This is a genomic window from Anaerosinus sp. (assembly GCF_965318445.1).
The window spans coordinates 1-57,671 of record NZ_CBDNNH010000023.1; the positions used below are offsets into that span (position 1 = coordinate 1).

At 35.9% G+C, this 57,671-nt stretch carries 46 protein-coding genes and 1 other annotated feature; of the genes, 20 read left to right on the top strand and 26 right to left on the bottom strand.

The features are described from left to right. Positions 1-271: 271 nt before the first annotated feature. The gene (locus ACWZFG_RS11065) at positions 272-460 is read left to right on the top strand and encodes a hypothetical protein (protein WP_455577637.1); all 189 of its coding nucleotides are present in this window, start codon (positions 272-274) and stop codon (positions 458-460) included. Here ACWZFG_RS11065 and nagB read toward each other — a convergent pair. From nagB to pheA, 3 genes are all read right to left on the bottom strand, one after another. After that, the gene (gene nagB / locus ACWZFG_RS11070; RefSeq protein ID WP_455577638.1) at positions 457-1,191 is read right to left on the bottom strand and encodes a glucosamine-6-phosphate deaminase; all 735 of its coding nucleotides are present in this window, start codon (positions 1,189-1,191) and stop codon (positions 457-459) included. The two genes, ACWZFG_RS11065 and nagB, sit on opposite strands and share 4 nt — an antisense overlap. A 421-nt stretch (positions 1,192-1,612) precedes the next feature. After that, positions 1,613-2,629: a 3-deoxy-7-phosphoheptulonate synthase gene (aroF, locus tag ACWZFG_RS11075; protein ID WP_177504783.1), complete on the bottom strand. Its 1,017-nt coding sequence runs from the start codon at positions 2,627-2,629 to the stop codon at positions 1,613-1,615. Between the two features lie 17 nt (positions 2,630-2,646). Continuing rightward, positions 2,647-3,507 (bottom strand): prephenate dehydratase, encoded by an 861-nt coding sequence (gene pheA / locus ACWZFG_RS11080; protein WP_455577639.1) that lies wholly within the window; start codon positions 3,505-3,507, stop codon positions 2,647-2,649. 49 nt (positions 3,508-3,556) lie between these two features. Beyond that, positions 3,557-3,808 (bottom strand) — a binding site (T-box leader). A 239-nt stretch (positions 3,809-4,047) separates the two neighbouring features. On the opposite strand from pheA, the gene ACWZFG_RS11085 reads away from it, so the two are divergent. Together ACWZFG_RS11085 and ACWZFG_RS11090 are read left to right on the top strand one after the other, a co-directional pair. Further along, positions 4,048-5,604 (top strand): ABC-F family ATP-binding cassette domain-containing protein, encoded by a 1,557-nt coding sequence (locus tag ACWZFG_RS11085; RefSeq protein ID WP_455577640.1) that lies wholly within the window; start codon positions 4,048-4,050, stop codon positions 5,602-5,604. Positions 5,605-5,772: 168 nt separating this feature from the next. Further along, entirely contained in the window at positions 5,773-6,993 is a 1,221-nt protein-coding gene (locus ACWZFG_RS11090; protein WP_177504780.1) for a fibronectin type III domain-containing protein, read from the top strand. A gap of 20 nt (positions 6,994-7,013) precedes the next feature. Here the strand turns inward: ACWZFG_RS11090 and ACWZFG_RS11095 are convergent, their stop codons facing one another. Both ACWZFG_RS11095 and phnX read right to left on the bottom strand, forming a co-directional pair. Next, entirely contained in the window at positions 7,014-8,144 is a 1,131-nt protein-coding gene (locus ACWZFG_RS11095) for a phosphonoacetaldehyde reductase (protein WP_455577641.1), read from the bottom strand. Then, the gene (gene phnX / locus ACWZFG_RS11100) at positions 8,144-8,929 is read right to left on the bottom strand and encodes a phosphonoacetaldehyde hydrolase (protein ID WP_418627083.1); all 786 of its coding nucleotides are present in this window, start codon (positions 8,927-8,929) and stop codon (positions 8,144-8,146) included. Before phnX ends, ACWZFG_RS11095 begins: the two co-directional genes overlap by 1 nt. Positions 8,930-9,109: 180 nt before the next feature. Here phnX and ACWZFG_RS11105 point away from each other — a divergent pair, with 180 nt between their 5' ends. Continuing rightward, positions 9,110-9,880, top strand: coding sequence for a DeoR/GlpR family DNA-binding transcription regulator (locus ACWZFG_RS11105; protein WP_455577642.1), 771 nt, complete (start codon positions 9,110-9,112; stop codon positions 9,878-9,880). Between the two features lie 91 nt (positions 9,881-9,971). Here ACWZFG_RS11105 and ACWZFG_RS11110 read toward each other — a convergent pair whose 3' ends face one another. After that, on the bottom strand, positions 9,972-10,856 hold the full coding sequence (locus ACWZFG_RS11110; RefSeq protein ID WP_418627105.1) for a YitT family protein: 885 nt from the start codon (positions 10,854-10,856) through the stop codon (positions 9,972-9,974). Positions 10,857-11,037: 181 nt separating this feature from the next. On the opposite strand from ACWZFG_RS11110, the gene ACWZFG_RS11115 reads away from it, so the two are divergent. From ACWZFG_RS11115 to ACWZFG_RS11125, 3 genes are read left to right on the top strand one after another with little or no spacing between them, the layout of a single operon-like run. Then, on the top strand, positions 11,038-11,403 hold the full coding sequence (locus ACWZFG_RS11115) for a PadR family transcriptional regulator (protein ID WP_455577643.1): 366 nt from the start codon (positions 11,038-11,040) through the stop codon (positions 11,401-11,403). Next, complete coding sequence (locus tag ACWZFG_RS11120) at positions 11,400-12,419, top strand: HlyD family secretion protein (protein WP_177504774.1); 1,020 nt, start codon at positions 11,400-11,402, stop codon at positions 12,417-12,419. Before ACWZFG_RS11115 ends, ACWZFG_RS11120 begins: the two co-directional genes overlap by 4 nt. A gap of 21 nt (positions 12,420-12,440) precedes the next feature. After that, positions 12,441-13,991, top strand: coding sequence for a DHA2 family efflux MFS transporter permease subunit (locus tag ACWZFG_RS11125; RefSeq protein WP_455577644.1), 1,551 nt, complete (start codon positions 12,441-12,443; stop codon positions 13,989-13,991). A 45-nt stretch (positions 13,992-14,036) separates the two neighbouring features. Here ACWZFG_RS11125 and ACWZFG_RS11130 read toward each other — a convergent pair whose 3' ends face one another. Both ACWZFG_RS11130 and ACWZFG_RS11135 read right to left on the bottom strand, forming a co-directional pair. Then, positions 14,037-17,114, bottom strand: coding sequence for an efflux RND transporter permease subunit (locus ACWZFG_RS11130; RefSeq protein WP_455577645.1), 3,078 nt, complete (start codon positions 17,112-17,114; stop codon positions 14,037-14,039). After that, positions 17,111-18,241, bottom strand: a complete 1,131-nt coding sequence (locus ACWZFG_RS11135; protein ID WP_177504773.1) for an efflux RND transporter periplasmic adaptor subunit — start codon at positions 18,239-18,241, stop codon at positions 17,111-17,113. The genes ACWZFG_RS11130 and ACWZFG_RS11135 overlap by 4 nt, the downstream gene beginning before the upstream one ends. A 257-nt stretch (positions 18,242-18,498) precedes the next feature. Between ACWZFG_RS11135 and ACWZFG_RS11140 the strand changes: the two genes are divergently transcribed. The 3 genes from ACWZFG_RS11140 to ACWZFG_RS11150 all read left to right on the top strand — a co-directional run bounded on the left by ACWZFG_RS11140 (position 18,499) and on the right by ACWZFG_RS11150 (position 22,123). Continuing rightward, positions 18,499-19,269 carry a DeoR/GlpR family DNA-binding transcription regulator gene (locus ACWZFG_RS11140; protein ID WP_177504772.1) on the top strand — a complete coding sequence of 257 codons (771 nt, stop codon included), beginning with the start codon at positions 18,499-18,501 and terminating at the stop codon, positions 19,267-19,269. Beyond that, positions 19,247-20,149 (top strand): 1-phosphofructokinase, encoded by a 903-nt coding sequence (pfkB, locus tag ACWZFG_RS11145; RefSeq protein WP_455577646.1) that lies wholly within the window; start codon positions 19,247-19,249, stop codon positions 20,147-20,149. The genes ACWZFG_RS11140 and pfkB overlap by 23 nt, the downstream gene beginning before the upstream one ends. Positions 20,150-20,251: 102 nt before the next feature. Further along, positions 20,252-22,123, top strand: a complete 1,872-nt coding sequence (locus ACWZFG_RS11150) for a PTS fructose transporter subunit IIABC (protein ID WP_418627091.1) — start codon at positions 20,252-20,254, stop codon at positions 22,121-22,123. A gap of 59 nt (positions 22,124-22,182) precedes the next feature. Here ACWZFG_RS11150 and ACWZFG_RS11155 read toward each other — a convergent pair whose 3' ends face one another. Beyond that, positions 22,183-22,839, bottom strand: a complete 657-nt coding sequence (locus tag ACWZFG_RS11155; RefSeq protein WP_418627092.1) for an MgtC/SapB family protein — start codon at positions 22,837-22,839, stop codon at positions 22,183-22,185. Positions 22,840-22,859: 20 nt separating this feature from the next. Then, positions 22,860-23,780: a GGDEF domain-containing response regulator gene (locus ACWZFG_RS11160; RefSeq protein WP_177504769.1), complete on the bottom strand. Its 921-nt coding sequence runs from the start codon at positions 23,778-23,780 to the stop codon at positions 22,860-22,862. A gap of 365 nt (positions 23,781-24,145) precedes the next feature. Here ACWZFG_RS11160 and ACWZFG_RS11165 point away from each other — a divergent pair, with 365 nt between their 5' ends. Beyond that, positions 24,146-24,376, top strand: coding sequence for a FeoA family protein (locus tag ACWZFG_RS11165; RefSeq protein ID WP_147669285.1), 231 nt, complete (start codon positions 24,146-24,148; stop codon positions 24,374-24,376). 13 nt (positions 24,377-24,389) lie between these two features. Beyond that, on the top strand, positions 24,390-25,490 hold the full coding sequence (locus ACWZFG_RS11170; protein WP_455577647.1) for a FeoB small GTPase domain-containing protein: 1,101 nt from the start codon (positions 24,390-24,392) through the stop codon (positions 25,488-25,490). A gap of 156 nt (positions 25,491-25,646) precedes the next feature. Here the strand turns inward: ACWZFG_RS11170 and ACWZFG_RS11175 are convergent, their stop codons facing one another. Beyond that, a complete protein-coding gene (locus ACWZFG_RS11175) occupies positions 25,647-25,781 on the bottom strand; it encodes a hypothetical protein (protein WP_418627093.1) in 135 nt (44 codons plus the stop codon). A 196-nt stretch (positions 25,782-25,977) separates the two neighbouring features. On the opposite strand from ACWZFG_RS11175, the gene ACWZFG_RS11180 reads away from it, so the two are divergent. Beyond that, the gene (locus tag ACWZFG_RS11180; protein WP_455577648.1) at positions 25,978-26,427 is read left to right on the top strand and encodes an Hsp20/alpha crystallin family protein; all 450 of its coding nucleotides are present in this window, start codon (positions 25,978-25,980) and stop codon (positions 26,425-26,427) included. Positions 26,428-26,589: 162 nt separating this feature from the next. Here ACWZFG_RS11180 and ACWZFG_RS11185 read toward each other — a convergent pair whose 3' ends face one another. The 3 genes from ACWZFG_RS11185 to ACWZFG_RS11195 all read right to left on the bottom strand — a co-directional run bounded on the left by ACWZFG_RS11185 (position 26,590) and on the right by ACWZFG_RS11195 (position 28,833). Further along, positions 26,590-26,946 (bottom strand): arsenate reductase family protein, encoded by a 357-nt coding sequence (locus ACWZFG_RS11185; protein ID WP_455577649.1) that lies wholly within the window; start codon positions 26,944-26,946, stop codon positions 26,590-26,592. A 106-nt stretch (positions 26,947-27,052) separates the two neighbouring features. Next, positions 27,053-28,687, bottom strand: coding sequence for a recombinase family protein (locus ACWZFG_RS11190; RefSeq protein ID WP_455577650.1), 1,635 nt, complete (start codon positions 28,685-28,687; stop codon positions 27,053-27,055). Beyond that, positions 28,687-28,833, bottom strand: coding sequence for a hypothetical protein (locus ACWZFG_RS11195; RefSeq protein ID WP_309320510.1), 147 nt, complete (start codon positions 28,831-28,833; stop codon positions 28,687-28,689). The genes ACWZFG_RS11190 and ACWZFG_RS11195 overlap by 1 nt, the downstream gene beginning before the upstream one ends. A 75-nt stretch (positions 28,834-28,908) precedes the next feature. Between ACWZFG_RS11195 and ACWZFG_RS11200 the strand changes: the two genes are divergently transcribed. Beyond that, positions 28,909-29,763, top strand: coding sequence for a nucleoside recognition domain-containing protein (locus ACWZFG_RS11200; protein WP_455577651.1), 855 nt, complete (start codon positions 28,909-28,911; stop codon positions 29,761-29,763). A gap of 164 nt (positions 29,764-29,927) precedes the next feature. Here the strand turns inward: ACWZFG_RS11200 and ACWZFG_RS11205 are convergent, their stop codons facing one another. After that, the gene (locus ACWZFG_RS11205) at positions 29,928-31,832 is read right to left on the bottom strand and encodes a DEAD/DEAH box helicase family protein (RefSeq protein WP_455577652.1); all 1,905 of its coding nucleotides are present in this window, start codon (positions 31,830-31,832) and stop codon (positions 29,928-29,930) included. Between the two features lie 256 nt (positions 31,833-32,088). Here ACWZFG_RS11205 and ACWZFG_RS11210 point away from each other — a divergent pair, with 256 nt between their 5' ends. After that, positions 32,089-33,984, top strand: coding sequence for a fructose-1,6-bisphosphatase (locus ACWZFG_RS11210; protein ID WP_455577653.1), 1,896 nt, complete (start codon positions 32,089-32,091; stop codon positions 33,982-33,984). A gap of 41 nt (positions 33,985-34,025) precedes the next feature. On the opposite strand, the gene ACWZFG_RS11215 is transcribed toward ACWZFG_RS11210, so the two are convergent. The 4 genes from ACWZFG_RS11215 to ACWZFG_RS11230 form a co-directional block, all read right to left on the bottom strand. Continuing rightward, on the bottom strand, positions 34,026-37,253 hold the full coding sequence (locus ACWZFG_RS11215; protein WP_455577654.1) for a PAS domain-containing hybrid sensor histidine kinase/response regulator: 3,228 nt from the start codon (positions 37,251-37,253) through the stop codon (positions 34,026-34,028). A 29-nt stretch (positions 37,254-37,282) separates the two neighbouring features. Beyond that, positions 37,283-38,965: a putative bifunctional diguanylate cyclase/phosphodiesterase gene (locus tag ACWZFG_RS11220; protein ID WP_455577655.1), complete on the bottom strand. Its 1,683-nt coding sequence runs from the start codon at positions 38,963-38,965 to the stop codon at positions 37,283-37,285. A gap of 211 nt (positions 38,966-39,176) precedes the next feature. Beyond that, a complete protein-coding gene (locus tag ACWZFG_RS11225) occupies positions 39,177-39,554 on the bottom strand; it encodes a hypothetical protein (protein ID WP_177504754.1) in 378 nt (125 codons plus the stop codon). Positions 39,555-39,698: 144 nt separating this feature from the next. Continuing rightward, positions 39,699-40,031 (bottom strand): NirD/YgiW/YdeI family stress tolerance protein, encoded by a 333-nt coding sequence (locus ACWZFG_RS11230; protein WP_177504753.1) that lies wholly within the window; start codon positions 40,029-40,031, stop codon positions 39,699-39,701. 217 nt (positions 40,032-40,248) lie between these two features. On the opposite strand from ACWZFG_RS11230, the gene ACWZFG_RS11235 reads away from it, so the two are divergent. After that, a complete protein-coding gene (locus tag ACWZFG_RS11235; protein ID WP_147669309.1) occupies positions 40,249-40,653 on the top strand; it encodes a desulfoferrodoxin family protein in 405 nt (134 codons plus the stop codon). 45 nt (positions 40,654-40,698) lie between these two features. Here the strand turns inward: ACWZFG_RS11235 and ACWZFG_RS11240 are convergent, their stop codons facing one another. Beyond that, positions 40,699-43,488 (bottom strand): ATP-binding protein, encoded by a 2,790-nt coding sequence (locus ACWZFG_RS11240; RefSeq protein WP_177504752.1) that lies wholly within the window; start codon positions 43,486-43,488, stop codon positions 40,699-40,701. A gap of 389 nt (positions 43,489-43,877) precedes the next feature. On the opposite strand from ACWZFG_RS11240, the gene ACWZFG_RS11245 reads away from it, so the two are divergent. Genes ACWZFG_RS11245 through ACWZFG_RS11255 form a run of 3 tightly spaced genes read left to right on the top strand, consistent with a single transcriptional unit; the run spans position 43,878 to position 45,618 of the window. Then, positions 43,878-44,303 (top strand): thioesterase family protein, encoded by a 426-nt coding sequence (locus ACWZFG_RS11245; protein ID WP_177504751.1) that lies wholly within the window; start codon positions 43,878-43,880, stop codon positions 44,301-44,303. 13 nt (positions 44,304-44,316) lie between these two features. Next, positions 44,317-44,460: a hypothetical protein gene (locus tag ACWZFG_RS11250; protein WP_177504750.1), complete on the top strand. Its 144-nt coding sequence runs from the start codon at positions 44,317-44,319 to the stop codon at positions 44,458-44,460. A gap of 27 nt (positions 44,461-44,487) precedes the next feature. Beyond that, the gene (locus ACWZFG_RS11255; RefSeq protein WP_455577682.1) at positions 44,488-45,618 is read left to right on the top strand and encodes a sodium ion-translocating decarboxylase subunit beta; all 1,131 of its coding nucleotides are present in this window, start codon (positions 44,488-44,490) and stop codon (positions 45,616-45,618) included. Positions 45,619-45,683: 65 nt separating this feature from the next. Here the strand turns inward: ACWZFG_RS11255 and ACWZFG_RS11260 are convergent, their stop codons facing one another. The 5 genes from ACWZFG_RS11260 to ACWZFG_RS11280 all read right to left on the bottom strand — a co-directional run bounded on the left by ACWZFG_RS11260 (position 45,684) and on the right by ACWZFG_RS11280 (position 54,061). Continuing rightward, complete coding sequence (locus tag ACWZFG_RS11260) at positions 45,684-46,019, bottom strand: NirD/YgiW/YdeI family stress tolerance protein (protein WP_177504749.1); 336 nt, start codon at positions 46,017-46,019, stop codon at positions 45,684-45,686. 259 nt (positions 46,020-46,278) lie between these two features. Continuing rightward, positions 46,279-49,659 carry an ATP-binding protein gene (locus ACWZFG_RS11265; protein ID WP_455577656.1) on the bottom strand — a complete coding sequence of 1,127 codons (3,381 nt, stop codon included), beginning with the start codon at positions 49,657-49,659 and terminating at the stop codon, positions 46,279-46,281. Next, complete coding sequence (locus ACWZFG_RS11270) at positions 49,646-50,251, bottom strand: DUF4194 domain-containing protein (RefSeq protein ID WP_455577657.1); 606 nt, start codon at positions 50,249-50,251, stop codon at positions 49,646-49,648. The genes ACWZFG_RS11265 and ACWZFG_RS11270 overlap by 14 nt, the downstream gene beginning before the upstream one ends. Next, positions 50,248-51,717 (bottom strand): DUF3375 domain-containing protein, encoded by a 1,470-nt coding sequence (locus ACWZFG_RS11275; RefSeq protein WP_455577658.1) that lies wholly within the window; start codon positions 51,715-51,717, stop codon positions 50,248-50,250. Before ACWZFG_RS11275 ends, ACWZFG_RS11270 begins: the two co-directional genes overlap by 4 nt. 292 nt (positions 51,718-52,009) lie before the next feature. Then, positions 52,010-54,061, bottom strand: a complete 2,052-nt coding sequence (locus ACWZFG_RS11280) for a diguanylate cyclase domain-containing protein (protein WP_455577659.1) — start codon at positions 54,059-54,061, stop codon at positions 52,010-52,012. A gap of 199 nt (positions 54,062-54,260) precedes the next feature. Here ACWZFG_RS11280 and ACWZFG_RS11285 point away from each other — a divergent pair, with 199 nt between their 5' ends. After that, complete coding sequence (locus tag ACWZFG_RS11285; protein ID WP_455577683.1) at positions 54,261-54,590, top strand: methyl-accepting chemotaxis protein; 330 nt, start codon at positions 54,261-54,263, stop codon at positions 54,588-54,590. A 205-nt stretch (positions 54,591-54,795) separates the two neighbouring features. Here the strand turns inward: ACWZFG_RS11285 and gyrA are convergent, their stop codons facing one another. After that, complete coding sequence (gyrA, locus tag ACWZFG_RS11290; RefSeq protein WP_177504744.1) at positions 54,796-57,231, bottom strand: DNA gyrase subunit A; 2,436 nt, start codon at positions 57,229-57,231, stop codon at positions 54,796-54,798. Positions 57,232-57,671 lie beyond the last annotated feature (440 nt).

The following is a 57,671-nucleotide window of genomic DNA, read 5'->3' on the forward strand; positions in this document are numbered from 1 at the left end:
TTTCTTTAAAAGAAATTGTTGTTACTTTATTGTAACATTTGTTTTGTGTTTCGTTTAAAACGAAACCCGCACATCTGGCATAATTGAATCAAGTAATACATTACTTAATATCTACATTGTTTAGTTTTCAAGGAACACTTGGTTGCCGGCGAACCAGCTCATTTATATTAACACAATCAAGGATTGTTGTCAACATATTTTTTTTGAAATTCTTTTTGGTGAATTTCTTTTTAGTTAGTGCCGTAAGCGTTTCCCGCTGACGACTTTTATTATGATATCAGAAGAAATGTGCCTTGTCAATACTTTTTTTGCTACAATGGCAACTCTATGCCCATTAACCTTAAAAAATGTTTTATCACTTCATCATATATCAATCTCACTGCCAGCTGAAAGAATTTATGCTAAAGCGGCTTTATTTTTACCCCATCCAAACTTTATCTTTCCTTCAACTATAGTTTAAACTCTCCCCAGCAAGCTTGCTGCCGATTTATCAACAATAACCGTAACATCTTGATGTAACTGCAAAATAGATGCTGGTGCATCAGGACGTACCCCACCATAAATTGCTTTTTGTATAGCTTGCGCCTTATTTTCCCCATTTGCTAATAAAATTACTTTTTTCGCATGCATAATCGTTTTGATCCCCATGCTAATTGCATATCTTGGTACTTCATCAATCGTTTTAAAAAATCTCGCATTTGCATTTACAGTCTCTTCATCGAGTTTCACTTTATGTGTTGTAGCCTCAAACTTTATATCAGGCTCATTAAACCCAATATGCGCATTTTTCCCAATACCCAAAACTTGCAAGTCGATACCGCCCTTTTCATCTATCAATGCATCATATCGCTTGCACTCTTTCTCAATATCTTTTGCACTCCCATTTGGGATATAGATATTTTTAGGCTTTATATTAATATATTTGAAAAAGTTTTCGTGCATAAAATAATGATAACTATTACGATCTTCCTTCTTTAATCCCAGATATTCGTCAAGATTAAAAGTAATAACCTCCGAAAAATCCAACCCTATTTCTTTATGTACACGTATCAAATTTTGATACATCAATAAAGGTGTACTTCCTGTTGCCAAGCCAAGCACACTATCAGGTTTTAAATAAAGTTGTCCTGCTACCATTTTTGCCGCTGTTGCACTCATTTTTTCATATGAATTTGTTACAATTACACGCATTTTCATCTCTCCCCATATGCAATTTTTCCTTTTACCAGCATCATTATAATCTTTATATCTTTCTTAAAATTCTGCTGCCCTTTATTTTTTACTTCTATATTATAGGTAAACATAAATTAATTCTAATGAAAAAGCTGACTTTTTCGTCAACCATTTATTCGCAATCAGCATTTAAGCTTTTACCTTCTGGGTAAATATTATAATCACATATTTAAATAGAAATTCCTTTCCTATGATAGATAAATCTTCAAAAATAAATTTAATGTTTGTAAATATTTCCCATTATTTTAAAAAACAATTTAAATTTATCGCATTCCCTCTCCAGCGACAATAATGGACATTAGCTATTATAAAAATCTAGAAATAAAAAGAATGACAACTTTCTAGTCCGTTGCCATTCTTTACTATAAATACGCTCAACTTATAAATTTTCTGCTTTAATGAACTCTGCCAACTTAAAAACACTATTCATTGTTTTGTAGTAGTTTTCAGGGCACAAGGACTGTGTTCCATCAGAAAGTGCTTTTTCAGGATTTGGATGCACTTCTATCATTAATCCATCTGCTCCGGCAGCAACAGCCGCCATTGCCATTGGTTTTACCTGGCGCCATTTTCCCGTACCATGACTTGGGTCAACGATAATCGGCAAGTGACTTAAATGATTTATAATTCCTACTGCACTTAAATCCAATGTATTTCTTGTATATTCTTCATACGTTCTAATTCCACGTTCACAAAGAACAACATTTTGATTGCCTTCACTTAAAATGTATTCTGCCGCATGCAACCATTCATTAATCGTCGCTGCCAAACCGCGCTTTAAGAGAACAGGCTTGTTTGAACGCCCTACTTCACGAAGCAAACCAAAGTTTTGCATATTGCGAGCCCCAATTTGTAACATATCCGCATATTTTGCAACAGTCTCTATCGCTTGCACCTCAGTTACTTCTGTAACAATCTTCAATCCAGTGCGTTCTCTAGCTTCCGCTAAATATTTTAACCCTTCTGTTTCTAGCCCTTGGAATGCATAAGGAGATGTGCGTGGCTTATAGGCCCCGCCTCTTAAAAATTGCGCACCGCCTGCTTTTACGATATCAGCAGCTTCAAATAATTGTTCCCTGCTTTCCACCGCACATGGCCCTGCCATAACAATCAAATTTCCTCCACCGATTTTCACACCAGCTACATCTACAATACTGTCCATTGGGTGAAATTCTCTACTTACCAATTTATAACTTGACGATACTTCCACGCTTTTATCAACACCACTCATTGCATCTATTGTCAATCTTGCCATAATGCTTTTATCGCCGATTACACCAATAATCGTCTTTTTCTCTCCTTCTACAATATGCGTTTTTAAGCCAACGGAGTGAACCCGTTCAACTACCGCCTTAATTTCTTCACTTTTTGCATCACTATTCATAATAATTACCATAATTATCTTCCTCCATATTAATTATTAATTATTTGATCTATTTTTATGCCTTTAAAAGAACCTAAATTCTTCATCCATAAACTCTTTTTTCGCACCTCAGCCAATGCACCTTGGACATTTTTATCTTGACCAGAACCTTCCATATCCAAAAAGAAAATATATTCTCCTAACCCAGTTCGCGCTGGACGCGATTCAATCCTTGTTAAATTGACTTCATATTTTGCGAAAGCCAACAAAACTTCACAAAGGCTTCCTGATTTAGCTCCATTTATTTGACAGATAATTGATGTCTTTGCGCCTCCACTAATCAGATTGTTCTGTCGTTTTTTCAATAAAATAAAGCGAGTACAATTTGTATTATTATCCTGGATTTCTGTTGCTATTGTCGTCAAGTGATAAATATCACCAGCCCTTTTCGGACAAATCGCAGCATATCCTCTCACTCCACTGGCTACGATTTCTGCAGCCCGTGCAGTACTCGATACTTGTCTAATTTCAGCATCTTGATAATGCTCTTTTATATAAGTTCTGCATTGAGCTAATGGTTGAGCATGTGAAATTATTGTCGTGATTTTTTCATTTGGATCTTTTGCCATCAATTGATTATGCACCATCCAGGCAATTTCTCGTTCTATTTGTAAATCAACATCATGCGCTAATGTATCAAGAGTAATATTGATTGCCCCTTCAATAGAATTTTCTACGGGAACAATCACTTTGTCAACCTCATGATTATCTACAGCGCAAATCGCGTCGTAAATGCTTTGAAACGGTTTGAGTTTCCATGTAATTTGTGGAGACTCTTTCTGCAAAAACAAAGCAACTTCTTCGCTGTGCGTCCCTTGCGGTCCAAGAAAACCTAATTTGCACTCTTTCAAATGTACTCCCCCTTCTCTGAAAACTAAAAATAAAAATCCCCCGTCCTACATAAAGGACGAGGGCTCAAATCGCGGTACCACCTTAATTATTTGTCAATGACAAATCACTCTATAAAGTACGGGCATAAAGCCGATACTTCCCTTTTCTGATAACGGTAAAGGTTCCGACACCACCTACAACAAAGTTCAGCGGGCAACTCCAAGGCGAACTTCCCCATATCATCTAATATCAGGCTTCCAGCAAAATCCCGACTCTCTGTAATCATCAGCTATGGCTACTTTTCCTTTTCATCATCTTTTTCTCAAATGAAATTATGCTTATTTTAGCACAATAAAAAACCATACGCAAGCATTTTTAAAAAATTTGTACATTCAGTACATTCTTAATGTACAAGTGTATTTTAATTTTATTGTTAACCTTCTTATTTTCGTTAAAATGCGAAAAACATTTGATTTAAATTGAGCAATACGATATTCTACTGTGTATAAAAGAAGTATTCTTTCATTTGTTATTAAATAATTACTTAAAAGGAGTCTTTCATGAGTGTATTAAATGTTGAACACGTATCCCATGGATTTGGAGCAAGAACGATATTAGAAGATGCATCTTTCCGCCTGTTAAAGGGAGAGCATGTCGGTTTAATTGGTGCAAATGGTGAAGGTAAATCTACTTTTTTAAATATTATTACCGGGCAATTACAACCGGATCAAGGAAAAGTTTCTTGGTCAAACCGTGTAACGGTCGGCTATTTAGACCAACATTCCGTATTAAAAAAAGGCATGACGATTCGCGAAGCACTTCGTACCGCCTTTGACGATATGTTTAAATTAGAACAAGAAATGATTGCACTTTACGACAAAATGGGGGAAGCTTCCCCTGACGAAGTTGAGAAAATGATGAATGAAACGAGTGAAATTCAAGATATTCTTGACCATAACAGCTTCTATACCATTGATGCAAAAATTGAAGAAATCGCCAACGGGTTAGGTCTGGGATCAATTGGACTTGATAAAGACGTAACTGATTTAAGTGGTGGCCAACGGACAAAAGTCTTATTAACAAAATTATTATTACAAAACCCAACCATTCTTATTTTAGACGAGCCGACAAATTACCTCGATATTGAGCATATTGAGTGGTTGACAAATTACTTGAAAAATTACGAAAATGCCTTTATTCTCGTATCTCATGACATTCCATTTTTAAATAGCGTAATCAACGTTATCTATCACGTAGAAAACGCCACATTAACACGCTATACCGGTGACTATGAGCAATTCCAAGCCATGTATGCAATGCGCAAAAAGCAAGAAAATGCCGCCTTTGAACGCCAACAACAAGAGATTGACCGCTTGGAAGATTTCATCGCTAGAAATAAAGCGCGCGTAGCAACACGCGGTATGGCAAACAGTCGCCAAAAACGGTTAGATAAAATGGAAATCTTAGAAAAACCTAAAGAAAAACCTAAACCACATTTCCACTTTAAAGAAGCCCGAACACCAAGTCGCTTCGTCATTGAGGCAAAGCATCTCGTGTTAGGCTACGATGAACCATTGACGAAACCAGTAAATATTACCTTAGAACGCGGACAAAAAGTTGCGATTCGTGGCGTAAATGGCTTAGGAAAAACAACTTTATTAAAAACTTTATTAGGCATTATCCCATCAATTTCCGGCAATGTGGAATTAGGCGATTTTGTCATGCCTGGCTATTTCGAACAAGAATCCAGCCGCGACAATGACAATACTGCTTTAGAAGAAGTGTGGCAAGAATATCCTGGCATGAGCAATTTCGAAGTTCGTGCCGCACTGGCAAACTGTGGATTGACGAATGAACATATCACCAGCAAGATGATGGTACTCAGTGGTGGTGAAGCTGCCAAAGTACGACTCTGTAAAGTAATGCAGAAAAAAATCAATCTTCTTGTCCTAGACGAGCCGACAAACCATTTAGACGTAGAAGCAAAAGATGAATTAAAGCGCGCCTTAAAAGAATACAAGGGAACGATTCTTCTCGTATCCCATGAACCTGAATTCTATGAAGATTGGGTAACTGACGTTTGGAACGTTGAGGGATGGACAACAAAAATCGTATAAAATAATAAAAATAGACTAGCTTTCTTTTATGAGGCTAGTCTATTTTTATTTCATATAAAATAGGCTCTGATTTTATTTGAATTTTAACTCCCTCTAAATTCTAGTCATCGAATAAATTAAGCTGATTTTGTTAAACTAAATCTACAACATTTGCTAGGGGGGTGCATTTTGAAAAAGTGGTACTTTGTTTTGATTATTTTATGCCTTAGCCTTGGAACAATTTATGCGTTTCCTTTTTTAGAGAATGCAATTACTTCACCAGCACCAAAATACGTCCGTCAAGTGATTACTGCTGATAGTACATCAAGCCGCACCATTAGTTGGCAGACCGACCCCACCGATGCCCCTCAGTTTATCGAATACAAACCATTAAATAGCGAAACCATGATAAAAAAGCAAGCCATAACAAAAATATTAACTACCGACCTCGGCAATTTTCAACTACATTCTTTAACTTTGACCGAACTTATTCCAAATACAACTTATCGCTATCGCGTCGGCAGCGATGGTGCATATTCAGACTGGTATACACTATCTACTGCCGCAAAAGAATCAAATTTTTCTGCGCTTATTTTTCCTGATTCGCAATGCTCCGATTATACAGTTTGGGGAGATACGGTAAACAGTGCAATCACTGCACATCCAACTACGCAGTTTTTTATTAATATGGGCGACCTCGTTGATAATGGTGCTAGCTTTTATCAATGGCAAGCTTGGCTCGAGGGCGCCAAACCTTTATTACCACTAATACCGATAGCCCCAATCGAAGGAAATCACGAAGCTTACTCTTTGGAATGGGAATTTACTTTACCGACACTCTATCTTGCCTTATTTGACTTGCCTCAAAATGGCGCGAAAGACTTACTTGGGCAAACGTATTCTTTTGATTATGGCGATGTACATTTCGTCGTTTTAGATAGTCAAGAAAAAGAACTTGACGCTTATCAGCCTGATTTAACTGCTAAACAAATTCCTTGGCTTAATCAAGATTTAGCCGCCACAACAAAGAAATGGAAAATTATATTGATTCACCGTGGATTGTTCAGCCACCCAGATACCGCCAATCTAAACAATCTCGGCAAAGCATTTATCCCTATTTTTGACCAGCATCACGTAGACATTGTCTTTAGCGCACATATTCATTCCTATGGAAGAACTAAACCGCTTTATCAGGGCGTTCCCGCCGAAAATGGAACCATTTATATTTCTACAGGACGCAGTGGTGATAAAACTTGGGAAAGTTCACTTGCCAAACCTTACGAAGTCATTTTTGACCGCGCCCTTGATCAGCCCAATTATTTAATTTTAAATGTTACTTCTAATACTTTAACAGTAACCGCCCAAAAACAAGACTCCACAATCATTGATACATTCGAAATAAAAAAATAAACCAAACCGCAATTACAAAATCAATATATGTTTTTTAATACAGTCAATACAGTGTCTTCCGTTACAACTACTGGATTATTATCCGCTCTCCCCTTTGTAAAGGCATGATGCAAAATTTGCGGGAAATCTTTTAATTTAATACCATAATTTTTCAGTTGATGTCCATATCCACCAAGCTGCATCATCCGATGTATCCAGTTCCCGACTTCAGCAACGTTTTCACAGTTGAACGCAGCCAAAAGTTCCTGCTTATTCTTAATTTCCCCCTCGTTAAACTTCATAAATGCAGCGAGTGATAAAGCTGCTGCAATTCCATGTGGAATACCAAACTGTGAAGTAAGCGGATAGGATAAGGAATGACAAATCGTCGTTTTCGTATTACTAAATGCTATTCCTGCATACAAACTTCCCTTGCCAATATCTTCACGCAAAGATAAATCCTCAGGATTTTGCAGCAGCAACTCTAGACTTTCTCTTATCCTTCGTATTGCTGCAAGGGCAAACGTCTGTGATACCTCGTTTGTCCGCTTTGCCCAATAAGCCTCAGTTGCATGACATACTGCATCAAGCGCTGATGATACGGTAAGTCCAACTGGCAATGCGCTTGTTAATATTGGATCAACAACTGCAATACGAGCAAAGTTTTTCGGATTGCTTAGCGATAGTTTTCCACCTAATTCCTTATCCCAGATAGTCGCCCAAGGCGTTACTTCTGAACCCGTACCGGAAGTGGTCGGAATTCCTATCCAAGGGATGACAGCCTCAGCATAGCTTCCTTTTCCTATACATTCTCTAAGCATTGCAACATCAGCAATCTCCATTCGGTAAAGCGTTGCAATACTTTTCCCCATATCGAGCACACTGCCTCCGCCAACTGCAATGACAAAATTAAAGTCAACTCTCTCTAGCTCTTTTAATAATTGAAAAAGTTCACTAATATCAGGATTGCTTACATCAAAGGCGATTTCATGAACCTCATATTCATTTAAAGCAGCCCTTATTTGTTGATATCCTGCTGATAACTGAAAATCTCCGCCACGCGTAATCAGTAATATTTTATTGATCTGAAAATGCAGTTTTTCGATTGATTTATCTAAAGAAGACAATGTCCCTTGTCCTGCAACGATATGTACGGGATTAAAAAATTCCATTAAGCATTCCCCTTTTCAATGCGTGATAAAAGTTCCGGTAATTGTCCAAAGTTCTCAATCGTATAATCCGCCCCTGCTGCTTGATAAACTTTTTGTACCGCTTGACGTTTTTGCTTTTTCTCATTCTCTAGTAAGCTTTCAAAATCCGCTTGCTTCATTCCCATAATCGAGCTGCCATCAATTACTCCAATCGTCGTTACTCCGGCATTTTTTCCTTCTGCTATATCGGATACGGTATCGCCAATCTTTACTACGTTACGTACACTGGAAATCCCCATATATTCTAAATTGCGAAAAATCATATACGGATATGGACGCCCCTTAGCATTCGTCATATCCGGCGTCACCCAATAATCAACTTTATAGCCTTGGTCTGCAGCTTTTTTCGTCACAATTTCCATCATTGCATTCGTATAGCCTGTCGTTGAACCTATTTTTATTTTTCGCTCGCGTAAAATTTGCACCGTTTCTACTACCTGTGGTTTTAGCGTAGAATACTCCTCAAGCACTTGAAAAACCTCATCTTGGAAGACTTTATACAACTCCAAAACATCTGTCTCGGTTGGCTTGCATTTATACTTTTCCCGCCATAATGCTGTCAATCGCTCCATTTTAAGCATCGTCCGAATATGGTCAATTTTAAGCATTCCCATCGGTTCGCGTATTTCCTCAATCGTAGGTGTTATCCCATAAGTCTGAAATGTCTTTTCAAATGCGTAAATTGGCGAAAACGAACCATAATCCACCGTTGTCCCTGCCCAATCCAAAATTACTGCTTCTATCATATCCAAACCTCTCTTTTTCATTTAACATATTGCAATATATTGCAATATGTTGCAAAACACTGCAACATATCTTGATTATAACAACTTTTATTTGCAAAAACAATTAAAATATGCTTTCTTTTTCTTGGTTGCCAAAGTGACGAGACACAAGATATAATATATTCAATCTAAAAGAAAGTGATGCGATTATCTATGCTTTATGATGAACGTAAAGATAAAATTCTACAACAACTTAATATCTCTCCCATTGTAAAATTATCTGATTTAGCTCAAATTCTATGCGTATCTATTGATACGATAAGGCGAGATTTAAAAACAATGGAAACTGAAGGGCTTTTAGAATGCATTCGCGGTGGTGCTCGCCTACCTAGCCAAATGCTACAATTCTCAGATTTTAAAGGGCGTGAAATTATTAATACGCCACAAAAACTCCAACTCGTTGAAAAAGCTTTATCCTTTATTCATAAAGATGATGTTATCATGCTCAACTCAGGAACAACTACTGCACTTCTTGCAAAAGAAATTTCTAAAAAGTCTATTTCTTGTACAATTATTACGAATAATATTGCTGCTGTTTCTATCTTGATGAAAACACCCTCTCTTAAAATAATCGTAGTTGGTGGCGAATTAAACGCTAAAGAGCAATCACTTTATGGACCCCAATGTGAAACAGAGTTGAAAAAATATTATCCAGATCTTTGTTTTTTATCAATTAATGCCGTTCATCCCGAAAATGGATTTACCGACTTCCGATTTCAAGAAATACCAATTATGCAGACCATGAAAAAAAACTCTAAGCGAACGATTGCTGTGATGGATTCCAGCAAGTTGAATCGAATTTCAAAAAAAATGTTGTTTACTTCTGAGCAATTAGATACTATTGTCATGGATGATTATGTTTCTGACGACTTAAAAAAACTCTATGCATCAAGCGGAATACATATCTTGTAAACATGCTGTTTCAAGAAAATCTTTAGCCTGCGTTAGCCATCGAATAATACTAAAGGGCGTGCCGAAAAAATTCGGTACGCCCTTTGATTTCTTAATGGATTGCTTTCTTTTTAAACCTGCCGCCCATAATATCATGTACTTGATTAATTGTCACAAATGCAGATTCATCTTTTTCCGTAACAATTGCTTTTAATTTATCAACTTCTAGCCGTGTTACTACGCAGTATAGTACTTTTTTGGGATCGCCAGTATAACCGCCCTCACCGTGGAGAATTGTTACGCCACGCCCCAAACGCGCCATTAATGCTTCAGCAATTTCATCAGGATTCGATGTAATGATCATCACTCCATTAGATTCATCCAGCCCTTTAATTACAATATCAATCACTTTCGCAATAATGAAATATGCCACTAAAGAGTACATTGCTCTGTCCCAGCCAAAAATCAAGCCAGCACTACTTAAGATAAACAAATTCATAAACATAACGATCTCACCAACGGAAAATCCGCTTCGCTTGTCCATAATAATGGCGACAATTTCCGTACCGTCTAAAGATCCCCCATTACGAATGATAATCCCTACACCCAAACCTGTAATAATCCCACCAAATATTGCAGCTAAAAATAAATCATGCGTAATCTCTGCCACAGGATGAAAATACGATGTCCAAATAGACAGCGAAATAATAGAAAAAGACGTAGCAAACGCAAATGTTTTCCCAATCTGTTTATAGCCCAAATATAAAAACGGAATATTTAATAATACCAAAAATAACCCCAGTGGTTGCCCAGTAAGAGCACTAGCCATAATGGAAATTCCGACAATCCCACCGTCAATTACGTTATTTGGTACTAAAAATATTTCCAGCCCAATTGCCGTAATAATCGAACCTAGAAACAAAAATAAATACTTTTTTATGAAAAATCTCATTTTCTTTCTATGCTTCTCTTTTTTCTTCTGTTCCTCAATCATCATTGCATCTGCAGTATTGTTTTCTGTCATAAAATACTCCTTTCTATTTGAAAACCTTCCTATTTATATTATACACATCTAGACGCTTATCGCAAATCTAGCTTTTTTATGCCATTCTATTGACTAATCTTATTAAAAATAATAAGATTAGTTTTAATAAGATTAGTTTTAAGGAGATATAACCATGGCAAGAAGAACATTCCGCCCTTGGGTTGAATTGCTGTTAGAGTTTTACATATTTAAAATCTTAATGACTTCACCTACCTATGGAAATAGAATTTCAGAAGAATTGAAAAAACATACGAAAGGTGTTGCCTGCCCGAATCCAAATTTATTATATCCACTTCTACGAAAAATAGAAAACGAAGGTTATATTATCGGCAATTGGGATTCTCCCGATAAGCGCAATCGCCGAATTTACCATATTACGCAACTAGGTTTAGATTATTTTCCTGAATTAGAACAAAAAGCAAAAGAACATTTTATCCAGATGGAGAAAAATATTGCAATTTTACGGTCTTGTTTATTTGAAAGTGAGGAAAACGCATGAACGACGTTAGTAAAAAAATTACGAACAAAAAAATTATCGCATTAGCGATTTTTTTTGTTCTATTATTTATCGGTGCTTCCCTGTGGTGGTGGCATTACAGCAACCGGATTGTATCAACAAATGATGCCAGAGTAAAAGGAACAATGACGACTGTGAGTGCAAAGATATCAGGAAGAATTGAACAAATACTCGTTGAAGAAGGCTCCGTTGTTGAAGCCGGACAGCCAATTGCTATGCTTGAGCAAAAAGAATATGAAAATAAGGTCACTACAGCAAAAGCAAATCTCGAAATGGCAAAAGCAAAACTTGCCGAAGTAGTCTCCGGCAATCGCCCTCAAGAAATTTCTCAGGCCAATGCAATCGTATTACAAAAAAAATCACTCTATGAAAACAGCCGCAAAAATTATGAACGGAATCAAGCATTATTTCAACAAAATGCAATTTCCGAACAACAGCTTGATGCTGCAGAAACAGAAATGGCGAGTGCACTCGCCAATTATCAAAGTGCACAAGAATCCCTTAGTTTAAGCAAGGAAGGCTCACGTCAAGAGGATGTCGACTTGAATAATGCTGCCGTTTTACAAGCAAAAGCAGAATTAGCTAACGCACAAATTCAGTTAGAAGATACAATTATCAAAGCACCGTCCAGAGGAATCATCGGTAAAAAATCCATTGAACTCGGTGAATATATCTCTGTAGGTAAACCTCTATTTAACATTACCAATTTAGACGACGTATGGATCAATGCCAATATTGAAGAAACGTATTTTGGTAAAATTGCTTTAGGTAATCCAGTAGAATTTATGATAGATGCATATCCCGGGATGAAATTTACCGGCGAAGTTTATGAAACTAGTCCTGCCACAGGTGCACAGTATTCCGTTTTACCAACCGAAAATGCTTCTGGTAACTTCACAAAGATAACACAGCGAATTCCAATTAAAATTCGTCCTGCTGCTTCAAGTTATTCATTAAAACCGGGAATGTCAGCAGTTGTGACCATTCACGTAAAATAGAATATAAAAGGACTGGTTATTTTGGAAAGATATCTTACCTTACTTGCTGTCTGTCTTGGCACAGTCATTAGTGCTTACCTGAGCAGCTGTATCAATATTGCGCTGCCTGATATTATGGCAGAATTAAATTTTGATTCAGATTCCATCGTTTGGGTTTCACTAGGCTACCTTCTTCCTTATGGCTCGATGCTTCCACTGACAGGTAAGCTCGGTGATAAATACGGAGCAAAAAAAATGTACCTAATCGGCATTATTTGCTTTAGCATAGGCTCTGTACTTTGTGGTACAGCAACTGGCGGGACTTCCATGCTTATCTATCGCGTAATTCAGGGAGTTGGCGGAGGCACTTTACTGCCAAACGCAATGACGATTGTAGCAGTAACCTTTACAGGTGCTGAGCGTGCTACAGCCCTGGGGCTCTGGAGTGCAATGGCAGCAATTGGCACAGCAATAGGACCAACGATTGGCGGTTATCTTATTGAGCTTTTTCAATGGCGCTCTATTTTCTTTTCTGTTATTCCTTTCTGTATATTGGGCATTTTATTAGCTTTTATTTTTATTCCAAAAATAAAAGCAACAACCGATACCCCAATCGATATCTTAGGGGGAATTCTCCTCTTTATCAGTATTGCTGCCTTGCTTATTGCCTTAAACCAGGGAGAAAAAGAAGGCTGGTTTGACTCTTATTACATCAATTCGTTACTATACTTATTCTTCTCTGTTTTTTGTCTATTCATTCTCGTTGAACTTCGCACCCCAAGTCCTATTTTTGACTTTCGACTATTCACCTCACAAAATTTTCTTCTGGCAAATCTCATTGCAGGCACAACATTTTTTACAATGCAAAGTACAACATATTTACTCCCTTTTTTTCTAAAATCAATTCTCAATTATAATTCAATTCAAGCCGGGATGATGATGCTTCCTCAAACAGTTGCTATGGTACTGTCAGCGGCAATCAGCGGCAAGCTAAGTACTGCTTTCGGCCCCCGTCCTGTCACTTTTTGCGGTATGAGCGCTGCATTGTATGCTTTTTTTCTTCTTAAAGATATCAATGCCAGTTTTGGTGTGTACGACTTTTTTGTGCCTCTTGCTATCTATGGGTTTGGCTTAGGTCTTACCATGTCGCCGACAACAACGTGTGCAATGGCGACATTAAAACGCGATCAACTTGGTGTAGGCTCAGGAATTTTAAACTTTTCCAAGCTCTTAAATGCTAGTATTGGCGTCGTTATCATGCAGGTCTTATTGACAAGGCGCGAAATTTATCACGCACAAATATTAACAACAACGCTCGATGTTTCCCATGATTCTTTTTCTCTCTATCAACTCATCGCCGCTTTGCAAATGCAAAATTTTTTTGGCGGAAGTTTCGATGTTGCTTTAGGCAGCCAGCTTTGGTTTAATGGAATGAATATCTTGCCGGAAAAATATGCGAGCTTTATGCAATATTTAAACCAGATTATCTCTTCACAGTCCGCGATTCTTGCATTTCAAGATGATTTTTTTGTTTTATTTTGCTGCAGTATTATAGGTGTGCTCATTACTTTATTTCTAAAAAATACACATTGAGTATAAAAAAGAGGTAAGCAGTTTAAACTGCTTACCTCTTTTGCTTTATTCTACCTTTTTAAATTGTAATTTTTGCTCATATTTATCAAATAAGAGATAAATAATCGGTACAACGACTAATGTCAATAAAGTTGACGTAATTAGTCCACCAATTAACACGACCCCCATAGATTGACGAAGTTCTGCTCCGGCACCAAGACCTAATGCAATCGGAAGTACACCGAAAATCATTGAAGCAGTCGTCATTAAGATTGGACGGAGACGAACTGTACCTGCATTAATCAAGGCTGATTTAATGTCCATTCCCGCCTCGCGCATCTGGTTCGCATGGTCAACAAGCAGAATTGCATTCTTTGTTACCAAACCCATCAACATGATAAAACCAATCATACTCATCATATTGAGTGTCTGATTTGCAATGAGTAAACCAACAATCGCACCACTGACAGCAAACGGCAAGGAAAGCATAATCGTAAATGGATGGACAAAACTTCCATACTGAGCTGCAAGAATCATGTAAATCAGTACACATCCCATGACAAGTGCAGTAAGCATTTCGCCAAACGTCTCTTGCATAGATTTCGCATCACCGGCAAATCCGTAACTATAGCCAAGTGGCATATGCAAATCCTTTGCAAGCTGTGCTGCCTGATTTGACAATTCACCAGCAGATACACCAATCGCATTCGCATATACAGTAATTTTACGCTGGCGATTTTCACGATTAATTTCTGTAGGTCCAGAAGATAATTCAATACTAGCAATATCGCCTAAACGAATGAACGTATTTTGATTTGTACCAATCAATAGATTTCCCACATCGTGAATATTCATTCTATTCTTTTCAGAAAGCTGAAGACGAATATCGTAGTCATTGTCACCTGCATTGTACTGATTCGGCGTTGATACACCGATGAACGCCATCTGCAAAGTAGAAGATACTTGCGCAGTATCTAAGCCTACATCTTTCATGCGAAGCGCATCTAATCGCACTTGAATTTCCGGCGCAGATTGGTCAATGGACATATCCACATCAGCACTGCCTGGCAAAGCAGAAATTTGCTCTACTAAAGTTTGTGCATAATTTGTAAGCTGATCCAAATCATCACCTTGCAAAGCTAACTGTACAGGTCTAGAGTCGCCTCCCATACCTTGGGACGTCTGAACAATGACTTTTAAATTGCCATTTCCAGCAAACTCAGTTCTAAGTTCATCCATAATCTCATTCATTGAGCGATCTCGTTTATTAGATGGTACTAACTTAACACCAACAGATGCTTTATTCGTTCCATTTTGCCCAATAATCGCATAAGAAATTTCTTTCTCTGGCAAACGCTCTATTGTTTCTTCAATCGGATAAATTAACTCTTTCATTTTTTCCAAAGAAGTTCCCGCTGGAGCCGTTAACACAATCGTAAATTCTCCAGAATCATAAGATGGCTGAAACTCCTTACCTAAAAACGGTAAGAGCAGCGGATTAATAAGCAAGGATAACAACGCAATAACTAATACTTTCTTTGGTTGATCCAGCACCCAAGCAATAATACTGCTATAAGCGTTTTGCCATTTTATATATTGTTTTTCAAACGCTGCTAATGTTTTATCTACCCACTTTTGCCACCATTTTTTCTCGTTGAAATCTATCAGCGTAGGCTTTAAAAAATATGCCGCTAGCATAGGCGTTAGCGTAAAGGCAACAAACGTAGAAAAAACCACAGCGAAAGACACCGTAAGACCAAACTGCTTAAAAAATTGTCCAACGATACCATTCATACTCCCAACGGGTACAAAGACTGCGAGCAACGTTAATGTAGTCGCAATAATTGCCATGCTTAATTGGTTTGTTGCATCACGTGCTGCAGCAAAGGCAGACTTTCCTTCCTCCATATGCCGATAAATATTTTCGACGACAACAATTGCATCATCGATAACAATCCCAACCGCCAAACTAAGTGCCATCAGGGACATCGTATTCAGCGTAAAATCCATTATCTGCATCAAGAAAAAGGTTGCAATCAATGAAGTAGGAATTGTTAATGCACCAATGAGCGTTGCACGTCCATTTTGTAAAAACAGATAGGTAATCAAGACTGCTAATATACTCCCTAAAACCAAGGACATCATAACGTCACTTACACTGTCTTTAATAAAAGTTGATCCGTCTTTTGCAATATTAATTTTTATATCCTCTGGCAATACCTTTTGCATATCCTGCATTCTTGCCTTTACTTTATCGGCAACCGCTACTGTATTCGTTCCCGATTGTTTTTGTACAGCAATTAGTACTCCAGCGGAAGCATTGATATCGGCAGATACGGTTTCCTCTGCCCAACCGTCTTTTACCTCAGCGACATCATAGAGACGAATCATTTTTCCATCTATATTTGCTACAACTAAATTTTTGATATCTTCAATGGATTTATATTTACCAATCGCACGAACGGAAACCTTACGCCCGTTCTCTGTTACACTACCACCCGGGGCATTGATATTCTGATTGTTTACTGCATTCATGATTTGTCCAATAGACAAATTGTATTCAGATAACTTATTCGCATCAATTTCAATGTGTATTTCACGCTCAGAAGCACCATATACATTGACTTCTGCCACTCCATCTAAACGTTGAAGTTCATCTTTGATAATGTCATTGGCGATTTTTCTAATTTCCCCAACACTTCGTTTATCTGAAGTTAAACTATAGATACCGATTGCCTGTGCAGATAAATCGAAACGTTGCACAATCGGCTCATCAATATCATCCGGTAGTTTTTTACGGGCTGCCGCAACTTTTTCACGCACCTCATTCGCAGCTAATTTTGAGTCTGTTCCATACTCAAATTCAATCGTTGTCTGCGATCTACCTTCACGAGAAGTTGATGATAAGGTTTTAATCCCCGATAAAGAGCTCACCGCATCTTCAATTGGCTTTGTTAAGAGCGTCTCAATCTCCTGTGGAGAAGCACCTGTCATCGTTGCAGTGATACTTACTACCGGTAAATCAACGTCCGGATTTAAATCAACGCCAAGCTTCGGAAAGGCTTGCAGACCAAATACGACTAATACCAGTACCAGCATCAGTGTAAAAACTGGGCGTTTTATGAGTGTAGAAATGATATTCACTGTGCGTCACCGCCTGCTCCTACCAAAACTTTCATCCCATCACGCAATTTATGCTGACCACCCGTTACCACTTGCTCTCCTTCATTTAATCCTTCAATAACCTCTGCATATCCTCCACCTGTACCACCAACTTGAATTAAGCGCTGATTAGCTCTGCCGTCTTCATCAATGACAAATACGCTTGGCTGATCCTCACGTAAAATAATTGAATTTTCTGGAACAGCTAAAACCTGACCTTTGGTCGCAACAGGAATTTCTACTTTAGCAAACATTCCACCTTTTAAAATTCCGTCACTGTTATCAATCGTAACATCTGCCGTAAAAGTACGTGCTGGTAATTGTGCCACTGGAGAAATCATGGTAATCATTCCATTTACAGTTTTTCCGCCTAATGCGTCAATTTGCACTTTTACTGATGCTCCAATTTTTAACCCTGCAGCTTGAGATTCTCCGATAGTCGCTTTTGCAAGCAACGTCTCAGTATCTGCTACAGTAATTAACGGCGCGCCACTACGAACAAACGCACCAGCCTGCAAATGGCGTTTTGTAACAACACCATCACGCGGTACAATAATATTTAAATTTTTTTCTTTTTCTTTTACAAGTCCTAAAGAGCCTTTGGCATTTTGTACTTGCCCATATGCCGCGTCGCGCTTCGTACGTGCATTATCTAATACCTGCATCGAAATCGCACCAGCATTCGCCAGTTCACTATAACGATTGTAATCAAGCTGTGCCTGTTCAAAATTAGACTCGGCAGCAAGAAGATTTCCTTCCGCCTGCATCACCTGCCCTGCCAAATCTCCGCCATCTAATGTTGCAACTACGGTACCTGCCTTAACAAGATCACCTTCATTTACATACATCGTTTCAATTCTTCCATCTACCTTTGCTGAGATATCTGTGCTCCAGACAGGTTCAAGCCCTGCGGAAAAAATCATCTGTGGCGTGATATCTCGTCTTCCTACAGGCTCCGTCTGTACCGATGTTATATTACTTTCTGCTAAATTTTTTGCTCTAATTTTATTTTCTGCAATATTATCAACAATTCGATACCCGATAAACGCACCCAATAAAACGATACCTATAATGATAGGCATAAATCGTTTTACCTTGGTGAAATTCATATCGTTCATCCTTCCATTTCACTCTCTAAAATTTATGACTTCTTAGTCATACTGTATTATAACAAACGCCTTTACCCAATGCCTATGGTAATGATAGGTATAGAACAAATACTTTAACAACTTTTGGGATAAATTAACCTATATAATATTTCTTGAGTTAGCAGCAATATAATTAATTTTGATTGAATTTGATTATTTATGATTGACTTTGGCTACTCTTGATTGTAAAATAATACTAACAAAAGGAAGTGATGAAAATGTTAACTGAAGAACGCTATACAACAATTTTAGCAATACTTGCAGAAAGAAAAGCGATTACAGTTCCTGAATTAACAAAATTGCTTAAAACATCAGAATCTACAATTCGACGAGATTTAACCGTTTTACATAGCCGTGGCAAATTACATAAAGTATACGGTGGTGCAACATCAATTGACACAAACTACAGTGCAGATGAAGCTGATGTATTAACTAAAAATGATCTCAATAAAGAATCTAAAATTGCAATTGCCCGACTTGCCGCCAAATTAATAGGCCCAAATGATTTTGTTTATCTTGATGCTGGCACAACAACAGAATGGATGATTGACTTTATTAACGTAAATCATGCAACTTTTGTGACAAATGGGATGGGGCATGCAATGAAACTTGCCTTTAAAGGATATACTACTTATATCGTCAGCGGACGAGTAAAAACAACTACTGCGGCAATTGTAGGCAGCGAAACAATTGAAAACATCAAAAAATATAACTTTACCAAAGGTTTTTTTGGTACAAACTGCATCAGTATTAAAGCTGGCTTCACAACGCCAGATGTCAGCGAGGGGGCAGTTAAAAATGAAGCAATCCTCCGCTGTGAAAAATGTTACGTCCTTGCTGATGCATCAAAATTTAATAAAATTGCTCCGATCACTTTTGCCAACTTGTCTAGTGCAACGATTATTACTGACAAGTTAAAAGATAAAAAATATCGCGACTATACAAATATTATTGAGGTGGAAAATCATGATTTACACGGCAACGTTTAATCCCTCCCTAGATTACATCGTGCAGCTGGATACGTTTACTGCTGGGGCGGTCAATCGAACGAAACATGAGCGTATTTTCGGCGGAGGAAAAGGGATCAACGTATCCATTGTACTGCATAACCTTGGCGTAGATAGCATAACGTTAGGCTTTATTGCTGGCTTTACTGGAGACGAAATTGAGCGCCAAGTAAAGTCCTTCGGCTGTAAAACCGATTTCATTCATTTATCTGATGGATTATCCCGTATCAATGTAAAATTAAAAGCTGACGTGGAAAGTGAGATTAATGGTCAAGGCCCTGAAATCGATAAAACTTCATTAAAAGCTTTTTTCGACAAACTTAATCAAATTCATCATGAGGATGTATTAGTCTTAGCCGGCAGCATTCCAAGTACATTGCCAAGCGACATCTATGAAAAAATCATGGAACATCTTGCAGCTAAATCAATAAAAATCGTCGTAGATGCTACATGTAATTTATTATTAAATGTCTTAAAATACAAACCATTTTTAATTAAGCCTAATCACCATGAACTCGGTGAAATTTTTAATACACAATTAAAAACCAATGAAGAAATTATCTCCTGCGCAAAAAATTTACAAGCGAAAGGTGCCCAAAATGTACTGGTCTCTATGGCAGGAGATGGGGCTATCTTGATTACTTCTGACGGCAAAATCTATAAAAGTCCCGTTCCTAAAGGTACTGTAAAAAATTCCGTTGGCGCTGGTGATTCAATGGTCGCTGGGTTCTTAGCCGGGCTATTAACGACAAACAACATTGAAAAAGCATTTAAAATAAGCGTAGCAACTGGAAGTGCAAGTGCATTCTCTGAAGAGTTGGCAACAAAAGAGGAAGTAATGAAATTATTGCAACAATTATAATGTTTTACCACGAAATAAAGGCATTTAATAATAAGGCTGCTTCAGAAGGCGTTTTAACGCCCACTGAAACAGCCCTTAAACAAATGATTAGGAGGGAAAATTATGAGGATTATTGATTTATTAACCCCAAAAGCAATCGCCTTAGATGCACAAATCACTTCGAAAAGCGAAGCGATTGACACTTTGGTAAATCTAATGGACAGAGCAGGCGTTTTATTAGATACAGAGGTGTATAAAACTGCTGTATTGGAACGCGAAAAAACTGGAACGACCGGTATTGGCGAAGGAATCGCCATTCCTCATGCAAAATCTGGTGCAGTAAAAAAAGCTGCTCTTTCTGCAATGGTGGTTAAGTCTGGCGTAGATTATAACTCTCTTGACGGTCAACCCGCCTATCTTTTCTTTATGATTGCAGCTCCTGATACAGCAAATGATCTACATGTAGAAGTCCTAAGCCGTCTAGCCACATTACTTATGGACAACGACTTTCGTCAATCACTTCTTGATGCAAAATCAACAGAGGAATTTTTGCAACTCATAAACAAAGCAGAAGCCGAAAAATTTGCTGAACAAGCACCGGCGAAAGAAGTATCTACTGGCTATGATGTCCTCGCAGTCACTGCCTGTCCAACCGGAATCGCTCATACTTTTATGGCAGCAGAAAGCCTTGAAATGAAAGCTAAAGAAATGGGTATACGCATTAAAGTAGAAACAAATGGCTCTGGTGGAATAAAGAATTCACTTACCCCCGAAGATATTCATCAGGCAAGTTGCATCATTGTTGCCGCTGATAAAAAAGTGGAAATGACTCGATTTAACGGTAAGCCCTTAATTCAAACAAAAGTTGCTGATGGTATACACAAAGCAAAAGATCTGCTAGAAAAAGCAACTTCGGGAAATGTACCCGTTTTTCAGGCTACTGAACAAGCACCTCGATCAGAGAATGAAAAAGCAGAAAGTTTAGGGCGCCAAATCTACAAACATTTGATGAACGGTGTTTCACATATGCTGCCATTTGTCATCGGTGGAGGAATTTTAATTGCCCTTGCTTTCTTATTTGATGACTATACCATTAATCCAGCCAACTTTGGTTCCAATACTCCATTTGCCGCATTTTTAAAAAATGTTGGCGGGACGGCTTTTGGCTTTATGCTTCCAGTCTTAGCTGGATATATTGCAATGAGTATTGCCGATCGTCCAGGACTTGCAGCCGGATTTGTCGGCGGTATGCTTGCCAATAGCGGTGGATCGGGATTCTTAGGCGCACTACTCGCTGGATTCATCGCTGGTTATTTAGTATTAGGCTTAAAGAAACTATTTAGTTCTCTTCCTCCATCTTTAGAAGGTATCAAACCTGTACTTCTCTATCCTGTTCTTGGAGTATTACTAATCGGTGCTATCATTACCTTTCTTATCAATCCACCTGTATCCGTAATTAATACTTGGATGACAAACACGCTGAATACCATGGGATCCGGCAGTAAAGTCTTCTTAGGTGTTATTCTTGGCGCTATGATGGCAATTGATATGGGCGGTCCTATCAATAAAGCCTCGTATGTCTTTGGTACAGCATCACTTGCTAGCGGGCAGTTTGATATTATGGCGGCTGTAATGGCTGGCGGAATGGTTCCTCCACTCGCAATTGCGCTTTGCAGCACCTTTTTTAAAAATCGTTTTAGTGAAAAAGATCGTAAATCTGGTCTTACCAACTATATCATGGGATTTTCCTTTATCACAGAAGGCGCTATTCCATTTGCCGCTGCTGATCCAACAAGAGTAATTCCAGCTTGCGCTATCGGGGCAGGCGTTGCAGGCGGATTATCCATGCTATTTGGCTGTACACTTCGAGCCCCTCACGGTGGTCTTTTTGTTGTTCCAGTAATCGGCAGCCCATTGAACTATTTAATTGCCCTTGCCGCCGGAGCAATTGTCGGCATGATAATTTTAGCACTCTTAAAAAAACCAATTGAATAACTCTCCCTTACTTATTTATATAAAAAGAAACCTAAGACATTGTCTTAGGTTTCTTTGCTTTATGTATTGATTGTAACGTTAACTACGCCATCAACTTCCTTTAATCGACTAATTATTTTTAATGAATGTTTAATATCACAATTATGTACATCCAGTTGCACTAATATCATTCCATTATTTCGATCTTTAATCGCCACATCACTAAATTCAATTTTTAATTCTTCTAGTACAACACCAATTTGATTAATCAATTCTGATTTATCTATCGCTTCAACAGAAACATCTAAATTTTTATCATACAATTTATCTATACGCGATAAAATCCCTAAAGTGAAAAATACTAATGCCGATGTAAAAAATGCGGCTATATAATACCCGGCGCCAACAGCTAACCCAACGCCAGAAACAACCCAAAGACACGCTGCAGTAGTCAGCCCTTTAACGGTCAATCCCTCTTTCATAATCGTACCAGCGCCTAAAAAACCTATACCGCTAACAACTTGCGCTGCCAGCCTTGCTGGATCAGCGTTTGTTTTTCCTTCTACATGCTGATAAAGCATAATCGATAAAATCATAATCAAACATGAACCTAAGCAAACTAAAGAATTCGTTTTCAAGCCTGCTGATTTATGATGGGCTTGTCTTTCATAGCCCACTAGGCCGCCCAAAAACAAGGCTAAAGTTAAACGAAAAATCAATTCACTTTCTGTAATCATATACTCACCTACATTCACAATCAAGGTAAGAATTCAAAAGATTTATCATACATAATACAGCAATTCTTACCATGTTTTTTCCCATAATAAAGTGCCTTATCAGCCATCGCGATACTTTTTTCCATCTCCACATCAAAATCAACATTTGTAAACCCGAATGTTGTTGTTACAGATATCATTTCACCTTTATGTTCTAAGCAAATTTCATTTATACTCTTCCTCATACATTCAAGTATTTGCCGAGTTGAATCTTCATTTAAGCTAGGAAACAGCATAATAAACTCTTCACCACCCCACCTTGCGGCAATATCTATGGGGCGGCAATTATCTTTTAATGCTTTTGCAACCAGTGTCAAAATCGCATCACCAATAACATGACCGTATGTATCATTAATTCTTTTAAAATTATCAATATCGGCAATTACCAAAACAAATTTATGCTGAATTTCAAAATAACTTTGCAATTCCTGCATAAATATCCTTCGTGTGTACAATTTCGTCAACTCATCATGACGAAGAACTTCCGCCATTTCCCTAATCATACTTTGCAGCTGTAACTTATGCTTTCTACTTTCCAAATGAACTGCTACCCTCGCCATCAATTCAGCTGAAATAAATGGTTTTCGGATATAATCTACCGCACCCACTTCAAAACAACGAGAAATAATTTTTCTTTCACTTTCACTTGTCACAAACATAACAGGAATACTTTCAGTTATTGGATTCGATTTTAACCTGCGACATATTTCGAACCCATCCGTGCTAATCAATACTACGTCGAGTAGAATTAAATCTGGCAGAATCTCTTTTGCAACAGCTACACTCTTATTTGCATCCTGTATTGTTATGATATTTTCATACTTTGTTTTTAAGATATCTTTCACAATTGTACATATTAACATGTTATCGTCTATCACTAAGATAACACTTTTATCTGCCATTCCTTACTACCCTCCATAGTAATTTGATATAACATTCTAATTGTACCATTATTTATTCAAATATACTATTTTTTAATATTCTCTTTTTTCTAATCTTTTGCAAACTACCTGTGAATAATGTGCATAACTATCTGGATAAGTTGAGAAAATTTCAATCGCTGATTTATTACACCAAATTTAATTGAATTGCATATTTTACAGCAAAGGTCTACTCAAAAATAGCAGATCATAGGAAGACCTAAACCCGTTTTCTTTTTTATCCGATGACCAATAAGGTCTAAAAATATTACTTGTCTGATTTCAGTAGAAGGATAATATCTTCTGGAACAGACTTGTTATCAAATTAAAAATAGGAGGCTAATCATATGGCAATACAATCTTTAGCAACTTTGTCAGCCGGACAGTTTTGCTATATAAATACAATTGAACTACAAGGGCTATTTAAAAGGCGAATTCTTGATTTAGGCGTTATTCCGGGGACAGTAGTTCAATGTATTCGTCACAGTCCATCCGGTAGCCCGATTGCTTATAAAATTCGCGGGGCGACAATTGCAATCCGAAAAGAAGATGCTAGTCAAATTAAAGTAACATTGTAGGAGGAGTTAACCAATGCAGGACACCCGAATACATTATACGCTCCAGCGTAAAAAAGAATTCCAAATTGATGCTTCGCCCGATCAATTTGTTATTGCACTCGCTGGAAATCCGAATGTAGGAAAAAGTACAATATTCAATGCATTAACCGGGCTTCGCCAACACACTGGGAATTGGCCAGGAAAAACGGTAGATAATGCCCAGGGGACATTTACGCATGAAAGTCAGGAATTTCTTTTAGTAGATTTGCCTGGCACCTACTCATTAAGCGCACATAGCAGTGAAGAAGAAATCACACGTGATTTTATTTCTCACGGAAATCCCGATGTAACACTTATCGTCGTCGATGCTTCCTGTCTAGAGCGAAACCTTAATTTAGCCTTGCAAATCCTTGAAATAACCCCCAATGTGGTGCTTTGTGTAAATTTACTTGATGAGGCCAGAAGAAAAAACATTACCGTAAATCTAGATGAATTAAGTAAAGAATTATCCATCCCTGTTATCGGGACGACTGCTCGCACCGGACGCGGACTAAATCAATTAAAAGAAGCTATCTTTTCTATTTCTAAGAACAAGAAACCTGACTATCCTCCTGCGCAGACAGAAACAACAACAGATGTGGAAGATAAAATCACTCAAATTTACGCGAAAGCAGAAATGATATGTCGCAAAGTCGTAACAAAACCCGTTGAACAAAAAAAGAATTGGGAATATCGACTTGATGATATCTTGACCTCCAGGTTATTTGGCTACCCTATTATGTTTTTTATGCTTTGTGGCGTTTTCTGGTTGACAATAGAAGGTGCAAATTATCCTTCAGAATTACTCAGTAGCATATTGTTTAGCTTTGAAGACACTTTAACCGATTTATTCATGGCAATGAATGCGCCTGTTTGGCTACATGGAGTTTTAATTTTGGGTATGTATCGCTCACTCGCATGGGTTGTCTCTGTCATGCTCCCACCAATGGCTATCTTTTTTCCACTATTCACTCTCCTCGAAGACCTCGGGTATTTGCCACGTGTCGCCTTTAACCTCGACAGTGCATTCAGAAAATGTCATGCTTCTGGCAAACAGGTACTAACCATGTGCATAAGCATTTTCTGTATGCAATAATTAAGACAAAAAATAAGACAGCCTATTATTCTTTCAATAATAGACTGCCTTATTTAAAACTGACCTCATCTAAACCCATCTAACCCCTCCTATGTATCTATTTTCTTCTTCTTTTGCCTGCATTCTACATTGGACTCATTTCCCTTCTACTTAAGCTTATGTTGCTTCAACTATCGGATACATTGGACTCATCCCTTTACTTCTCAAATTCTCTGCAGCTTCACTATCTTGTACATTGGAATCAACTCTTTCTTTGATTGCTGTATCTTTTGTTTGTCTATATTCTATCATAAATAAACGACAATTTCAATCATATTATTAGAATTTTCTAATAATTCTAATAATTATTTTTGCAAGTCTTGTTCTTTTGACCTATTGACTTTTTGACTTTTATGCGTATAATAAGAATTAAAGAAAGCGTATAAAAATCGATGCAAGAGCATCTATACACTTTCTTAAAAAATAATTAAATAATGGGAGTGAGAGTATGTTTGATTTAGTACCGTTCCGTGGTTCTGGTAATATTGCTAAAAGAGGAGATGCTTTCGACCGTTTATTCACTAAAATGTTTGAACAGCCGTTTGGACTAATGCATCACTTTAACTCATCTTTTAGCAGTTTTAAAGTTGATGTCAAAGATATGGGTGCCACCTATGAATTAACTGCTGAGTTACCAGGCGTAAAAAAAGAGGAAATTACATTAGATTATAACCAAAATTACTTGACGATCAGCGCAAATCGCAATGAAGAAAACGAAACAAAAGAAAATAACTATATTTGCCGCGAACGCCATGTCGGCAACGTCCAAAGAAGCTTCTACATTGATAACATCGATAGGGATAAAATTCAAGCAAAATTCCAAGATGGCATTTTACATGTACAGTTACCAAAACAAAAGGATACACAAAAACCATATCAATCTATTCAGATTGACTGATTGAAAAACCGGAGTATATCCCCCCTCGATATACTCCGGTTTTATTTATTAAAAAACTAGTATAATACTCTCATGAATTAAATATTTTTACATAAATTAAAAAAATTTAATTCTTCGATTATCTTCCCTTCTACTCTTATTCGACTCTTAAGCCTAATTTACTTATCTATGGTCTAGTTTTTCTCCCCACTCTTTTTCTTTAAATCCCACAAGGACAAATTTATCGCTCACTAAAATTGGTCGTTTTACAAGCATTCCATCTGTCGCCAGCAGTTTGAGCTGCTCGATTTCTGTCATATGCGGCAATTTATCCTTAAGCGATAATTCTTTATATTTCAATCCACTCGTATTAAAAAAACGTTTTAACGGTAGTCCACTTGCTTTATACCATGCTTCCAATTCAGCAAAGTTCGGGTTCTCTTCCTTAATATCACGCTTCGTAAACGAAATCTCCTGCCCTTTTAAATAATCTTCTGCCCTTTTACAAGTTGTGCATTTAGGATAGCAAATAAACTTCATCTTTTCCACCTCTTAATTTTATAATTTTCTTATATCATGCAATGTTCAAATCTACTTTATTCTCATTATAGCATAATCAATTCACATCAGAACTCATAAACATTTATTAAAAAGCATCAAACGAAGTGTTTGCTTCAGTTCTTTTTTCAAATTGAAATTGAAGATAAATTTTTTGTTCTTTTCTTCGCTTGCCATTTATTATTTCATAACTGCCCTGACCAATTTCTATAGAATGAATAAAATTTGCAATCATCCTTGGAGATAGCGCCGATAGATGTTTCCATCTTTCTATATACTCCAAAATTTTTTTGTCGACCCTTGTTAGAGCCTCCGCATCTTTAGGAACATTCTCCGCATGTTTTCTTAATTGCAACACATCTTGAATTTCTCTATACTTCATTTCATATTGTATAACCATTTTTCGCAATCGCACCTCGGTTAAAAAACCTCGACTATAGTCTTCGTATAATTTACCAATTAAAGCATCTAGCGCTCTACCGCGCTTTTCCAATCGCTGTACTTGTCTGTCTTCAGAAACACCTTCTATCTTCTTCCTGCATTTTTCTTTTATACGGCTTACTAGGGATGCCCATTCTATTTCATCAAGTATCAATTCTTTGCTTAATGATTGTAAAACAATATCATAAAGTACACGATATTCGATAAAATGGTTGCTGCAAACTTTTATTCCTCCAGCTTTATACGCTCCACAAGCTAAATTTATCGGTGAATCTTTTTTCCGCGAACCTACTGATGACATCCTTCGTCCACACGCTTTGCAAAATGCAACACCCGAGAATAAATTAAAAAAACTGCCCTGTTTATGGCAAGTGCGATTACGCCGCATCTGCATGATGAGCTCAAAATCTTCTTCACTAACAAGCGCTGCATGTGTATTTTTTACAGTAATCCATTCTTCACAATCTACAGGGACAAGCTGCTTTAATTTAAATGATACCTTTCTGGTTTTCCCCTGCACCAAATGCCCAAGATAGACAGGGTTTTTTAATATTTTTCCAATCGTTGCCGCATTCCAGCCCTGCTTACAGATTTCATCATTTATTTTTCTTTTTGTATTATAAAAATTCCGATACGCCAGTGGTGCTAATATCTGCTTGCTATTTAATTTCTCTGCAATTCTTTTTGGATTTAACCCCTGTGTTGCCCAATGAAAAATTTGTTTAACAATGGGTGCAGTCTCTTCATTTACAACAAGTTTATTTTTATTATGAGAATCTTTTTGATAGCCATAGGGTGCAAAATTTCCAATATAAGCACCCGATTGCATTTTGGCTTTTAATGATGTCGTAATTTTATCAGAAATATCACGCGCATACATTTCATTAAATACATTTTTTATCGCTAACATCTGATAAGATAACTTTTTCAACGAATCAAAACCATCATTAATTGCAATCACTCGCACCGATTGTAAGGGAAATATCTTTTCTAAGTACTCTCCTGCACCAATATAATCTCTGCCAAATCGTGATAAATCCTTTACAATCACTAAATTTACTTTTTTTAATAAAATATCTGCAAGCATTTGCTTAAATCCTATTCGCTCAAAATTTGTTCCTGAGCAGCCATCATCTACATATTCACGATAGATAACAAAGCCATTCTCTTTTGCGTACTCATTGAGAATCCTTCGTTGCGTAAGAATACTGCCACTTTCTCCAGCAACTTGATCCTCCTTCGATAGCCGCATATATAACGCTGCCCGATATTGGATTTCCATTAAAACAGTACTCCATCCTCTTCTAATGACGACAAAATGAATTTTTCTAATAAATCCAGGAGTGACTTTCCATCTCGATAAACTACCTCTACCATATAAATATCTTCCGAATCTTCCCATTGGTAAATAAAAGTGTTCTCCTTCATACGATCACCTCACCGTATGGTTATGTTTAAATACCTTCTGTTATGCAACCATTTTCATCCAGTGCGGGCTCATGCATGTGCATGGGGTTTGGCTGTAATGCCGCTGGCGTTATTGCCTGTCGGATTATCGACTCACCACGCGAACGATTAATTGCAATATTAACCAATAATTTCGCACCATGCAACGGTAGATTTCCAACGTTGATTTTACTCTCAACTTTATTTGTTTCTTCTTGTTTTGCCGAAAATTATAATTCTTTAGTTACAACATTGAGCATTACGTCTATCGTCTTATTAGGCATCGCTACGACTTTTTTCACGGCATGGTTTTTATCCAAAACTTTACTCAAAGGAACCCCCTCTTCTAATATTCTCGAACTACCACCCTATCGTCTGCCACAAGTAGGTGCTGTTATTTACCGTTCTATCATTGATCGTACATTTTTCGTGTTAAAGCGTGCAATTTATATGGCTGCTCCAGCCGGTGCAGTGATTTGGCTTGTTGCCAATATTCCTCTCGGTGACACAACTTTGTTAAGCTATCTTACCCACCTCCTAGATGCTCCAGCTTATTATCTTGGTGTAGACGGCGTAATCCTCCTTGCTTTTATTCTCGGCTTACCGGCAAATGAAATCGTTGTTCCGATTATGTTAATGGCCTACCTTTCTACAGGGCAAATGATTGAGATTGAGAACCTTACCACATTAAAAGAAGTATTTCTTAATAATCACTGGACACTATTGACTGCAATTAATACGATGCTGCTTTGCCTGCTACATTATCCATGCAGCACAACATTATTAACAATTCACAAAGAAACTGGCAGTAAGAAATGGACGGCAATTGCTTTTCTTCTTCCAACAGTTCTTGGCTTAATTCTATGCTTAATCACAACATTCCTTGCACGTACTTTCGGGCTTTTCGTATAACTGAATATTAAGAAACAAACGTGTATAGATATGATAATGTCATGTTTATACCTGTTTGTTTAATAAAAAAATCATTTCATTGCAATTGATATGGCTTACCCATCAAATTGCTAATGAAATGATTTTTATTTTATACTATAGTTTTATTTTTTGAAAATAAAACGTTATAGAAATACTTTACTTTTACTTTTACTCTTTCTTTTCGTCGGATTGAAAAAAGCTACTTTCTCTTCATCATAGATTACAAGGTAATTGACCAAATCCCGGATATCCCCCCGTATACATTCCATTGTTAAAACATCAACTTTGACCCAAAACTCTTCTGCAGCAACATCTTTAAGTAAAGGTATCTTTTTTCTTACTGCCATACTCTCACTACAATGAACCAATAACTGTGTACATATCCGTATCAATCTATTCTTATATTGCTCAAAATCCGTTTCATTCTCCAATTGGGCAATCATCATACTATACATAAGACAATCAAATCTTTTTGCCGCTGCATCCGTATCATTCATAGAAACAAGCGGTGCAATTAAATGAATTAACGAATATTTATCCTGTTCAGATATACGGGAAAATGCATCACGGTCTTTATATTGCTCAACATGACGCATCTGCAATTTAGCCTTTGATAATTCTTTCTTTAAAGTTTGTATCTGTTGATATACAACATCAATTAATGTATTACGCCAAGCCTGATAATCTGTACCAATAAATTTTTTTGTCTGTAACGCTTGAATTAAACGCACACGATTACAAAAAATTGTTTCCGCTAAAGATTCTATTGCTTCATTTTCGATAAGCTCCTTATGCACACGAAAAAATTCAAAGTTTCGTAAGTAATCAAAGATATAAAAATATCGTTTATTCACGTATGCGCCTGACTGGTCATCCAGACAAGCCAATCCTTTACAGTTCCGGGCACCTCGCCCTACCATCTGCCAAAACCGAGTTTTTGAGTATACTTTTTTAAAAAATACTAGATTTACCACTTCGGACACATCAATTCCCGTATCCATCATATCCGACGATACAATAATATGCGGTTCTTTCGCGACTTGTTTAAAATCGTTGACGATTGCCTGTGCATTTGTATCATTAAAAGAAATACATTTTGCAAAATCCCCTCTATACTCTGGGTAAATGACATTAAATCTCTCAACTATGTATTGCGCATGTTCTTTATTTTGTGCAAAGATAATTGTTTTACCTAAACAATCCTTTGTCGCAAATTTAATTCCCTTTTTCATTAATTCCTTTAAAACCATATCAACTTTAGGTTGGTTAAAAAGATATTGCTTTAAATAAGGCGAAAGAGTCCGTCCTATTTTTGCTGTGATTCCTATAAAATCATCCTCATATTTTGCTTGCTCCTCTATACTTAAATCATCATATACAGTAGTTTCATCCGAAAAATTTGTCATTGTTTCTATATTGTAATACGGGACTAACACACCATCTTTATAAACTGCTGTTTCATACTCATATGCATAGGTTGGCATTCCTGATTCTACTTCAAAGAAATCATATATATTTTGATCAATACATAGCCTTGGTGTTGAAGTAAACCCAACAAGAATTGAAGAGAATTCCTCAAAAAATTCATGATAATCTTTTAAAACACTCCGATGAATTTCATCAATAATAATTAAATCAATCTGCGCTTTACAGGTAATATTAAATAAATCAGAATAAGTGGAAAAAATGACATTACACTTCTCAGTTTCCATTTCATTCATTGATTCACCAAATAATATTTCTGGTAAATACCGTTTAAACTCTTCTTTTGCTTGCGTAACTAAAACCGTATTGTCCGTTAAAAATAAAATATTTTTCACCAATCCGCTCCGCATGAATATATCACTTAAGCTTATTGCAGTTTTCGTTTTTCCTGTTCCAGATGCCATGACCAAGAGACTTTTTCTTCGTCCTTGCCTAAGATTATCACAAGCTGCAAAAACTGCTTCTTTTTGATAATAACGCTCTGTAATCACATCTTGAATGAAAAGTTCATTTAATGTCTTGCCTTGCATATAATCCTTCATGATTTTCTGCTTTTCTGGCATTGTACCACCCCAAACATTTTTTCTGCCAAAAGACTTTCTTTATTCCAAATGATTCTATTTCGCCAAAAAAACAGAAATAACCTCCAAAATTATACATAAATAAGTAAAAGTTTTTGTTTTTTTGTTGAACTATATAATTCCCATTTAAATTTTCCTAGAAAATATTAGTGAAATTTATATTTATTTCTTACTGAACAGGATTTTTATTTATGCAAAACGAAAACTTTATATACTATACCTATGGGAGGATTTGCTTATGAATTACAGTCAGCAAAAATATAAATATCTTTACTTACTATCTGACAAATATCCTACAATTCAAGAAGTGTATGCTGAAATCATTCATTTGCAAGCAATCTTAGACCTTCCAAAAGGAACTGAACATTTTATGAGTGATTTGCATGGTGAATATGAAGCCTTTTATCATATTTTAAATAATTGCTCTGGTGTTATTCGTGAAAAAGTTGATTTTTTGTTTGCAAGAACTTTAACCACAGAGCAATGCGCCGAATTTTGTACACTAATTTATTATCCAAAAGAAAAATTAGAAAAACTACAAGAAAAAGAATTTCTAACTGCTGAATGGTATGAAACAACAATTTATCACCTTATTAAATTAGCCAAATTTGTAGCATCTAAATACACTCGATCTAAAGTACGCAAGGCAATGCCAAAAGTATATCGATATATTCTTGATGAATTGCTGCATGCGCAGCCAAAAGAGCACGTCAACCAACTTTCTTATCATAAAAAAATTGTTGATACTTTAATTTCGATTAAGAGTGCTAATGACTTTATCATCGCTTTTTCTAAAATGATAAAAAGATTAGCGGTGGATCACTTGCATATTGTTGGTGATATTTTCGATCGTGGAATGCGCCCAGATGCAATTATTGATATGCTCATTGAGCATCATTCCTTAGATATTGAATGGGGCAACCATGATATTCTCTGGATGGGTGCGGCAGCTGGCAGCGAAGCTTGTATTGCCACCGTAATTCGCAACAGCTTATCTTATCGCAATATGGATGTATTGGAGAAAGGCTATGCAATTAGCCTTCGTCCATTATCCTTATTCGCAGCCAAAATTTACCCTGACGAAAATTCGATAATTGCTTCAAAAAAAGCGATTTCGATGATTTTATTTAAACTAGAAGGGCAATTAATTTATCGCAACCCCGAATTTAAGATGGAGGACCGCCTTTTACTTCACAAAATTGACCGCAACACCTCTTCTATCACAATTGACGGAAAAATTTTGCCGCTAAAAAGCGCCTACTTTCCGACACTAAGTCAGTTATCACCATACAGTTTAACAGAGGAAGAAGCACAAATTATGCGGGATTTGCGCATTACTTTTCAAGAGAGTGAGAGGCTCCATAAACATATTAGATTTCTTTACAAAAAAGGTAGTATGTATCGCTGTTATAATCAAAACTTACTTTTTCATGGTTGTATTCCCCTTGACGAAAATGGCGATTTTGCCAATATTACATTTGGTGGTAAAACCTATTTCGGCAAATCCTATATGGATTATGCTGATAAAAAAGCTCGCGAAGCGTATTTTGGCATAAAGCAACAAAAAAATCTAGACTTTATGTGGTACTTATGGTGCGGAAGAAAATCGCCTTTATCAGGAAGAAAAATAAAAACCTTTGAACGCGACATTATCGATGACCCATTGTCATGGGCAGAACCAAAAAGCCCTTACTATCACTACTCAAATTCAGAAAAAATCTGCGACATGATTCTAAAAGAATTTAATTTATCAACGAAGCGAGGGCATATTATCAACGGACATGTACCCGTAAAAGTTATCAATGGAGAAAATCCCGTCAGAGGAAATGGCAAAGCAATCGTAATCGATGGTGGTTTTTGCCGTGCTTATCAAAAAACAACGGGTATTGCCGGCTACACGTTAATTTACAATTCCTATGGTCTTAGACTGATGTCCCATCAACCTTTTAGCAATAGCCAAAAATCTTTAGAAAAAAATGAAGATATTGAATCAAAATCAAAGATTATTGAACAAATGCAAACTCGAATTATGGTCAATGATACAGATCTAGGCGAAGAAATCAAAATACAGCTTAGCGATTTAGAAGAGCTATTGAATGCTTATAAAACCGGCGTATTGACGCCCCAAGAATAAAATGAAAAAACTGGCTGATTTTCAGCCAGTTTTTCATTTCATCATTTAACTAAATATTTATCCAATACACTAAATAAAAAATCTTTATTTACTGGTTTTACAATATAATCATTCATTCCAATGCGCTCTGAATATCTAACATCCTCTGAAAAAGCATCTGCCGAAAGCGCTACGATTGGAATTAGGCAGGCATCCGCTCTATCCATTTTCCGAATAAATTTCGTAGCCTCACGCCCGTCCATAATTGGCATTCTGATATCCATAAGAATTAAACTATAATAACCGATAGGGGAGCCAGCAAATTTATCTACTGCTTCCTTCCCATTTACAGCGATTTCCGTATTTAAATTTACTTCTTCTAAAAAGACTTCTATAATCTCTTGATTAATGTCATTGTCCTCCACCAATAAAATTCTTTCATTATTAAAGAAATATTTCCGCTTTATTATTGGCAGCATATCATCCTCTTCTTCCAAGGACATCAAATATCTTCGCTTTGCTAATCCAAACGGAATCTTCACTGTAAAATTACTGCCTAAACCAACCTTGCTATCCACAGTAATAACGCCATCCATTAAATTAACTAGACTATGTACAATGGACAAACCTAATCCAGTTCCCATTCTTTTGGGGTCAGTACGTTCTGTATCCTGCTCAAATGGTAAGAAAATTTTCTCCATAAACTCGGGCTTTATCCCAATCCCATCATCTCTAACGGTAAATTGCAAAATGGTAGAAATCGTAGTTCTTTCTAACTGCCTAATTTCTAACTCCACTTTTCCTCCAATATTCGTATATTGAAACGCATTACTCAGCAAATTAATTAGAATTTGATTTAAATGCAGTACATCCCCTTCCAGTTTATGATTAATTTCTGGTGCTATATCAATTTTAAAATCAATATTTTTTTCAGTGGCTTTATCCTTACATAAGTTATGCAAATCATCTAAAAACTTTTTGAGTGAAAATTCCTTTTTATGAATCACCATTTTTCCACTCTCAATCTTTGATACATCAAGTACATCATTGAGCAAAGATAACAAATATTTCGCAGATAAATCAATTTTGTTTAAACATTCTGCGACTTTTTCTGGCGAATGCAGACATTCTTTCGCTATACTAGCCATTCCCATAATCGCATTCATCGGCGTTCGAATATCATGTGACATCCGCGATAGAAATTCACTTTTTGCCTTATTTGCACGTTCTGCACTTTCTAATGCTACATTCAGCACTTTATTATGCTCTTCTTGACGACGTCTTTCCAAATCCACATTTTTCATATACAGCATTGCAATTTTCTCGCCATGCTCTTCCCACTCTACTTTTCTAAGCCAATACGTATACCATAAATATTCATTGGTCTTATTATTCAATCGCTCTAGAGTATAACTAATTTCATGACAACCAGACTTAAAAATTTCTGTCAATGTTTCTTCATTTGAAATTCTGACGCATTCATCACGAGCCGCTCCTGGGCGACAATGATCAAACCAAGTTTTCTTTGCTACCGCAAATGATCCATCACCAATTTGAATCTTTTTTATACTCCCACTTTCAAATGCTAGTGAATGTACGGTTTCACGTTTATAATCAATTTCAAATACAGCATCATAAGACATTCGAATTTCATTTTCATACCGCTGAATCAAATTTTTCTGTTCAAGTTCAGCCCGCTTATATTCATCAATATTATGAATATAAATAAAAGCAATACAATCACCCGTATTGGGTTCCGTAGTAAGCTTAGCACTTACTCTCACCCAAACCACATAATTTTGAGAATCTTTGCGATGATACTCTGCAAAAACTGCCTCTTTACCTTCTTTAAAGGCTCTTATTAACTCGTGATGACTCAAAATTGCATAACATTTTTCTTGCTCCACCCGATCAGGGATTCTTCTTATTTCTGCCCCTATCAACTGTTCATAGGTATGTACAAATACAATCTCATTATTTTTCTTTATGTTTATTTTATAAGGCTTAACAGACCCCTTTGATAAATTTACCCTATAGGACACATATAAATTCGGCGTTATCACATCTCGATAAGCCAATTCACGTCGATATCTATTTTCTGACTCTTCACGAATGGATACATCTTCTGATACGCCAATTGCACGTAATGGATTTCCCTCTTCATCAAAAATAACCGTATAACTTACTTTTTCCCACCAGTACTCGCCATTAGAATCTTTTGTTCTATAGATAGCATTTACATAACTTTCCCCTTCATGAAGCCTTTTGTATAAATCTAAAAAAGCTTCAACGCTATCAGGATGCACGTAATCAATTTCAAGTAAGCTCTGCGGCACATTTTCAATCACTTCTGGAAGCCCATTAATCTCCATTGATCGTTTCGTTTGAATAATGCATCTTTGAATGAAATCATAATCCCAAACATAAGTATTCGTTCGATCTAAAGCAATCCTATACCGTTCTTCACTTAGACGGATTGCAATTTCCGCCTGTTTGCGTTCAGTACAATCCATCGCAAAACCTTCTAAGAGAAAATATCCTTTTCCCTCCAGTAAATGCCCACTGACAAAAATCCAGCAAATCTCACCTGAACGTTTTATAATACGCATCTCCCAAGTAAGCTCTGCTTTATTGCATAAAATTGCTTTATCAATTTTACGCATAATAGTAGCAAAATCCTCTGGGCAAATAAATTTTTTTGCTTTATTTTCTAATTCTATATCAAATTCTTGCCTCGTATACCCGCAAATCTTATAAAATAAATCATTTGCTGATAAAATTGTAAAATCCTGATCTAGCAATGCGCGAAAAGTTCCTCCTTTTGACCCCTCTTTATATAAAGCCAATTCAACACTTTGCTCTTCATATACTTTTTTATCTTGAATCAATATACATACAAGAACGACGACAATTTGTCCGTCTTTATCAAAAAAACTTTCAATATAGCTTTTCACCCATATAATATTTCCATCTTGCTTTACTAAGCGATGCTCCAAAGAAAAGGCATCCTTTTCTTCACTATGATTTCTTAATGTCGCTTTGAATAACCGATAGTCACTAGGCAAAAATATATCTGCTATCTGCTTTTGAGTTCGTTCTGTAAACTCTTCATAACTTCTGTATCCAAGCAGCGCTAACATGTTACCGCCCAAATAGCAAAGCGGCAATCCAGGTTTTGTATAAAAAGCGACGACGCCTCCATCAATAGTCTGCCGAATTTTTCCCAGCAACTTAGATTCAATCACTTGAATATCGTTCGATGTTATCGTATCTTTTCTATATATCTCCATAGATTCACCACCTTTTAAGTGCCATACAATTAAAGATGCTCCTGTTTTTTTGCCTTACTTGATTTCATTTGACTTTCAGAAACTTTTCGTTCATATTCTTCTATTGGAACTGGCTTTGAATAGCAATATCCTTGCGCAAACATACAGCCAGAGCGCAATAAAAAATCAACATGTTCTCTAGTTTCTACCCCCTCGGCAATAACCGGTAAATCAAGACTCTGTGCCATGCGAATTGTCGCTTGCAAAATCTTCTGCCCCCGCTCTGATTGTGCAGAATTTCTTAAAAAATTCAAATCAATCTTTAACACATCGATCGCAACATCTTTTAGCATATTTAAAGATGAATATCCACTTCCAAAATCGTCCATAGAAAAAACAAATCCATAAGAGCGTAAATGTTCCATAACGGCATAAAGCTGTTGAGGATTTTCCGTATATGCACTTTCTGTTAATTCGAGCTCTAACAGTTTCGGCGGAATTTGATACTTCTCTGCTAAATTAATAAAAATATTGCAAAGGTTAGGGTTATAAAAATGCATACGCGAAATATTTACGGATATAGGGAGTGGAGTCCTTCCTTCATCAATCCATCTCCTAAGTGTTTTGCAAGCCAATTCCCATACATACTCATCCATTTTTAAAATAAATCCATTCCGCTCAAACAAAGGAATAAATTTGTAGGGAGGAATCATTCCCTTTGTCGGATGATTCCAACGAACTAAAGCTTCTGCTCCAATAATAGATTCTAAAAGCATATTATATTTAGGCTGCAAAAAAATTGTAAACTGATTCTCTTCTATCGCCGTATGCATATCATTTAAAATTTCCTGTTCTTCCAAAATAATATTTCGCATATTATCGTTATATACTGCATAAAGCTGAATAAATTTATTTTTAACACTCTGTAGCGCTAAATCCGCCCGATCACACATAATTTCTATCGGTAAATCTTTATCCTCAATCTTAAACACCCCGCAAGAAGGCGATATTTTTATCGCTAGCGGGTAACTATCCAGACTTTCTTTAATTAGATGTGCAACTTTTTCTATTTTATTTTCTTCATTTATTAAACACATTGCAAAAACATCCGCTCCTATCCGCCCATATGTTCCACTAAAAGGCAAATCCGATGTTTTCTTCACGATTTCTGCAAACTTATTTGCAATAAAACGCAATAATTCATCTCCCGCTTCAATTCCATATAAATCATTGATCACTTTAAAATTATTGATATTAAGCAAAATAATAAAATAATCTCGCGTTAAATTGTTAAATAAAAGTTTCCGCGTCGCTTTATAAAATGCTTCTTTATTATATATTCCCGTCAGGCGGTCATATGTGTCAAAAAATTTTATCTGTCCGTTCTCAGCTCCAAATGGAGTAATTTTACTAAATATAAGTGCATAGGCGGGAATTATGCCTCTCCACAAAATTGAAACAACTGTCATATTTAAATCTGTATGAAGGATTTCACTATGTATCACTGAATCTAGAATTGGCTCATCAGTTCCCTTTAATACTGGGCAATTTTTACATACTTTTTTATAACCTGCAAATGAATAACAGGTACATCCGTTTCCACGATCATAAAAAAATTGTTTTAAATTATCACTAACATATAAAATTTCATATGTGCCTTTATTAATAATATACATACTGATATTCTTTAAACTATTGATCAATGGCAGCTCCCAATCCATTGTTTTCACCATGCACCCATCCTTCTGGCTGTAAAATATTTTGCTAAAAATTAAGCACTATGAATAACTTAAAATTCAACTTTATTTGATGAAAATCCTTTGGGGAAATTACAAATTTATTACTATAAATCTTAGTTTCATCCAAAATTTTTTATTTTTGTAAACAAAATACCCTAAAGAAAAGAGACTTGTCTTTATTCCTTAGGGTATAAATAAGTGTATTTTATATAGTTTCTACTCTTTGAATTACAAACTTTTCAATATCGCCAACATTTACATACTGACCAAAGAAGCGCATAGTTTTATTTAATTCCACCTTATATAGCCGAACTTTTGCCGCATCAATTTCAGCACGTATCTGGCCAGTTTCATCTTTTAACATCAAATTCGCCTGACTAATTTCATCTGCATTTTTTAATTCTACAGTCTCATTCTTCTCATTTTCGCAGGTTAATTTTCCAATAAAAATAACTTTGTCGCCATCCATACTATTCTCCATTACCGTCGCTACATCCTCTGGATAATATGTAGATGAGTAAGCAAATACCGTACTAGCACATAAACAAATCAACAGAGTAACTAACAAACTTATTTTTTTCATTCCATCACCCTCTCTAGAACTTCTCCTTTACAATAACAAAAATTTACAATAAGGTCAATAAATTTATCGTAAAAATAAGTAAAAAATGGAGTATCAAGTAATCTATTTTTAATTACTTTAATCCTCCATTTTTATTTTCTTACTTTATAAAAATTCTATATCAACAACATAAATTTTAATTGTATAAAAATCGGCACAAACTTGACCATAAATTTGGACTGGCACATTCATTATATCACGACCATCGTAAGCGTCATCGCTGATCTCCACGGAAATATCTCCCGTCTTATCGCGAAAAGCCATCTTTCCATCGTCATGACACCTAATAATCTGCCCTTCTAATACAACACTCTGACCATCAATTCTCTGACTTTTAACCGCTGCAATATTGCTAGGAATATAATCCATAGCATTTGCAAAAACAACTACGCCCGAGAAAAAAATCATTATCAATAAAATCAACCCAAACTTTTTCATACCTGCCATCTCCCTCATTGGAACTAATATTAGGCACCTATAATCAAGTTCTTTTCTTTATCTATATTATATCACATTCACTAAAAGCATGTAAGAAAATATTTCTTTTTAAAAAGAAGGATTTGGATATTTTTTGCCTAATATATACTTTTAAGGACAAACAAATTATTATTTAAAAACCATTATTAATTTTGAAAATTTTAAGGAGGCTTTGTTTATGTCTAATGAGTTAAAAATTTACAAATGTTCTATTTGCGGTCATGTTGTTGAAGTGCTAAATAACGGAACTCGCCCTGCATCAGCAAAAACAATCTGTTGCGGTAAAGAAATGGATTTATTAGCACCAAATACAGTAGAAGCATCTACTGAAAAGCACCTGCCTGTTGCAACTTTTGTTGACGAAAACAAACTTTCCGTTAAAGTTGGCAGCGCAGAGCATCCGATGATTGAAGCGCATTATATTGAATGGATTAGCGTAGTGTACGGTGATACAATCCAGCGTGTAAATTTAAAACCAGGACAAGCTCCTGAAGCAACTTTCTGCATTTGCGGAGCAACAAATATAGATGTCTATGCTTATTGCAACATTCACGGATTATGGAAATCAAATGTAGCTAAATAATACTAATAAAAACAAACATGTCAGAATGAACTGACATGTTTGTTTTTATTTTAAGTATTTATTTAATGCGTTAAACAACCCCTGCTTTTCGATTGGTTTTACGCAATGTTCATTCATTCCCGCGATGAGCGATCTTTCCTTATCATCTTCAAAAGCGTTAGCAGACAATGCGATAATCAAAATGCTTTTTGCATCTGGGCGGGCTAAATTTCTAATATACATCGTCGCTGCATATCCGTCCATAATTGGCATCATAATATCCATAAAAACTGCATCATAGTAATGATGCGGCGACAGCTCAAATAAAATGCAAGCTTCTTGACCATTTACTGCATAATCAAGCGTAGCTTTTGTCAGTCCTAAAACGCTTCCTATAATCTCCGCATTCAAATCATTATCTTCAACAATTAAAAAACGTTTTCCCTTATAATCCGGAATATGTTGCACTGTATTTTCTTTGCTAACATATTCTATATTTTTATCCACAACTTCGAAGTCAATATCAAACCAAAAAGTACTGCCTTTATCTAACTTACTTATCACTTCAAGCTTACTATTCATTAACATTGCTATTTTAGAAGAAATACTTAAACCAAGCCCTGTCCCAGCAATCATTTTTCGAATTACTGTCTTTTCACGCTCAAAAGGATGAAAAATGACCGCCAAATTTTCTTCAGCTATCCCTACACCTGTATCCATAATGCTAAAATGAACAGATATTTTTTCTTCTAAGTCAGCAATTTTTCTTACCTTAATTTCAACCGTTCCTTGTGATTTATTATATTTAATTGCATTAGATATCAGATTAATAATAATTTGTTTCAGTCTTAATTCATCGGCCATAACATATCTATCTAAATCAGTATCAATATCAACGGTAAATGAAATCTCATTTTTTCTTGCTATTTCTTCATATACAACTTGAACACTTTGCATCATTTTCATAATATTGATCGGTTGAATGTTTAATTCCATTTTTCCGGCACTTACTTTTGTCATATCTAAAATATCATTAATTAACTGTAACAAATGATTCGAAGAAACTTTAATCTTTTGAATACAATCAAGTACCTTTTCTTTATCTTCTATATTTTGCTCTGCTTTTTCATTAAATCCAATAATAGCGCCTATAGGCGTTCTAATTTCATGCGACATTCGCGATAAAAAATCCGTTTTTGCCGCATTTGCATGCTCAGCTCGGATTAAAGCCCGTTGTAGATTAAGCTCATAAATTTCTTTTTCTTGAAATCCCTTCTTTAAACTCTTATGCTGACTTTTATAATAAAAAATCATACTTAACCCGAGAAAAAAAGTACATAGCAATACAATGATCTGAATGGGATATTTATAAATAAACTGAATAATTTCTAAATTTTTATTTTCTTTGAGCAAGTGATTGTACGTAATTTCTTGCATCCTACTTTGCGGAATTGAGTCTATTCCTTTATTGAGAATATTCGTTAATTGTTCTGGATTCTGCTTATTCACAGCAAACGCTAAACCAATTTCTTTTCCATCTAGGTTACTAACAATTAAATTATCTAATCTTGGATCCTTCATAAAATATTCCACGATATAATAACTCGCAAATGTAACATCTGCAATTCCATCATTTACTGCTTGAATACATTCTAACATTGTATCATAGAGAATGATTTTTTTGCCTTTTAATTTAAACCAATCTTTATAATATGGAGTTACTGCATACACAGTATCTTCCGTCGCTGATTTTTTATTTTTATTTTGAATCATTGATTGGTAAAGCTTTAAAAATGGCTTACTAAGTTCTAAATTAAAAGCATCTGCCGCATCAAAATCATCATAACAAGCTGCCCATACATCCGCCTTGCCTTCTTGAATTGCTTTAATCGCTTCAAAATGATTATCTACGATTAAATATTTTACCTTCAATCCGGTAAAATAAAGAATTTCCTGTAAAACATCTGTCACTATGCCATTTACATTTTCCTCCTCTTCACAATACTGAATTGGCGGAAATTTACTCAATGCCACTACCGTAATCGTCCCTTTATTTTGAATATATTCTTTTTCTTCTGCGCTGAATCCATTACTTTTAGTCATTATACTTCCATAATATTTTTTGTATAAATCTGCTTCATAATAGGGGTTATAAAAATGAATTTTCGCTTGTGCCTTATTTAAATCCCATAAAATTTGTTTGCGATTTTTATTTACGATAAAGTAATAATTATTTAAATTAAATGATGCAATAATATTTAACCCTTTATCACAGCGAATGCTACTAATTAAGACCGCATTTATCCTCCCTTTTTTTAATGCTTCCATCTGTTCTTCATGCGTATTAAAATAAAGAAGCTTTGGCTCAAAACCATAGGATTTACAAATTTTTTCATATTCTTTACTTCTAATACTTCCTTCTAAAACCCCTACTACTAAATCTTTATATTCATTAAAATCATTAAACGCATAATCCTGTCCATTTAAACTGCATAAGACAGTATAAGCTACTCCCATAGGCATAGTTGAATAATCATACAGGTCTGCTCTATCTGCTGTATACTGTGCAGAAGCTAATAAATCTATTTCACCTTTTTCTAATCTTTCTAAACATTCTTCCCATGTCCCTGGTACAAATTCATAATCCCAATTTGCATATCGAGAAATATCTACTAGATACTCATAAGCATACCCCATCACCAATCCATCTTTTTCTTCCATAAATGTTGAATAATCCAATAGTCCTACTCGTACCACCTTTGATTCATCTACGGCTTCACTTGCATATGAAAATGAACAGAATAAATTAAAATAAGCTATAATACATAGCATTGCAATTGCTCTAATGAAGTTCATATGCAACTCACCCTTTTCTAAGATTATTCAAATTAGTGAAATATTTGCCAAATTTTTTATACCATCATTATATCATTGAAATAAAAAAAGAAGATAGTTTCTTTAATAAAAACTATCTCTTTACATACCCATGCAAGAATCAATTAAATAGCAAAATTTAAAACGAATAAACTCGTACAAAATCATAAATATTTCCTTTAAAAAGCATATGTAGATCTTCCTATATCCGGATCACCATCCAACTATAACCATTATGCATGAATATTATGATTTATTGATATTTCACTTTTGAAAACCATTCGGCTACAATGAAGGAAAGAAAATGTTTTCAGAATATTTTAAAAAGTCAATAATATATAGCTATATATAAAATATTGGGAGGGATGAATATGTTGGATATAAGAAAAATTTTTTCAATTGGTCAAAACTCTATTATTCGCCACGTTGTTCAAAAATCAGATACCGCGGGTAACTATTCAAAGGAGCTAAATGAATTGTTAGCGACACCAGCTTGTATCGGTATGGTAATTAAAGCCGCCGTTGAAACCGTAGATCCGTATTTACCGGAAGGATTCATCAGTATCGGTCATTCTACTGAGTTTACCCATACTGCAGCAACGAGTCTCGGCATGACTATTACCGTAAAAACTTCTATTATTGAGCTTGGTGAGCATGAAATTGTAATGAAAATTGATGCTTGGGATGAGCAGGGCGAAGTAGGTTATGGAATGCATCGACGTTCCGTTGTAGAACAAGACGCTCTACTGAAAAAAGCTCGACAACGGACCCGTTTCCTAACGAATCAAAAAATTTAGAGAGGTGTTTTTTATGATTCCTGATACATTACAAGGAGCAGCTTTATTAAGTGTAATTGATTTTTTCCTCAGTTTTATATTTATTGCTTTTATCGGTGGTGTTTTGTATTTATTTCCTTATTTAAATAAATTAGGAGAAGTAGAAGAGGATAAATAAATATCATATTGATTGGGGGACTTAATGATGTATGAGCAGTTCTCAACGTTAATGGCAGAATTATTAAATCAGACTGGGTTACTTGATCTATGGTGGGGTAATATCGTAATGATCATCGTGGGCGGAATTCTTCTTTATTTAGGAATCATCAAAAAATACGAGCCATTTTTATTGGTGGGCATTGGGCTAGCATGTATCGTCGCAAATGTTCCTGGTTCAGATTTAACAAAACCTGGTGGATTATTTCATTATGCATATCAAGGCGTAGAATTATTGATTATCCCACCTCTAATTTTTCTTGGAATTGGGGCAATGACTGATTTTGGTCCGATGATAGCCAATCCTAGTTTAGTCATTCTTGGCGCAGCTGCCCATCTAGGAATCTTTGTTTCTTTAATTGGCGCTAAACTATTAGGGTTTACACTTGCCGAGGCTTCGGCAATCGGTATTATTGGGGGAGCCGATGGGCCAATGGCAATTTACGTTACAATGAAACTCGCCCCGCATTTGTTGCCACAAATTTCGGTTGCAGCATATTCTTATATGGCACTTATGCCACTGATTCAGCCACCAATTATGCGCTTGCTGACTACAAAGGAAGAACGTAACATCATTATGCAACAACCACGTTACGTTTCTCGTTTGGAAAAAATCGTTTTTCCCATCGTTATCGCCATTATCGTAAATTTATTTTTACCTCCTGTTGCACCGCTTATTACAATGCTTATGCTTGGTAATCTACTTAGAGAATGTTTATGCGTGGATCGATTAGCAGAAACAGCATCAAATACACTATTAAATATAGTAACATTAGTTTTAACAGTCGCCATCGGCTCAACAATGGATGCAAATTCTTTCTTAACCTGGGATACGCTTCTCATTATCGTCTTAGGGCTTATCGCCTTTGTCTTCGGTACAGCTTCTGGCGTTATTGGTGCCCGTATTATGAACAAAATCAGTAGAGGCAAGATTAATCCACTCATTGGTTCTGCCGGCATTGCATCGGTCCCAATAGCCGCTCGAGTTTCTCACGTCGTTGGCCTACAAGAAAATAAATACAATTTTCTTATCATGCATGCAATGGGGCCAAACCTTGCTGGTGTATTTGGCACAGCAATTTCTGGCGGTATTCTTCTTGCTTTTCTCGGTGCAAAATAGCGATAAAAAAGATGATGTTTTAACAAAGCGATTAAAACATCATCTTTTTATTTGAATATAAAAATTTATAGAATTTCAACTCGATCCGCTTCTACAGAGGTACCATATACTTTTACTTCAACTTCACAGTAAGCGCGAATATGTACACCTATGATATCCTGTGGATTACGATATTCATCATTATCTATTTCCATTACAATTTCACCCGTTGCATCTTGAAAAACAAATTTTTCATCGCCAGAATAACTTACTATCGTTCCCTCTAACATTACTTTTTGATCATCTATTTGCTGCATTTTTACCGTTGCAACATCACTTGCTACATAGTTTGCCGATTTTGCAATCCCAATCGTACTCACCATACATAAAATAACCAGTAAAGATAAAATTACTTTCTTCACTATTTTCACATCCTTTACTTATTTTTTTAGTATTATATCATACTTCCTTCTTTTTCCCTATTCAAAATTACTTCAAGACTATAGTCATCTTTACTTGTCTTATTTAGACAATCTCAAGTATGACGATATGCATAAAATCATTAGATTGAAAAAAGACCACTTTAAAAGATTAAACTCGCTTTACTCTACTCTGCAAATATTAAACCTAAGAGGAGGATAAAATAATGTAATGAATTTTTATTACATACATTATCTTACTTTATTTAACTTTCGCTTTTATTAAAAAATCCTCTCGTTCTTCTCGTAATTCCTCAATAGTTAAATTACGTAATGACGAACGATGCGAAACATCATCTTGATAAACAAACCCGACATGCGTAACGAAAGGCTCAATCGTGGCAATTTTTAATAACGGTGTAACTACCAGTAATTGAAGTTGCAACTTTTTAAATAACGTTAATCCAAACGTTGCTGATTCATCAGAACTTTTTAAGAAAGCTTCATCAATCACTACAAAACGGAAAGACTGTATTTGTCCGTCCTGAGATTCCAGTCCAAAATTATAAACTAAGCTGGCTGCTAGAATTGTATATGCCAGTTTTTCTTTCTGCCCACCCGATTTCCCACCGGAATCTGTATAGTGCTCATACTCTTCACCCGTTTGCCGCCAGCGCTCTGAAGCGGCAAAAGAATACCAGTTACGCACATCAATTACCTTATTGCGCCATTTGATATCTTCCTCTGACTCACCTTTAAATCGCTCGATAATTTCTTTAACTTGTAAAAACTTGGCTTCCGCATATTGTTCATCTTCTGAACCCGTTAAAATACTATCAGTACAAGCTTTGAGTTTTATTCTAAACTCTTTTATCTCATTATCAGTTACCGTTCCATGCTCTATACGAATATATCTACCATCATTATAATCAATAGAATAAAGTGACTTATTAATCCGCCCAATTCGCGTTTCAATTGTTTCACAGGCAAGTTTTAATTTACCTTGGAATAAAGCAATCTGATGAATTGTATTTTCTCTAAGTAGTGATCGAAATCTAACTTCAAAATTAGGCAATCCGTCTGTTTCTAGTTTTGTCAAAATCTCTATATATTCATTTAATGATTCTGGTCCTGCATCAATTGAATTCGTTTCCTGTGGATAACAATGATTATACATTGTCATTTTTCCTGTTAGCTCTGTATTCTTTTCACTGATCGCATCTAGATTTTCTTTAATTAGTTGCCCTAGCTTCTCTTGAAATTGTATCTTTACCTGTGAAATATTCTCAATTTTCACCGTGAAATTTTCCATCAAGATATTTTTTTGTTCATTTAGCAATCCACTTGCTTGGGCAAACTCTGCCTGACTTAGACGTGCGATAATCTCTTCTGCTTCGATAATCTGTTGACAACAATTATCCCTTTGAAGTCCTGCACGACTACGACTATCACGAACTAGCACAATTTTTTCCTGACAATTTTTATATTGCTGTTCTGCCTCCACTAATTTTTTTTGCAAGCAATATAAAAGCTCATTTGCTTTTTCCGTTTCAGTATAATCGTCTTGTTTTTTTTGTAGCTTCTGCAAAATAGCACTGACATCAAGTGTTGTGAAAGTATCAAAGCTTTCTAGATAATCTAAAGAAGATAGTCTTTTCTGGTGTGTTGTCATTTTTTCACGGACAAGTTTTATTTGCTTCTTCCAGCGTGTGATTTCTGCACTTAAGTTCGTCTTTTCCAGCTCTAATGCAGCCATTTTTCTTTGATTTGAAAAACCGAGAATATACTGCCGCCGATCATCTAATCGATGCCGATCATCTTTTTCATGCCGTTTGCCGTTGACTTTTATCTGCCCTGACTTAGTAATTGCATAATTTGCCTGACGAAAGTCTGTCATTGACTGGCAGCAAATATGTTGAAAGCGCTGTTTTAATTCTGTTTTTAACCAATTTGCAAATGGAGATTCTTCTTTTATATGAATTTTTTCTATGACGGTATTCTTCGATTTCGATTCACTAAAAATAGTATATGTTTCCCCATATTTTACACGGTAATAGATTAATTTTAATTGTAACTGCGTTTTTTCAATCCACTCTACAACTTCACCATAATGTGCGTCAGGTATTAAAAGCGATATCCCAAATCCATGCAATAGCCTTTCAATAGCACCTTCCCATTCGCTTTCCTCTTCGTTGACCTCCATAAGCTCACCGGCAAACGGCAATTCACTTTCCATTAAATCCAAATTTTTACAAAGAGTTTTTCTAATCTCTACATACACACTTGGAATACTCGATTGGCGCAAATTTAAGGAAGCTAACTCATTATTAATTTGCTGTTGTTCTTGCTTTACTTCATTAAGGTTCAAGTTATAACTATCCAAATCATCTGCTAGAACTTCATTATCTATGTTAATTTCTTGCCGAAGCTGCTCTATTTTTTTCATATGGAGTTTAAACTCTGCTTCACTCGTTGGAATTGGTAAAGCCAGCTCTTCTGCACGATATGTAAACTTTTCTAAACTGTGTTTCCGCTCCTCAAGAATTCTTTTCTCTTGCTCAATTTCAAATTTTAAATGTTCTAAACGTTGTCCACCATTTTGGGCAATCTGCACCCGTAAATCATTACATATTTTCCCGATAAATGTAAGTTCTGTATCTAATTGATTTAGTTCTTTTGTTTGTGTATCGTACTCTTCATTGAATTTTTCTAATTTTTCTCTAAATAGCTCTGCGTGCAAAGAAGCAAACCAAGGCTCTAGCCCTCGCTGCATGACTTCTAAATCCTTTTGTCTAGCTTGCAATAACTGATATTGCCCGCCGATTCTTGCTATTGGCATAAGCATAGATTGCTGTTTTTTCGCTTTCATGACAATGCCATATGCTATATCTAAGTCGTAAAAATGCCCCAACAAGCATTCGACATCCATTTGTGTATCAGGTGGCTCAAGCATATTCTGCCGAACAAAATCAGTTAATGCATCCACTTTCTTCATCGAAATTGTTTGTTGAAACAAATCCAATGCCTGCTCATATTGAATGCCAAACTTACGGCGAAAATCACGTGCATAGCTTTGATAATCTTCATAAATAGAAACTGCACTGTTTTGTGATAACTGCTTTTTTAAACTACGCATATCCGTTCCAAAATGACTAAAATTCCGCGTAATTGAAAGCGCATGGCTTCCGACCAAATAAAATCTCAAAACCTTTCTCTGTTCTTCAGAAAACCAAAATACTTGCGCTAGCGTAACCGTTGCAGCTAAATTTTCATCAGAGAATACACCTAAAATTACCGAATATTGATTCATATCGCGTAACGACTCCGGCTGTCCCATACCTTCCAGCGTTCTTTTTTGTCCAAAATATCCGCGTACATAGGAAAGGATAGACCTTTCCCTAGCACTTGCATCAGCAGCTTTATTATAAGTAATCTTACGTGGGGATACGAGCAAAGTTAAAAGAGCATCTACTAATGTAGATTTTCCTGAACCAACATCACCTGTTAATAATGAAGTATCACCATTTAAGTTTAGTGTCCAGACCTTTTCATCAAACGTTCCCCAGTTATAAACCTCTAGGCGCTGCAATCGAAACCCTAGTTTGTTCTTGGCTAAAGTTTCTTCAAGATTAAATAAATCCATCAAGAGCACCTTCTTCCTCTTTGCTTCCTTGATTTGCATACGCTTTATATTCTGCTAGCCGCTCATCCAGCTCACGAAGCCATTGTGCATTGACAAAACTACGTAGAACTCGCTGCACCTCATAAACATCGCCATCCTTTTCTAGCGGACGCAAAAATCCAAGCTTAATTACTTTATCAATACACTTCTCAATCTCTTGCATGATTTTTATTTCATTCGTAGTCGCCTGTAAAAATACACGCATACTGGCGATAATTTTCTGACGTGTAAGCAATAACCGACTATCGCCATTTGATGCATCATACTCTCCCAGATGTTTTCGCAATAAGACAATTAATAAACTAACTGCGTAGCTTAATTGATGCCGTGGGACAATTCTTGGCAAGGAATTCTCGCCTTCAGCTTGCTTTAAATACGCATACTCATCTACTTCATCCACTAGTAAACAAAGACCTAATTTAGCTACATATTCATTTATTAATTGTTGATTTTCTCGAATGATCTGCCATAAATCCGGTTGGGTATCTTGAGCAACGATTCCTTTGCATAATGCAATCAAAGCTCTAGAATACTCAGTTTCTGCTGTTGTCATTTTTTCGCCTCCTTCTTCTCACGACCGAACGATATTTTATCCAATTTTACCATCATTTTTTGTGCATCTTCTGTCTCGAAAATAATTTGTTCTTCCTTTTTACCATCAAAAGAAGATAAACTTAACCGACTAGCCAGGACCATATAATTTAATAATTCTGTCAGACCATACTTTAATGGATACGCTTCAATAACCTCCGCTAGACTCACATGCTCCTTTTCTTGTAAGAGCGTGTCAATATTTTTCTTAAGTACTTCTCGATCAATGGACACTTGCTGAAATAAAGCATCCACGGATTCTTCCGCTTCTCCATCTTTTAAAACTTTATTTTTAAAATTACGTTGCGTTGGTACATGAAATAATTTGCGATCCATTGGCAAAATAAACTCTGGTGAAATTGCATCAATTTCACTAAAAATCCCCTTTGGCGGTTGAGGGTTAAGTTCAACTGCCTTTATTTGAACATCTTGAATTAAAGCGAAAATTCGTCGCTCTTCTTCTAAATAATTCTCATCCACATAACGACGCAATTGTTTCGACAATAATGCAACCGTATCTTGTACGTGCATCGCCGCCTGCAACCAATCAAGATGAATTTTATTTAAATCTATATCAGTACCCAAATCTTTTATCGCATCGATTCTTAATACCTTCTTTAAATTACCTTCGAAAGACTCCTGTTGAGAAGATAACATCAAATACCGCCAAAATGAAGAAAAACTTCGGCCTTGTTCTGATTGGTTAATTCCATCACGTTCTGCAAAAATTTCTTCCAATAATTCTCCCTTACCATGCGTCCACGTAACAATTTTCTCAATCATTCGCCGCTCCAAATTGCGAAAATTTTCTTCAACTTCACGAAAGTCTGCTAAAATATCCTGCGCCATTACAGCCGCCTGCAAATATCGCTCTTTAATTTGCACTTCATCCAGTATTTCAATATGCCCTTGTTTTAGCTGTGTAATTTTTTCTTCTATCCTAGCCTTTTCTTCTTCTAGGAACTGCAATCTTATCTGTATATCAGTATCCGTTTCTTCTGCAATTTGCCGCACTAAATCAAAAACTGTCCGAAGCCGTGATTCCGTTCCAACAAAGGATCTGGGTTTCAATTGATACAGCCATTCTACTGCTTTTTGCGCTGCTGCCGTTAAGTCATAATGCGGCTCATTTCGATAATAAAACCGCCTTAACCAACTGTGGCTTGCATCTGCCCATACTTCTAAATATCCCTTTGCCGGGCGAACAAAAATCTCCTTTTTACCTATACCTGTTTGATCAATATAATCTTCTAAACTCGCAATGAGTTCCGGTTCAGAAATTGAGCGCCGCCCTTCAGATACAAATATACGGTAGAAAAACGCCAAAATAAAACTTGCCTGCGGTGCCGCTAATAGACGCCAAGATGCATTATTTTCTCTAAGTGCATCTAAATATGCAAATTCCATATGCTCTGAAATCCTTGCCAAAACAAAACCCCTGCTTTCTTTCTCTCCAGTCCTTAAATACAAAAAATATTTACTTTTACAAATTCATCCGAATTTTTAGGCGGAACAAAAAATCCCGTAAGCCCCGAATTCCGCCGCTGCTTTCAGTGAAGGTTAAAACTCCTCTTAAAACAGACTTGTTTATCTATTTGTCTATTCTAACATAAACATGACCCTTTCAGAAGAAAATCTAGCGACTAGAATTGAGATACAGTAGACAAAAAAATAAGCTCAATAAGAGTGGAAAATTAAATCCTTTTTTCTCTTATCAAGCTTACCATATAATTTTTGCTTTACGATAAAGTACCTCTACGACCTCATCACTTTCCATTCTATGTTGTTTAATCACACGCGCTGCTACACGATCACAAACTGCATCAGAAGCGTTTGCTAGAATTAACATGAATTGATTTCCACCAAACTCTAGATCAAAATCACTTGCTCGCAACGACTTATGAATTGCAACTTTCAATGATTGCTTTGATTCTTTAATAATATTTTTTTGATCGACATAACTATCACTTGAAATCGCTAAAATAATAATATCAACACGACAGTTTTTTTGCTTTGACAAAATTCGTTTAATTATTTGATAAGCTAACTCATACCTTTCTGGCGGAGTTAATATACTTTGATTACGTTCTTTTGCAAATACATATTTTTTAAATGATAATATATCCTGCTCAATATTTTTCAACGTAATCTTTTTGATCTCCTGCAAAATCGCATGATAGTAGGCATGTCTATTCTTACCTAGTTGTTTTGCCGAATATAAAGCAATATCCGCCTGACGATACAAGTTTGCAAAGGATATTTTATTTGTACTTTTTTCTGCAACGGCAATACCAATGGATAATGAGCATATATTTAAATAATCTACTTCTGATTTTTCTTCATTAAAATTTTTAGAAATTTCATTTACTATGGTATCAACATAATCTTCTGAAAAAGAATTATTAAGGAAGATAACGAATTCATCTCCCCCCATCCTTCCAACATAATCTTCCGCACTCAACACATTGCGAAAAACCTCTGCCAATAAAATTAAGAGTTTATCACCTACCACATGACCATAAGTATCATTCACTTGCTTATAGTTATCAATATCAAGCATCATAAAAATACCTGTATACCCTTGACCAAGTGCATGATTTACTTCAAATTCAAAAAATCTTCGATTGTACACTTGCGTAAGTGCATCGATCCCCAATGCTTTTCTATTTTCTTCCACCGACTTATTATACACTTGATATAATAGCGCCTGACTTTCACTTGCTAAATTTCCCGCAATAAAAACCGGATGTTCACTTGCTTTTACATCCAATCCATCTTCAAGCAACATTAACATAATATCTACTAGATCAGGATCAAACTGTGTTCCACGATACTTTGTTAATTCGGAAACGATAAATTGATTTGGCAGGCTACTGCGATAAGATCTTCTTGATGCCATCGCATCATAGGCATCTGCGATTCCAATAATTCGGGCCGTCAAAGGAATATTTTCTCCCGCAAGCCCATCTGGATATCCATTTCCATCATACCATTCATGATGCCACTTCGCACCATCGCAAATATTTTTTATTACTGTAATATCCTTTAATATTTCACAACCGATCGCAGTATGATTTTTAACAATTTCATATTCCTCATCTGTTAATTTTGTTGGTTTATTTAAAATTAAATCACTAATGCCAATCTTTCCTATATCATGGAGTAAAGCAATATGTTTTAGTTCTATTATTTTTTCCTGCTTCCATCCTAATATCTCAGCAATTCTTACAGCAATTTTAGCTACGCGGACAGAATGGCCTCTCGTATAACGCCCTTTTGCATCTACAGTTGCAGCAACTGTAGAAATTGCTTGCAATGAAATTTTTTCTAATTGATCCCCTTTTGCCCTTACTTGCTGTTCTAACTTTTTTTGCAGCAAATCAAGCTGTATAACGCGGTCAATACGCTTAAGCATAATTTCAGGAATAAATGGTTTTGAGATATAATCAGCAGCTCCCAATTGGAAGGCTTTTAATTCAAATTCGGGCTTTGTTTTTGATGTAATAAAAATGATTGGAATATCCGCCGTTTCTGCACAATTTCGAATTACAGAAAACGTTTCATAGCCATCCATCTTCTTCATTTCTATATCTAGTAAAATAATCGTAGGCTTTATTGTTTTTAACAAATTAATCGCGCCTAATCCAGATTCAACACAATATACGTGATAACCATCTGCTGTTAAAATATTTTCTGCCATAGTTCTATATAACAAAGTATCGTCAACAATCAATACTGAGAAAACAGGTTCTATCATCTTTTGCATTTCCATGACCTTGCATCAAACCTCCACATATACTTCTCCATGTTTCAATCAGCTGAAAATATCTATTCTTTAGCAATATGATATTCATTTTTATAAAAATAACACATTTTAAAATCACAATCGAAAAAGTAAAAATTTTTCTTCAGTTTTATATTTACAATATTTTTATTATACCAAACATTTCTATATTAACCTATAAAAAAACATAAATAGACGAATAAATTTATTGGCAATAGATGCATCTATTGAAGCGGCTAGAGCAGGTGAAGTTGGTAGAGTCTTTGCTGTCGTTGCTGAAAATATTCGTGAACTCTCATCTGCTACAAAGGAAAACGTAACTTTCGTCAACAACGTACAAAAAATTTTTGACGAATTTACTGCATTTACACAAGAAATAAAAGATTTTAGTAAACAAATTATTGATAGCATTGACCTTACGAGTAAAAAAATTAGTGAAGAAACGACAAGTGTTGATTCAATTGCTGATGTAGTTAACTCCTTTGGCGGCAAAATTGATAAACTAAATAAAAAATGAGTATAAAATCCATAATCATTTGCAGTATGATTGATTTTCTGCCATAAAATTCACTCGAAGCCAATTATTTTTATTTTCTTAAAATTTATTTTTTAAGTATATCAAATGAATATTGATTTACCCATAAAATATTCTGTATACTTCTTGGTCTGTAACAGCAAAAAAGATCACACGGATTTTCTCTCGTGTGATCTTCATTAATCAATTATTCATTTCCTGATTTTTTTTCTACTGCCGCAAGCGATGCAACTTTATCATTTTCAGCAGTTTTCATCAATGTAACGCCTTGTGTATTACGACTAATTACAGATATATCATCCACGTCCATGCGGATAACAATACCTTCTGTAGAAATCAGAATCAATTCTTGTCCTGGCTTTACAACCTTGATTCCAATAACCCGTCCAGTTTTTTCTGTAACCTTCATGTTAATAATACCTTTACCACCGCGCCCTTGTGCACGATACTCATCCGTAGATGTCCGCTTACCATAACCTTCTTCTGTTACAGTTAAGACTTCAGCATCACGCTTAATTTTATCCATGCCAACGACTTCATCACCTTTATTTAAGCGGATTCCAATCACACCACGAGCTGTCCTTCCCATAGATCTTACATCTGTTTCAGCGAATGTAATTGCCATGCCATCTCGCGTGCCGATAATCAAGTGCTGTTCGCCATTGGTGAATTTTACACCGATTAATTCATCATCTTCATCAAGTGAAATTGCGATTAATCCACCTTTACGAGCCGTATCGTATTCCATTAATTCCGTTTTCTTAACAATTCCCTTTTTTGTTGCCATGAACAAGAATTTACCAGGTGAGAATTGTCTAATTGGAATTACAGCAGTAATCTTTTCATCCGCATCTAACGGCAATAAATTAATAATTGCCGTCCCCTTCGCCGTGCGTCCGGCTTCCGGAATTTCATAGCCTTTTAAGCGATATACTTTTCCGCGGGAAGTAAAGAACATAATATTATGATGCGTCGTTGTTACAAACAGATGCTCTACAAAATCTTCTTCTTTCGTTCCCATGCCAGCAACACCACGACCACCACGTTTTTGACTGCGATATGTATCGACTGGTAAACGTTTAATATAATTGCCATGTGTAAGCGTAATGACAATATCTTCTTGTGCAATCAAATCTTCCATGTCAATCTTTGATGTATCAATGGTAATTGCAGTACGACGCCCATCACCAAATTTACGTTTAATTTCAGTCAGTTCTTCTTTGATAATATTCAATACTTTTTGTCCATCTGCGAGAACAGATTCTAACCAAGCAATTGTTTCAAGTAAGTTTTTATATTCTTCATCAATTTTTTCACGTTCAAGTCCAGTTAAACGTTGTAACCGTAAATCTAGAATTGCTTGTGCTTGCTTTTCTGATAAATCAAAACTTTCCATTAACGCATTACGCGCAATATCTGTCGTTTGAGATTGACGGATTGTCGCAATTACTTGATCAATATGATCGAGTGCAATGCGTAAACCTTCTAAAATATGAGCCCTTGCTTTTGCTTTTGCAAGTTCATATTGCGTTCTTCTTGTAATTACTTCTTTTTGATGCTCTAAATAATAGTAAATAACTTCACGCAAATTCAAAACGCGCGGTCTGCCATCTACAAGCGCCAGCATAATAACCCCAAAGCTTTCCTGCATTTGCGTATGTTTATATAATTGATTCAAAATTACATCTGGATTAGAATCACGACGAAGTTCAATTACGATACGCATCCCTTTACGGTCACTTTCATCACGTAAATCTGTAATGCCTTCAATAGATTTATCGCGCACTAATTCTGCAATTTTTTCAACTAAACGCGCTTTATTCACCTGATATGGAATCTCTGTTACAACAATCCGCGGCTTGCCATTCGACATTATTTCAATACGTGCCTGTGCACGCATTTTCACAACACCGCGACCAGTATTATACGCAGAAAAAATTCCTTCTGTTCCTAAGATTAAGCCTCCCGTTGGAAAATCTGGGCCTTTAATCGCAGTCATTAATTCATTAATTGTTACCTCTGAATTATCAATCATCATCAATACGCCATCAATGACTTCGCCAAGGTTATGCGGAGGTATATTCGTTGCCATGCCGACAGCGATACCAGCAGAACCATTTACTAGTAAATTAGGAATTTTTGATGGCAATACCGAAGGCTCTTTTAAAGATTCATCATAGTTTGGTACAAAATCAACTGTCTCTTTTTCTAAATCAGCTAACATCAGTTCCGCAACGCGAGACATACGCACTTCTGTATAACGCATTGCCGCCGCAGAGTCGCCGTCAATTGAACCAAAGTTACCATGCCCATCTACAAGTAAATAACGCGTAGAAAAATCTTGCGCCATCCGTACAGTAGCTTCATAAACCGAGCTGTCACCATGCGGATGATATTTACCTAATACTTCCCCAACAATACGTGCCGATTTTTTATACGGCTTGTTTGGAGCCATTCCTGCTTCATGCATTGCATACAAAATACGACGATGAACAGGCTTTAAACCATCACGTACATCCGGTAAAGCACGCATGACAATAACGCTCATTGCATAATCAATATAGGAATTACGCATTTCGTCTTCAATACGCACCGGTAAAACTTTACCTAAACCAAAATCCACAATCTCACCTCAAAATATTCAAATTTCATTTATCCACTGGCAATAAGTCAAAACTTTTGCATTATCCAATAGAAGGAATCTCTTGCAAGCCTTTGGATTTTCCGTCTGCTTTTTCAGACACTGTTTATCTATGTAAAAATTAATTTTCTTAATAGTAAATACTAACATCATATTATATCATTTTATTCTTTCCAATTCAATGAATTCTATGCGATACTAGATTTTTCGAGAATTTAGCAAATTTTTTTATTTTTTTTCTTAAAATAAATAATTTATTTATTTTTTGATTACGACTGACTTTAAAATAGCACGTAATAAAATTCTTACAAGCATTTCTTTTTTGTATTACTTTTTATTCCAGTGGTTAAAATATTTGACTAAAAAGTCAATAAAATTAACATTATGCTTAACTTCATTGATTTCTATCTATTTATCGATAT

Coding starts and splice junctions, on each gene's coding strand:
- ACWZFG_RS11065 (WP_455577637.1), top strand. CDS start 272: ATGATATCAGAAGAAATGTGCCTTGTCAATACTTTTTTTGCTACAATG.
- nagB (WP_455577638.1), bottom strand. CDS start 1,191: ATGCGTGTAATTGTAACAAATTCATATGAAAAAATGAGTGCAACAGCG.
- aroF (WP_177504783.1), bottom strand. CDS start 2,629: ATGGTAATTATTATGAATAGTGATGCAAAAAGTGAAGAAATTAAGGCG.
- ACWZFG_RS11085 (WP_455577640.1), top strand. CDS start 4,048: ATGAGTGTATTAAATGTTGAACACGTATCCCATGGATTTGGAGCAAGA.
- ACWZFG_RS11095 (WP_455577641.1), bottom strand. CDS start 8,144: ATGGAATTTTTTAATCCCGTACATATCGTTGCAGGACAAGGGACATTG.
- phnX (WP_418627083.1), bottom strand. CDS start 8,929: ATGATAGAAGCAGTAATTTTGGATTGGGCAGGGACAACGGTGGATTAT.
- ACWZFG_RS11105 (WP_455577642.1), top strand. CDS start 9,110: ATGCGATTATCTATGCTTTATGATGAACGTAAAGATAAAATTCTACAA.
- ACWZFG_RS11110 (WP_418627105.1), bottom strand. CDS start 10,856: ATGATGATTGAGGAACAGAAGAAAAAAGAGAAGCATAGAAAGAAAATG.
- ACWZFG_RS11115 (WP_455577643.1), top strand. CDS start 11,038: ATGGCAAGAAGAACATTCCGCCCTTGGGTTGAATTGCTGTTAGAGTTT.
- ACWZFG_RS11120 (WP_177504774.1), top strand. CDS start 11,400: ATGAACGACGTTAGTAAAAAAATTACGAACAAAAAAATTATCGCATTA.
- ACWZFG_RS11135 (WP_177504773.1), bottom strand. CDS start 18,241: ATGAATTTCACCAAGGTAAAACGATTTATGCCTATCATTATAGGTATC.
- ACWZFG_RS11140 (WP_177504772.1), top strand. CDS start 18,499: ATGTTAACTGAAGAACGCTATACAACAATTTTAGCAATACTTGCAGAA.
- pfkB (WP_455577646.1), top strand. CDS start 19,247: ATGATTTACACGGCAACGTTTAATCCCTCCCTAGATTACATCGTGCAG.
- ACWZFG_RS11150 (WP_418627091.1), top strand. CDS start 20,252: ATGAGGATTATTGATTTATTAACCCCAAAAGCAATCGCCTTAGATGCA.
- ACWZFG_RS11155 (WP_418627092.1), bottom strand. CDS start 22,839: ATGATTACAGAAAGTGAATTGATTTTTCGTTTAACTTTAGCCTTGTTT.
- ACWZFG_RS11160 (WP_177504769.1), bottom strand. CDS start 23,780: ATGGCAGATAAAAGTGTTATCTTAGTGATAGACGATAACATGTTAATA.
- ACWZFG_RS11165 (WP_147669285.1), top strand. CDS start 24,146: ATGGCAATACAATCTTTAGCAACTTTGTCAGCCGGACAGTTTTGCTAT.
- ACWZFG_RS11170 (WP_455577647.1), top strand. CDS start 24,390: ATGCAGGACACCCGAATACATTATACGCTCCAGCGTAAAAAAGAATTC.
- ACWZFG_RS11175 (WP_418627093.1), bottom strand. CDS start 25,781: ATGATAGAATATAGACAAACAAAAGATACAGCAATCAAAGAAAGAGTT.
- ACWZFG_RS11180 (WP_455577648.1), top strand. CDS start 25,978: ATGTTTGATTTAGTACCGTTCCGTGGTTCTGGTAATATTGCTAAAAGA.
- ACWZFG_RS11185 (WP_455577649.1), bottom strand. CDS start 26,946: ATGAAGTTTATTTGCTATCCTAAATGCACAACTTGTAAAAGGGCAGAA.
- ACWZFG_RS11190 (WP_455577650.1), bottom strand. CDS start 28,687: ATGGAAATCCAATATCGGGCAGCGTTATATATGCGGCTATCGAAGGAG.
- ACWZFG_RS11195 (WP_309320510.1), bottom strand. CDS start 28,833: ATGAAGGAGAACACTTTTATTTACCAATGGGAAGATTCGGAAGATATT.
- ACWZFG_RS11200 (WP_455577651.1), top strand. CDS start 28,909: ATGTGCATGGGGTTTGGCTGTAATGCCGCTGGCGTTATTGCCTGTCGG.
- ACWZFG_RS11205 (WP_455577652.1), bottom strand. CDS start 31,832: ATGCCAGAAAAGCAGAAAATCATGAAGGATTATATGCAAGGCAAGACA.
- ACWZFG_RS11210 (WP_455577653.1), top strand. CDS start 32,089: ATGAATTACAGTCAGCAAAAATATAAATATCTTTACTTACTATCTGAC.
- ACWZFG_RS11215 (WP_455577654.1), bottom strand. CDS start 37,253: ATGGAGATATATAGAAAAGATACGATAACATCGAACGATATTCAAGTG.
- ACWZFG_RS11220 (WP_455577655.1), bottom strand. CDS start 38,965: ATGGTGAAAACAATGGATTGGGAGCTGCCATTGATCAATAGTTTAAAG.
- ACWZFG_RS11225 (WP_177504754.1), bottom strand. CDS start 39,554: ATGAAAAAAATAAGTTTGTTAGTTACTCTGTTGATTTGTTTATGTGCT.
- ACWZFG_RS11230 (WP_177504753.1), bottom strand. CDS start 40,031: ATGAAAAAGTTTGGGTTGATTTTATTGATAATGATTTTTTTCTCGGGC.
- ACWZFG_RS11235 (WP_147669309.1), top strand. CDS start 40,249: ATGTCTAATGAGTTAAAAATTTACAAATGTTCTATTTGCGGTCATGTT.
- ACWZFG_RS11240 (WP_177504752.1), bottom strand. CDS start 43,488: ATGAACTTCATTAGAGCAATTGCAATGCTATGTATTATAGCTTATTTT.
- ACWZFG_RS11245 (WP_177504751.1), top strand. CDS start 43,878: ATGTTGGATATAAGAAAAATTTTTTCAATTGGTCAAAACTCTATTATT.
- ACWZFG_RS11250 (WP_177504750.1), top strand. CDS start 44,317: ATGATTCCTGATACATTACAAGGAGCAGCTTTATTAAGTGTAATTGAT.
- ACWZFG_RS11255 (WP_455577682.1), top strand. CDS start 44,488: ATGTATGAGCAGTTCTCAACGTTAATGGCAGAATTATTAAATCAGACT.
- ACWZFG_RS11265 (WP_455577656.1), bottom strand. CDS start 49,659: ATGGATTTATTTAATCTTGAAGAAACTTTAGCCAAGAACAAACTAGGG.
- ACWZFG_RS11270 (WP_455577657.1), bottom strand. CDS start 50,251: ATGACAACAGCAGAAACTGAGTATTCTAGAGCTTTGATTGCATTATGC.
- ACWZFG_RS11280 (WP_455577659.1), bottom strand. CDS start 54,061: ATGGAAATGCAAAAGATGATAGAACCTGTTTTCTCAGTATTGATTGTT.